65 protein-coding genes and 4 pseudogenes (2 of these 69 only partly in view) are annotated in these 55635 nt (G+C 47.0%); 21 read left to right on the forward strand and 48 right to left on the reverse strand.

The annotated features are described in order from the left end of the window. The 4 genes from AC2T0J_RS20555 to AC2T0J_RS20570 form a co-directional block, all read right to left on the reverse strand. Positions 1–1751, reverse strand: the 5' portion of a protein-coding gene (locus AC2T0J_RS20555; RefSeq protein WP_489807605.1) for a TonB-dependent receptor. 1201 nt of this gene lie to the left of the window's left edge; only the first 1751 of its 2952 coding nucleotides appear in the window; the start codon lies at positions 1749–1751; its stop codon lies off the left edge, out of view. 77 nt (positions 1752–1828) lie between these two features. After that, positions 1829–4477, reverse strand: coding sequence for a family 16 glycosylhydrolase (locus AC2T0J_RS20560; RefSeq protein ID WP_489807606.1), 2649 nt, complete (start codon positions 4475–4477; stop codon positions 1829–1831). Positions 4478–4996: 519 nt separating this feature from the next. Next, positions 4997–5845: an HDOD domain-containing protein gene (locus tag AC2T0J_RS20565; RefSeq protein WP_489807607.1), complete on the reverse strand. Its 849-nt coding sequence runs from the start codon at positions 5843–5845 to the stop codon at positions 4997–4999. Positions 5846–5959: 114 nt separating this feature from the next. Next, on the reverse strand, positions 5960–6994 hold the full coding sequence (locus AC2T0J_RS20570) for a 2-dehydropantoate 2-reductase (RefSeq protein WP_489807608.1): 1035 nt from the start codon (positions 6992–6994) through the stop codon (positions 5960–5962). A 106-nt stretch (positions 6995–7100) separates the two neighbouring features. Between AC2T0J_RS20570 and AC2T0J_RS20575 the strand changes: the two genes are divergently transcribed. Together AC2T0J_RS20575 and AC2T0J_RS20580 are read left to right on the forward strand one after the other, a co-directional pair. Next, positions 7101–8330 (forward strand): glycosyltransferase, encoded by a 1230-nt coding sequence (locus AC2T0J_RS20575; RefSeq protein WP_489807609.1) that lies wholly within the window; start codon positions 7101–7103, stop codon positions 8328–8330. Between the two features lie 55 nt (positions 8331–8385). Next, complete coding sequence (locus tag AC2T0J_RS20580) at positions 8386–8832, forward strand: hypothetical protein (RefSeq protein WP_489807610.1); 447 nt, start codon at positions 8386–8388, stop codon at positions 8830–8832. Here AC2T0J_RS20580 and AC2T0J_RS20585 read toward each other — a convergent pair whose 3' ends face one another. Further along, positions 8833–9243 carry a SufE family protein gene (locus tag AC2T0J_RS20585; protein WP_489807611.1) on the reverse strand — a complete coding sequence of 137 codons (411 nt, stop codon included), beginning with the start codon at positions 9241–9243 and terminating at the stop codon, positions 8833–8835. Then, positions 9230–9601, reverse strand: a complete 372-nt coding sequence (locus AC2T0J_RS20590; protein WP_489807612.1) for a DUF2750 domain-containing protein — start codon at positions 9599–9601, stop codon at positions 9230–9232. Before AC2T0J_RS20590 ends, AC2T0J_RS20585 begins: the two co-directional genes overlap by 14 nt. A 138-nt stretch (positions 9602–9739) precedes the next feature. Here AC2T0J_RS20590 and xthA point away from each other — a divergent pair, with 138 nt between their 5' ends. Together xthA and AC2T0J_RS20600 are read left to right on the forward strand one after the other, a co-directional pair. Beyond that, positions 9740–10549 carry an exodeoxyribonuclease III gene (gene xthA / locus AC2T0J_RS20595; protein WP_489807613.1) on the forward strand — a complete coding sequence of 270 codons (810 nt, stop codon included), beginning with the start codon at positions 9740–9742 and terminating at the stop codon, positions 10547–10549. Between the two features lie 3 nt (positions 10550–10552). Beyond that, positions 10553–11203, forward strand: a complete 651-nt coding sequence (locus AC2T0J_RS20600) for an energy-coupling factor ABC transporter permease (protein ID WP_489807614.1) — start codon at positions 10553–10555, stop codon at positions 11201–11203. Positions 11204–11210: 7 nt separating this feature from the next. Here AC2T0J_RS20600 and AC2T0J_RS20605 read toward each other — a convergent pair whose 3' ends face one another. Both AC2T0J_RS20605 and AC2T0J_RS20610 read right to left on the reverse strand, forming a co-directional pair. Next, a complete protein-coding gene (locus tag AC2T0J_RS20605) occupies positions 11211–12638 on the reverse strand; it encodes an ATP-binding protein (protein WP_489807615.1) in 1428 nt (475 codons plus the stop codon). Continuing rightward, positions 12635–13339, reverse strand: coding sequence for a response regulator (locus AC2T0J_RS20610; protein ID WP_489807616.1), 705 nt, complete (start codon positions 13337–13339; stop codon positions 12635–12637). Before AC2T0J_RS20610 ends, AC2T0J_RS20605 begins: the two co-directional genes overlap by 4 nt. Positions 13340–13492: 153 nt before the next feature. On the opposite strand from AC2T0J_RS20610, the gene AC2T0J_RS20615 reads away from it, so the two are divergent. Continuing rightward, entirely contained in the window at positions 13493–13885 is a 393-nt protein-coding gene (locus AC2T0J_RS20615) for a hypothetical protein (protein WP_489807617.1), read from the forward strand. A gap of 44 nt (positions 13886–13929) precedes the next feature. Here the strand turns inward: AC2T0J_RS20615 and AC2T0J_RS20620 are convergent, their stop codons facing one another. Genes AC2T0J_RS20620 through AC2T0J_RS20630 form a run of 3 tightly spaced genes read right to left on the reverse strand, consistent with a single transcriptional unit; the run spans position 13930 to position 15179 of the window. Next, positions 13930–14466, reverse strand: a complete 537-nt coding sequence (locus tag AC2T0J_RS20620) for a GNAT family N-acetyltransferase (protein ID WP_489807618.1) — start codon at positions 14464–14466, stop codon at positions 13930–13932. Then, positions 14447–14764 (reverse strand): hypothetical protein, encoded by a 318-nt coding sequence (locus AC2T0J_RS20625; protein ID WP_489807619.1) that lies wholly within the window; start codon positions 14762–14764, stop codon positions 14447–14449. Before AC2T0J_RS20625 ends, AC2T0J_RS20620 begins: the two co-directional genes overlap by 20 nt. Beyond that, positions 14721–15179 carry a YaiI/YqxD family protein gene (locus AC2T0J_RS20630; protein ID WP_489807620.1) on the reverse strand — a complete coding sequence of 153 codons (459 nt, stop codon included), beginning with the start codon at positions 15177–15179 and terminating at the stop codon, positions 14721–14723. The genes AC2T0J_RS20625 and AC2T0J_RS20630 overlap by 44 nt, the downstream gene beginning before the upstream one ends. Positions 15180–15394: 215 nt before the next feature. Here AC2T0J_RS20630 and AC2T0J_RS20635 point away from each other — a divergent pair, with 215 nt between their 5' ends. The 3 genes from AC2T0J_RS20635 to AC2T0J_RS20645 are packed head-to-tail and all read left to right on the forward strand — an operon-like array spanning position 15395 to position 16989. After that, the gene (locus AC2T0J_RS20635; RefSeq protein ID WP_489807621.1) at positions 15395–15925 is read left to right on the forward strand and encodes a helix-turn-helix domain-containing protein; all 531 of its coding nucleotides are present in this window, start codon (positions 15395–15397) and stop codon (positions 15923–15925) included. Next, entirely contained in the window at positions 15918–16655 is a 738-nt protein-coding gene (locus AC2T0J_RS20640) for an AzlC family ABC transporter permease (protein WP_489807622.1), read from the forward strand. Before AC2T0J_RS20635 ends, AC2T0J_RS20640 begins: the two co-directional genes overlap by 8 nt. Next, positions 16645–16989 (forward strand): AzlD domain-containing protein, encoded by a 345-nt coding sequence (locus AC2T0J_RS20645; protein WP_489807623.1) that lies wholly within the window; start codon positions 16645–16647, stop codon positions 16987–16989. Before AC2T0J_RS20640 ends, AC2T0J_RS20645 begins: the two co-directional genes overlap by 11 nt. A 39-nt stretch (positions 16990–17028) precedes the next feature. Here the strand turns inward: AC2T0J_RS20645 and AC2T0J_RS20650 are convergent, their stop codons facing one another. The 18 genes from AC2T0J_RS20650 to AC2T0J_RS20735 form a co-directional block, all read right to left on the reverse strand. Further along, on the reverse strand, positions 17029–17286 hold the full coding sequence (locus AC2T0J_RS20650) for a CHAT domain-containing protein (protein WP_489807624.1): 258 nt from the start codon (positions 17284–17286) through the stop codon (positions 17029–17031). A gap of 39 nt (positions 17287–17325) precedes the next feature. Beyond that, positions 17326–17523, reverse strand: coding sequence for a hypothetical protein (locus AC2T0J_RS20655; RefSeq protein ID WP_489807625.1), 198 nt, complete (start codon positions 17521–17523; stop codon positions 17326–17328). A gap of 296 nt (positions 17524–17819) precedes the next feature. Continuing rightward, positions 17820–18653, reverse strand: a complete 834-nt coding sequence (locus AC2T0J_RS20660; protein WP_489807626.1) for a flagellar assembly protein T N-terminal domain-containing protein — start codon at positions 18651–18653, stop codon at positions 17820–17822. Positions 18654–18779: 126 nt separating this feature from the next. Then, on the reverse strand, positions 18780–19172 hold the full coding sequence (locus AC2T0J_RS20665; protein ID WP_489807627.1) for a Dabb family protein: 393 nt from the start codon (positions 19170–19172) through the stop codon (positions 18780–18782). Between the two features lie 87 nt (positions 19173–19259). After that, on the reverse strand, positions 19260–19397 hold the full coding sequence (locus AC2T0J_RS20670) for a hypothetical protein (RefSeq protein ID WP_489807628.1): 138 nt from the start codon (positions 19395–19397) through the stop codon (positions 19260–19262). A 127-nt stretch (positions 19398–19524) separates the two neighbouring features. Continuing rightward, the gene (locus AC2T0J_RS20675; protein ID WP_489807629.1) at positions 19525–20052 is read right to left on the reverse strand and encodes a phosphoribosyltransferase; all 528 of its coding nucleotides are present in this window, start codon (positions 20050–20052) and stop codon (positions 19525–19527) included. A 128-nt stretch (positions 20053–20180) separates the two neighbouring features. Then, a complete protein-coding gene (locus AC2T0J_RS20680) occupies positions 20181–20492 on the reverse strand; it encodes a hypothetical protein (RefSeq protein WP_489807630.1) in 312 nt (103 codons plus the stop codon). Positions 20493–20594: 102 nt separating this feature from the next. Beyond that, on the reverse strand, positions 20595–21419 hold the full coding sequence (locus AC2T0J_RS20685; RefSeq protein ID WP_489807631.1) for a peptidoglycan-binding protein: 825 nt from the start codon (positions 21417–21419) through the stop codon (positions 20595–20597). 93 nt (positions 21420–21512) lie between these two features. Next, the gene (locus AC2T0J_RS20690; RefSeq protein ID WP_489807632.1) at positions 21513–22007 is read right to left on the reverse strand and encodes a GNAT family N-acetyltransferase; all 495 of its coding nucleotides are present in this window, start codon (positions 22005–22007) and stop codon (positions 21513–21515) included. 43 nt (positions 22008–22050) lie between these two features. After that, positions 22051–22398, reverse strand: coding sequence for a hypothetical protein (locus tag AC2T0J_RS20695; protein ID WP_489807633.1), 348 nt, complete (start codon positions 22396–22398; stop codon positions 22051–22053). Then, positions 22379–22627: a hypothetical protein gene (locus AC2T0J_RS20700; protein WP_489807634.1), complete on the reverse strand. Its 249-nt coding sequence runs from the start codon at positions 22625–22627 to the stop codon at positions 22379–22381. The genes AC2T0J_RS20695 and AC2T0J_RS20700 overlap by 20 nt, the downstream gene beginning before the upstream one ends. A 44-nt stretch (positions 22628–22671) precedes the next feature. Further along, positions 22672–23049, reverse strand: a complete 378-nt coding sequence (locus tag AC2T0J_RS20705; protein WP_489807635.1) for a hypothetical protein — start codon at positions 23047–23049, stop codon at positions 22672–22674. A 69-nt stretch (positions 23050–23118) separates the two neighbouring features. Further along, positions 23119–23289: a hypothetical protein gene (locus AC2T0J_RS20710; protein ID WP_489807636.1), complete on the reverse strand. Its 171-nt coding sequence runs from the start codon at positions 23287–23289 to the stop codon at positions 23119–23121. 30 nt (positions 23290–23319) lie between these two features. Next, positions 23320–23499, reverse strand: coding sequence for a hypothetical protein (locus AC2T0J_RS20715; protein WP_489807637.1), 180 nt, complete (start codon positions 23497–23499; stop codon positions 23320–23322). Between the two features lie 29 nt (positions 23500–23528). Then, positions 23529–23672 carry a hypothetical protein gene (locus tag AC2T0J_RS20720; protein ID WP_489807638.1) on the reverse strand — a complete coding sequence of 48 codons (144 nt, stop codon included), beginning with the start codon at positions 23670–23672 and terminating at the stop codon, positions 23529–23531. A gap of 207 nt (positions 23673–23879) precedes the next feature. After that, on the reverse strand, positions 23880–24161 hold the full coding sequence (locus tag AC2T0J_RS20725; protein ID WP_489807639.1) for a hypothetical protein: 282 nt from the start codon (positions 24159–24161) through the stop codon (positions 23880–23882). A gap of 51 nt (positions 24162–24212) precedes the next feature. Continuing rightward, entirely contained in the window at positions 24213–24482 is a 270-nt protein-coding gene (locus tag AC2T0J_RS20730; RefSeq protein WP_489807640.1) for a YrhK family protein, read from the reverse strand. A gap of 126 nt (positions 24483–24608) precedes the next feature. Then, on the reverse strand, positions 24609–25010 hold the full coding sequence (locus tag AC2T0J_RS20735; protein ID WP_489807641.1) for a hypothetical protein: 402 nt from the start codon (positions 25008–25010) through the stop codon (positions 24609–24611). Between the two features lie 133 nt (positions 25011–25143). On the opposite strand from AC2T0J_RS20735, the pseudogene AC2T0J_RS20740 reads away from it, so the two are divergent. Beyond that, positions 25144–25865 (forward strand): annotated as a pseudogene (locus AC2T0J_RS20740) (transposase family protein). Between the two features lie 249 nt (positions 25866–26114). Further along, on the forward strand, positions 26115–26987 hold the full coding sequence (locus AC2T0J_RS20745) for a glycosyltransferase (RefSeq protein WP_489807642.1): 873 nt from the start codon (positions 26115–26117) through the stop codon (positions 26985–26987). Between the two features lie 94 nt (positions 26988–27081). Here AC2T0J_RS20745 and AC2T0J_RS20750 read toward each other — a convergent pair whose 3' ends face one another. Together AC2T0J_RS20750 and AC2T0J_RS20755 are read right to left on the reverse strand one after the other, a co-directional pair. Next, entirely contained in the window at positions 27082–27732 is a 651-nt protein-coding gene (locus AC2T0J_RS20750) for a sulfotransferase (protein ID WP_489807643.1), read from the reverse strand. A 149-nt stretch (positions 27733–27881) separates the two neighbouring features. After that, a pseudogene (locus AC2T0J_RS20755) lies at positions 27882–28753 on the reverse strand (ISAs1 family transposase); the annotation flags it as partial. 286 nt (positions 28754–29039) lie between these two features. On the opposite strand from AC2T0J_RS20755, the gene AC2T0J_RS20760 reads away from it, so the two are divergent. Further along, entirely contained in the window at positions 29040–30245 is a 1206-nt protein-coding gene (locus AC2T0J_RS20760) for a hypothetical protein (RefSeq protein WP_489807644.1), read from the forward strand. Between the two features lie 43 nt (positions 30246–30288). Here AC2T0J_RS20760 and AC2T0J_RS20765 read toward each other — a convergent pair whose 3' ends face one another. The 7 genes from AC2T0J_RS20765 to AC2T0J_RS20795 form a co-directional block, all read right to left on the reverse strand. Then, complete coding sequence (locus tag AC2T0J_RS20765) at positions 30289–31032, reverse strand: WbqC family protein (RefSeq protein WP_489807645.1); 744 nt, start codon at positions 31030–31032, stop codon at positions 30289–30291. 4 nt (positions 31033–31036) lie between these two features. Further along, positions 31037–32161: a DegT/DnrJ/EryC1/StrS family aminotransferase gene (locus tag AC2T0J_RS20770; RefSeq protein WP_489807646.1), complete on the reverse strand. Its 1125-nt coding sequence runs from the start codon at positions 32159–32161 to the stop codon at positions 31037–31039. A gap of 338 nt (positions 32162–32499) precedes the next feature. After that, complete coding sequence (locus tag AC2T0J_RS20775) at positions 32500–32841, reverse strand: hypothetical protein (protein WP_489807647.1); 342 nt, start codon at positions 32839–32841, stop codon at positions 32500–32502. A 497-nt stretch (positions 32842–33338) separates the two neighbouring features. Next, positions 33339–33650, reverse strand: coding sequence for a hypothetical protein (locus AC2T0J_RS20780; RefSeq protein ID WP_489807648.1), 312 nt, complete (start codon positions 33648–33650; stop codon positions 33339–33341). Between the two features lie 135 nt (positions 33651–33785). Continuing rightward, the gene (locus AC2T0J_RS20785; protein WP_489807649.1) at positions 33786–33989 is read right to left on the reverse strand and encodes a hypothetical protein; all 204 of its coding nucleotides are present in this window, start codon (positions 33987–33989) and stop codon (positions 33786–33788) included. Positions 33990–34178: 189 nt separating this feature from the next. Next, the gene (panB, locus tag AC2T0J_RS20790) at positions 34179–34964 is read right to left on the reverse strand and encodes a 3-methyl-2-oxobutanoate hydroxymethyltransferase (protein ID WP_489807650.1); all 786 of its coding nucleotides are present in this window, start codon (positions 34962–34964) and stop codon (positions 34179–34181) included. Positions 34965–35072: 108 nt separating this feature from the next. Beyond that, positions 35073–35504 carry an acetyltransferase gene (locus AC2T0J_RS20795; protein WP_489807651.1) on the reverse strand — a complete coding sequence of 144 codons (432 nt, stop codon included), beginning with the start codon at positions 35502–35504 and terminating at the stop codon, positions 35073–35075. Positions 35505–35640: 136 nt separating this feature from the next. Here AC2T0J_RS20795 and AC2T0J_RS20800 point away from each other — a divergent pair. The 3 genes and pseudogenes from AC2T0J_RS20800 to AC2T0J_RS20810 form a co-directional block, all read left to right on the forward strand. Continuing rightward, positions 35641–36154: pseudogene (locus AC2T0J_RS20800) on the forward strand (transposase family protein); the annotation flags it as partial. Next, a pseudogene (locus AC2T0J_RS20805) lies at positions 36120–36371 on the forward strand (IS110 family transposase); the annotation flags it as partial. The pseudogenes AC2T0J_RS20800 and AC2T0J_RS20805, both read left to right, overlap by 35 nt. A gap of 86 nt (positions 36372–36457) precedes the next feature. Continuing rightward, positions 36458–37408 carry an IS30 family transposase gene (locus AC2T0J_RS20810; RefSeq protein WP_489807652.1) on the forward strand — a complete coding sequence of 317 codons (951 nt, stop codon included), beginning with the start codon at positions 36458–36460 and terminating at the stop codon, positions 37406–37408. A 50-nt stretch (positions 37409–37458) separates the two neighbouring features. On the opposite strand, the gene AC2T0J_RS20815 is transcribed toward AC2T0J_RS20810, so the two are convergent. Further along, a complete protein-coding gene (locus AC2T0J_RS20815) occupies positions 37459–38004 on the reverse strand; it encodes a hypothetical protein (protein WP_489807653.1) in 546 nt (181 codons plus the stop codon). A 327-nt stretch (positions 38005–38331) separates the two neighbouring features. Then, entirely contained in the window at positions 38332–38625 is a 294-nt protein-coding gene (locus AC2T0J_RS20820) for a hypothetical protein (protein WP_489807654.1), read from the reverse strand. On the opposite strand from AC2T0J_RS20820, the gene AC2T0J_RS20825 reads away from it, so the two are divergent. Beyond that, positions 38624–39664 carry an IS630 family transposase gene (locus AC2T0J_RS20825; protein WP_489807655.1) on the forward strand — a complete coding sequence of 347 codons (1041 nt, stop codon included), beginning with the start codon at positions 38624–38626 and terminating at the stop codon, positions 39662–39664. The genes AC2T0J_RS20820 and AC2T0J_RS20825 overlap by 2 nt on opposite strands. A 6-nt stretch (positions 39665–39670) precedes the next feature. Here AC2T0J_RS20825 and AC2T0J_RS20830 read toward each other — a convergent pair whose 3' ends face one another. Continuing rightward, a complete protein-coding gene (locus AC2T0J_RS20830; protein ID WP_489807656.1) occupies positions 39671–39934 on the reverse strand; it encodes an SLATT domain-containing protein in 264 nt (87 codons plus the stop codon). Positions 39935–40066: 132 nt separating this feature from the next. On the opposite strand from AC2T0J_RS20830, the gene AC2T0J_RS20835 reads away from it, so the two are divergent. Beyond that, the gene (locus AC2T0J_RS20835) at positions 40067–41221 is read left to right on the forward strand and encodes an IS110 family RNA-guided transposase (RefSeq protein WP_489807657.1); all 1155 of its coding nucleotides are present in this window, start codon (positions 40067–40069) and stop codon (positions 41219–41221) included. Between the two features lie 365 nt (positions 41222–41586). Here the strand turns inward: AC2T0J_RS20835 and AC2T0J_RS20840 are convergent, their stop codons facing one another. The 4 genes from AC2T0J_RS20840 to AC2T0J_RS20855 all read right to left on the reverse strand — a co-directional run bounded on the left by AC2T0J_RS20840 (position 41587) and on the right by AC2T0J_RS20855 (position 43888). Beyond that, complete coding sequence (locus AC2T0J_RS20840) at positions 41587–42096, reverse strand: ClbS/DfsB family four-helix bundle protein (protein WP_091828237.1); 510 nt, start codon at positions 42094–42096, stop codon at positions 41587–41589. A gap of 114 nt (positions 42097–42210) precedes the next feature. Further along, the gene (locus tag AC2T0J_RS20845) at positions 42211–42741 is read right to left on the reverse strand and encodes a hypothetical protein (RefSeq protein ID WP_489807658.1); all 531 of its coding nucleotides are present in this window, start codon (positions 42739–42741) and stop codon (positions 42211–42213) included. A gap of 120 nt (positions 42742–42861) precedes the next feature. Continuing rightward, on the reverse strand, positions 42862–43338 hold the full coding sequence (locus tag AC2T0J_RS20850) for a hypothetical protein (RefSeq protein ID WP_489807659.1): 477 nt from the start codon (positions 43336–43338) through the stop codon (positions 42862–42864). Between the two features lie 112 nt (positions 43339–43450). Continuing rightward, positions 43451–43888, reverse strand: coding sequence for a DMP19 family protein (locus tag AC2T0J_RS20855; protein WP_489807143.1), 438 nt, complete (start codon positions 43886–43888; stop codon positions 43451–43453). Positions 43889–44179: 291 nt separating this feature from the next. Here AC2T0J_RS20855 and AC2T0J_RS20860 point away from each other — a divergent pair, with 291 nt between their 5' ends. After that, complete coding sequence (locus AC2T0J_RS20860) at positions 44180–45148, forward strand: integron integrase (RefSeq protein ID WP_489807660.1); 969 nt, start codon at positions 44180–44182, stop codon at positions 45146–45148. Positions 45149–45162: 14 nt separating this feature from the next. On the opposite strand, the gene AC2T0J_RS20865 is transcribed toward AC2T0J_RS20860, so the two are convergent. Both AC2T0J_RS20865 and AC2T0J_RS20870 read right to left on the reverse strand, forming a co-directional pair. Continuing rightward, complete coding sequence (locus tag AC2T0J_RS20865; protein ID WP_489807661.1) at positions 45163–45729, reverse strand: phosphoribosyltransferase; 567 nt, start codon at positions 45727–45729, stop codon at positions 45163–45165. A gap of 98 nt (positions 45730–45827) precedes the next feature. Then, a complete protein-coding gene (locus AC2T0J_RS20870) occupies positions 45828–47033 on the reverse strand; it encodes a lipoprotein-releasing ABC transporter permease subunit (protein WP_489807662.1) in 1206 nt (401 codons plus the stop codon). Between the two features lie 163 nt (positions 47034–47196). Between AC2T0J_RS20870 and AC2T0J_RS20875 the strand changes: the two genes are divergently transcribed. From AC2T0J_RS20875 to AC2T0J_RS20890, 4 genes are read left to right on the forward strand one after another with little or no spacing between them, the layout of a single operon-like run. Continuing rightward, positions 47197–47790, forward strand: coding sequence for a PilZ domain-containing protein (locus tag AC2T0J_RS20875; protein ID WP_489810374.1), 594 nt, complete (start codon positions 47197–47199; stop codon positions 47788–47790). 49 nt (positions 47791–47839) lie between these two features. After that, entirely contained in the window at positions 47840–51340 is a 3501-nt protein-coding gene (gene mfd, locus AC2T0J_RS20880; RefSeq protein ID WP_489807663.1) for a transcription-repair coupling factor, read from the forward strand. Beyond that, positions 51337–52758, forward strand: a complete 1422-nt coding sequence (locus AC2T0J_RS20885) for a CsiV family protein (RefSeq protein ID WP_489807664.1) — start codon at positions 51337–51339, stop codon at positions 52756–52758. The genes mfd and AC2T0J_RS20885 overlap by 4 nt, the downstream gene beginning before the upstream one ends. A gap of 2 nt (positions 52759–52760) precedes the next feature. After that, positions 52761–53300, forward strand: coding sequence for a cob(I)yrinic acid a,c-diamide adenosyltransferase (locus tag AC2T0J_RS20890; protein WP_489807665.1), 540 nt, complete (start codon positions 52761–52763; stop codon positions 53298–53300). Positions 53301–53356: 56 nt separating this feature from the next. Here the strand turns inward: AC2T0J_RS20890 and AC2T0J_RS20895 are convergent, their stop codons facing one another. After that, a protein-coding gene (locus AC2T0J_RS20895; RefSeq protein ID WP_489807666.1) for a hypothetical protein crosses the window boundary here: on the reverse strand, positions 53357–55635 show its 3' portion. The gene runs 1063 nt beyond the window's last position; the window shows 2279 of its 3342 coding nt (coding positions 1064–3342); its start codon lies beyond the right edge, outside the window; it ends in the stop codon at positions 53357–53359.

The following is a 55635-nucleotide window of genomic DNA, read 5'->3' on the forward strand; positions in this document are numbered from 1 at the left end:
ACCATTGAGTCGCCATCAATACCGTCAATGTAAGCGTCGGCGACAAATACGTTGTCACTTCCTACCACCGCTTCGGTAAGATAAGCTTGCTGCCTGGCGATGGCCTCGTCGAAATCATAGGTGTAATAGTAATTTGGCATTAAGTCCGCACCACCTCCAGCAAATTCATCCAGGAAGCTCCCCGTGTCATGACGGGTAAACATGCTGTCCGGGAAAATTTGTGGGAAAGCCGGACTAAAACCCGGACCACCTCGCAGTCCACTCCAGGCATTGGTGCCACTCATGCCCTGCTCGGTGCGCGCAAAACCAAATTTAACCACGGCCATTGGGATATCAAAGTACGAGTTAAACCACTCACCGTCGATTTGTAACTGTTCTACCGTTGATTCACCCGGCGAATGAATAAACTGGCTGAAGTTGGAGTCAATTTCGCTTGGCATCAACTCGTTGGTACCGTTCTGCCATTGAATAAAGCCATGCGGGACCTCGCCAGTGCGATAATCATAAATTTTGGTGATCAGTTGATCCGAGCCAAGAATAACCTGGCCATTACTACCCATGCCTTTATCCGCGCCATTATCGATTTCATTACTGGAATCGTGATAATCAATATTCAGCTTCAGATCGTCCGTTACCTGCCAATCAATATTTAAACCAATTGACTTGGCATCCACTTCGGTAGTTTCACGAAATGCGGTGAATGAGCCATCGTTTCCGGCAATGTCAGCGTAAACCGCTGTACCATTCTCATCCAACTCATAGCCGTTGATGTTACCGCCGAATTCATTCCAGATCCCCCAGCCCACGCTTTCCAGACCCACAATCGCATTGGTCATGGTGTAGTCGAGCGTCATGGTAATATCGTCGTTAGGCGCGTATTGCAAGGTTACCTGGCCATTGGTGCGGTCATTTTCTACATTATCAATACCGTAGTTCATGTCTTTCGGGAAAAAGTGGTTACCTACGCGGTTACCCTCTTCATCCACGGCGCGCGGATCGATCATGGTTGATTCGTTAAATGCCGGCAACGTCACATTCGCTTGCCAGCCCTGAATATTGGCCTGCTGACGCTGGAAGTCACGCTGATAATGAGAAAAACTTACGGCAAAACCCAATTTGTCATCATTAAAGGTGTTACTGTACACACCGGCTATTTCCGGCGTAACATCATCGCCTTCCACTACGGAAGTGTCGTGCAGGGCTTTGGCCATAAACGAATAACGCTGGCCGGGCTGTTGCAGTGGCTTTGAGGTTACGATGTTCACCGTTGCCCCCAAACCACCACTTGGCAGTTCAGCTTTAGCGGTTTTATATACTTCCAGGGCGCTTACACCTTCAGAAGAGAGGTGCTGCAAGCTGTAAGAGCGGGTGAAACCGGTTCCCGGCATTTGCCGTCCGTTTAAGGTGATCAGGTTAAAGCCCGGGCCAAAACCACGCACGGTGATTTCACTGCCCTCACCGTTAGCACGGCTTACCGAGACACCCGTGATACGCTGCAGTGATTCCGCCAGATTCGAATCCGGGAATTTACCCATTTCTTCCGCTGAAATCGCATCCATTACACCCGGGGTGCTGCGTTTGATATCCATAGCACGGATAAGACTGCCACGAATCCCCTGCACCTCGATAATTTCAACAGCCGGCTCTTCAGACTCGTTCGCTTCCTGAGCGAATACTGCCTGGCCGGTGGTGCCTAGCAACAAGCCTACAGCTATTGCCAGACGATTTTTATTAAAAATTGTGTAGTTCATAGTTCGATACTCACGTTTTATTCTTTACCTTGTGCAGGTACCTGCCAGCCTGGCTGCGGCACCTGCGACCGGCTGCATTACTGGGCAGCAATTTCTGCGTTATCGATACGGTAGACGGCACCGTCGCCCGTTCCCCAGGCCGGGAATACCATCAGTACATCGATGTCACTGATATCCAGGCCGGCATCGAATAACCGTTGCAAGGTAAAGGTGTAGGTTTGCCATTGACCCAGCACCGGCGCTTCCCCTTCCACACTGTCAGTCAACGGCAGTTCAACGGCGGTAGTCGCACCGGTAGATTCAATTTTAAATAACCAGGTTGACTCCGGATCATTCGGGTTAGATACCACTTTCACGTCGAAGCGAACCACACCAGTGCTCAGCAAAGCGGAAGCATCGTAAGACACGCCGTCATCGGCCAGAAAGCCCATCACTGTTGGCTCCGAGCCAATAATGAACTGCGCTACGGCACCTTTGCTGTCATCTTCGTCCATTTCAACAGTTGGGGTAGAACCACCACAGCAATCCCAGATAGACCAGCCATCGGCGGCCACATCTTCAAATAACGTGATACCATTGGCGGTTTCAGAAGACGGATCGTAAATGCGGGCGTTATCCACACGGTATACCGCTCCGTTACCCGTACCCCAGGCAGGGAAAATCATGATGACGTCAATGGCACTGACATCCAGGCCGGCAGCAGACAGATCTGAGAGTTTAAATGTGTAGGTTTGCCATTCGCCGGTGACCGGCGCAACACCTTCCTGGCTGTCTGTAACTGGTAACTCTACTGCGGTGGCACCCTCACTGGATTCCAGCTTGATTAACCAGCTTGCATCCGGGCTTGACGGTGCATCAACCACTTTCATTTCAAACTCGAGCACACCGGTTTCAAGAATTGCACTGGCATCGAATGGGGTGTCTCCACCACCATTAGCACCGCGGGTAATAAAGCCCATTACGGTTGGCGCTTCGCCAATAGAGAACTGGGCAACCAGACCATGGTCATCATCGTCAAGTTCATCAGTAGGCATAGAGCCACCACAGCAATCCCACATAACCCAGTTCGGGTTTTCACCATCGTCAAAAAACACGACCTCTGGTGATGGCGCTTTAATTTCAACGTTATCCAACTGATAAACTGCGCCTTCGCCCAATCCCCAGGATGGGAACACCATCAGCACGTCGATAGCGCTCACATCCAAGCCCATGTCTGCCAGCATCTGCAGTGGGAACACATAGGTTTGCCATTCACCGACAACTGGCGTTACACCGTCGCGGTTGTCAGCCAGAGGCAATTCGGCAGCACTTGCCGCGTTGTTGCTCTCAACCTTGAATAACCAGGTAGCATCCGGGCTGGCCGGTGCAGACACGACTTTCATATCAAATGAGATCACGCCGGTTTCCAGCATGCCAGAGCCATCAAAAGGAGAAGCCTGACCGTTTTCGTCGGTAATAAACTCATCACGGCTGATAAAACCGTTAACCGTGGGCGAGGCACCCACCATGAATTCATATACGGCCCCCTGATCCGGATCTTCAACAATCATTGGCGTCGAACCACCACAACAGTCCCAGGCAGGCCAGTCAGGGTTCGCCGCATCGTTAAAGATGGTCAGGTTTTGTACCACACCACTTGATGGTGGTGTTGGGATAGGCGCCTCACCTTCAACCAGCGCATCATCCAGGCTTTCGTAGCCAGGGCGGATGGTTTCACAACCTTTACCGGTGTCCGGATCAGAAGCACACTCATACACGTGTACATAGTCGATAACGTATTCCTGGCCAGCGGCAAACGCTTCCGCGTCGATGCCCATATTATTGACGTTTTCAGGCCAGTCACCGCCAACCGCCAGGTTCAGTAACAGGTGGAATTCCTGATCGAACGGCGCGTTGTCCCAGTAAGTGGTTAACTCACCAGTGATCTTATCGTAATATTCAGCAAACCAACCGCGATGACTGAGCCCCGACACCTCGCCGTTGGCTTTATAACGGATAGTCGATTTACGCTGTGTGGCATACAGATAACCGTCTACATACCAGCGAATTTCCCCTTCCTGCCATTCAATAGCATAGGTGTGGAAATCATCAGCCGGATTCATGTCTGCCGGGAACTCATGAGCTTTGCCAGAGTTAACATTGTTTGGCCAGTCACGACCATAATGTAGCGTGCCGTGAATATTGGACTCGACATTACCTTCAGCATCAGCAACCTTGAGGTTAACTGCCTCCATAATGTCAATTTCGCCGGATTTTGGCCAACCGCCATACACATAGTCGGTAGGCAGCATCCAGAAAGCCGGCCAGCTGCCCTGACCTGAAGGCAGTTTGGCACGCATTTCAAAACGGCCGTATTTAAAATCGCCTTTATAGCGGGTGTTTAACCGGGCAGACGTATAAGGCTTCTCAGCCCCTTCCTCTGCGGGCAGCGCAACGATATGCAACATACCATCGGCAACATAAGAGTTTACCGGATCGTCGGTATAGCACTGTTGCTCATTATTACCACCGCCGGTGCAATTTACTTCGTGTGTCCATTTAGCGCTATCGATCGCGCTACCATCAAAATCATCACTCCAGACTAATTGCCAGTCGGATACCGGCTGAGCCGGATCTACAGTGGCAAAATCTGATTCTGTTTTGGCGCTTTCGCCGCCACAACCCATCAGCGTTGCCGCGGTCATAGCAGCAAGCAACCGAGATAGTTGCATTGTTTTGTTTTTCATTCTTCAGCCCCGATCTAAACGGAATTTATGTTGCGTCACCTGTCGGCTATTATTCGCCGCGAAAGTGTAAGCGCTTACATTAATGATTAAAATATTATGTAAGCGCTTACAGAGGTTATTACATTAAATTTAAGAAGTAAATTCAAATTAACATTTTTTTTACTATAAATTGCATCACCATTGTGATTTTTAGTTAGCGCCAAGAGCACAGCTGATTCATATATCACTAATCATGACAATTCCTTTAATAACATTAACTTGTATTGCTTTTATCCATTTTTCCAGGCTAATCAAAGGTAGCTATAGCAAGATTTTTAAGGTGATAGAAATACTCACTGCCCACATTACCCTGCTTTACTGTAATGAAAGCCAGACAATTGGCGAATTATTTGATTAACAATTAGACAAAGGTGGAATAAGGCATATATTGGTAAAACACCAGCATTAGCGGCCGATTTTATGTAAGCGCAATCATTGTTGCGTAACAATCGGTTTACTATCAGCCCTGACTATTCGGTTTCAGTAAAGCATAAAGGCACTGGGGTTGAATAAGCTCATCACACTGAGGCATTGGAGATTCGTAATGTCCAATGCGTCTTCAAGATCTTCGTGAGCCAGTCCCAGCGTTTCATGTAAATGGGGTAGCAGATTGTTATAGCTTGGATAAACATCGGTGTTAACGTTATCCAGTGCCAATACATACGACAACTGCAGGATCTGGACATCCAGGTCGGTAGCCGGTGTGTCGGTGTTGTGAATATGAACCAAAGGATGGCTGATAGCCTTGGGAATGCCCCAGTTTTTAATAATTTCAGCAGACAGAGCCGCATAGGTGAACCCACAGATAGCCTGTTGCAACTCCGCAGGCTTAACCCTGGCATTAAACGCAGTACAGCGTTGCGCTTTCTTGGGATACACGGAAACCATGGCCAGTTCACCAATGTTATGCAACAGCCCGGACACAAACAGCCGCTCTGACTCTTTGTGTTTCTTTTGCTCAGCAATGTATTTGGCCAGCAAACCACAACTGACGCTCTGCTCCCAGAATCGGTCCAGATCAATAATTTTGGCTTCAACATTACGAAACGCGTGGGAAATACCATAGGCTAACGCCAAATCATAGGCGGCACGGGTGCCTATCACCTGCAGTGCTTTGGTGATAGTGTCGATACGGTTGGGGAACTTGTACAACGCACTGTTTGCCACTTTTAACAGCTGCCCGGTCAGCGCCGGGTCGAAGGCAATGATCTCGCCGATATCATCCATGCTGGCAGCGCTATCATCCATGCACGCTTTCAGCCGGGTCACAGCTTCAGGTAACACGAATATCTCGATAGCTTGTGAAGCAATTTCAGACACATTTTTCATATTAAAGCCTCTGCTGCGAAAGCAATCCTTTTCAATACTTATTCACAACACTTTCCATACTCTGCTCTACTGATATAGCGCATCTCGGCTGGCACTGCCACTAAATTGGCGCCATTATTCCAAGTGTAGCTCAAATTTCAAAGTATTCCCGTCCAAAGGGCATCGCGCTGCGACTAGCGCCGAGGTTTCAAGGGATTTCACCAACTGGGCCACGCTTTTGTTTATTGGGCATGATACCCCGGCTAAGGAGCCCTGCTCTGCCACTGCGCCGTTGAGAAAATCAATTTCGGTCAAACGCCCGGCCTGCAAATCCCACCACATGGAAGAGCGCGCAGTAGGTTCAATATGTAACATGGCACTGGCCAGTCGCTTAAACAGCCAGTCAGGTAGTCGTAAAACGGCCGGTAAATAGCGTGCCGGTACCCGGGTTAGCCTGGGGAGCTTGATATTACGGGCCGAGGTTACCGCCAGCAGTTCATCCATCAGCGCCGCAATAATCTGCCGGCAATCTCTGTCGAGCAGCATGGTCCTGACCGGCTGGTTAACAATAGCATTGATACTGTTTGCCAGGTTGAGCTGCAGCTTAGCCCAGGCAACGGCTTCAATATCCTCGCGCCAGGAGAGTGTTAGCAGCTTGTGCTGCACCGCGCCCAGCGCATTCGCCGCGGCGGCATCAAGCGCCTCTGGCTGTTCCAGGTAATACTCGCCTTCAGTAGTCTTTTGCAGTTGCTTTAGCGATTCATTCCACATCACGTTGCAACCCACAATCCCGTGTAAAACGCGAATGTCCGGTAAATATTGTCGGCCAAGTGCCGCTGCGCCAAGTCCGTTTTGACAGCACACGACAATACAGTCCGGCGCTACTAACGGCTGTAAACGTGTCAACACGTCAGCTAACGCGGTATTTTTAACCGTCAGCCAGATAACGCTGCGTTCAATTCGGGCCGGTAAATCCACCAGGCATGCCCCGGCGCGGGCTTTATATACCGCTTCATTACCAGCATAGTCGGTCAGGGTTATGCCCGAAGCCAGCCGCTCCAGCCAGGTTGGACGACCAATAAAAGTCACGCGGGCAGACTGACCAATAATGCCGCCCAGAAAGCTGCCAATTAAACCACTACCCACAATGACATGCTGATATTGCGCCATAAAAAAATTATCCGGCCGCTAAAAAGGTTTACTTATGTTACCCGACTTTGCTCGTTCGCAAAGGAGAAGCCATGGTATATTTGCAGTTTTTAGTATTGAGCCTGATATGACAGAAAAGGTGTTGATAATTGGCGCCGTGTGGCCGGAGTCAAAATCCTCCGCTGCCGGGCAGAATATGGCAGCGTTGATAAAACGGTTTGCCGCCTGGGACTACAGCATCCACTTCGCCAGCGCAGCAGCTGACAGTTTGCATATGGATAACGACTTACTCCACGAGTGTACGCTGCACTCGATCAGTCTGAACGACGCTTCGTTCGATACCTTCGTTGAGCAGTTAAACCCTGCGATTGTTATCTTCGACCGCTTTATGACCGAAGAGCAATTTTCAGCTCGGGTTAAACAGCACTGCCCCAATGCACTGCATATTCTCAATACCGAGGATTTACACAGTGTGCGTCATGCCCGTCACGAAGCGGTCAGGCAAGGCCTTGCAACCAGTGACGCCCGATTAAATAATGCGTTTTCACAGCGCGAAATAGCCGCCATTCTGCGCAGTGATATCAGCCTGATTATTTCATCGGCTGAATACCGCCTGCTCACTGAGTACTATCAGGTGCCCGCAAAGCAGTTGCAGTTATTTCCTTTACAGCAATCACTGAACGTTCCGCTTGAGTTGCCCGATTACCTGGCACGACAGCATTTCATTACCGTGGGTAATTTTCGTCACGCGCCGAACTGGGATGCGGTATTACAGTTAAAGCTACTGTGGCCGGCCATCCGGGCACGGTTACCTAACGCCGAATTACACATTTACGGGGCTTATCCGCCGAAAAAAGCCACCCAGCTACACAATGCTAAACAAGGCTTTTTAATTAAAGGCTGGGTAGACAATATTGGCCAGGCAATGGCCAGCGCCCGAATTTGCCTGGCACCGCTGCGCTTTGGCGCTGGGATCAAAGGTAAACTACTAACGGCCATGCAATACGCTACGCCCAGTGTCACTACAGAGATTGGTGCCGAAGGCATTGCGTGTGCTGAAGAGTGGCCCGGTAAGGTAGTCAGCTTAACGCCGCCACAGGCGTTTATCGATGCAGCCTGCAAACTTTACCTTGAAGAGGCGCAGTGGCAACAGGCCAGTCAACAGGCTAAAACTGTTATCACGGCCTACCAGAACGCTCAGCGCCAGGCGCAAGCTGACTTATTAAAGAAAATCACTACCGCCCGTAACGATTTACCAGCATTTCGCCAGGGCTTGTTTCTGCACAGCCTGATGTGGCATCACAGTCTGCGTGCTTCGCAGTTTATGAGTCAGTGGATAGAGGCTAAAAACCGCTAATCAGTTTTCAGGTTAATCACGTATACACAATGAGGGTCACTAACAGGACAGTCGAATGAGGCATTACCTTACACTGGGAATGGGCATGCTTTTGCTCACTTTCTGCCATGCTGCCGGCGCTCAGTCACGCCTGGCACCACATAACATGATGGCGCTTTGCCAGGGGCTTGGCCAAGCTACGGCATCAGTGGCACTGGGGCGTTCACAGGGTGTCCCCGACGATGAAAACGAAGGTATGCAAGTGCTCAGGCGTATCTCTGCGCACAGCGGCAAGGATTTTGTCAGCCACATTACCAAGTTTCTCAACCAGTCGAAGGAACTGCCGTCGTTGTGGCAGGGCATGCTTTATACCCACGCCTGCTGGCACAGTTATCAGGATAACCCGGCACAGGTGAGCCTGATGTCGTCGTTGCTGCCTTTTCGCTGCGATCTGAATAGCCCTGCCATGGAATGTATCGATAAAACGTTTCTGACCCTGCCCGGCCAGGCTGAGCAGATTTGATTAGTCGGCGACTGTCGCTTGCCGCCGTATCTGCCTTATCACTTCGGCGATACCACTGGCCCGGGACTGGCTCAGATAGCGTTCGAGCTGAATCGACGCAAACCAGTCATCAAAGTTGAAGGCAGCAATTTGCTCAGGCGAAAGTTGGTTTACTTTCTCCTGGATCACCGCCAGTACGCCACGAATAATTTTACTGTCTGACCAGGCCAGCATCGCTACATTCTGGTTAGCATCCACCGAAATCTGCAACCATACCCGGCTTTGACACCCCTGCACCTCGCTGTGCTCATTGCGAGCCTCTGCGCTTAGAGGATGCAGTGCCTTGCCAGCCAGCATCAGTTGCCGTAACAGATTATCCCATCCCTTAGTCTGCGCCAGTTGCCCGGCGAGATTGTTGCTACTCGTCGTCATCGGTCAGTTGTAACAGTAATTCGTCGGCCGACGTAACCATGCCTTCGCGCAGATTGCCTGAGGGGAATAATACCAGGCCAATCTGATTTTTTTTCAGACCCGGTAACCAGGTACCGGTAAACTCATCCAGCGCGATGGCCTGGGGCTTACTATCGGGTAAATCCTTACGTTGCCAGAACGCCACACTGGCTTCATCGGGCCATACCGGCAGACAAGTCTGGGTGTCACTATCGACCATTACCCAGCCATCGGTGCCCATCAGCCCCCAGATAGTGCGGGTTTCCAGTACCCGTTCAACCAATAATTCTCCCCGCTCGCGGGCCGGAAGCTGACTTTCCTGTTCTGTTTGTGCCGTCATGTTGTTACTCAGTGAATTGTTTGCGCCGATTATACCTGTTTCTGACAATTTGTAAGCCCGAGCGTAACAGGCGGTTAAGCTCAGGCTGGCTTTCTGGTACTATGCCCGGCATCGAAGGTTTATCTATCCGTGGATTCAATGAAAGTCATCTCTTTTAACATTAACGGCATTCGTGCCCGCATTCATCAGTTAACTGCCCTTATCGAAAAGCACCAGCCGGATGTAGTGGGGTTACAGGAAATCAAAGTCGATAATCCCCAGTTCCCGGTGGCCGACGTAGAAGCACTGGGTTATAACGTGTATTTCCATGGTCAGAAAGGTCACTATGGCGTGGCTTTTATGACTAAGCAAACGCCAAACAGGGTGCAATATGGATTTCCTACCGACGATGAAGACGCCCAACGTCGCATGATTATGATCACGGTAGAAAATGACCAGGGCGAGCCAGTTACCCTGCTCAACGGCTATTTTCCACAGGGCGAAAACCGCAGTCACGAAACCAAATTCCCGGCCAAGCAAAAGTTCTATGCCGACCTGATGCACTATGTCACCAGCGAACACACACCTGAAGATAACCTGGTGATCATGGGAGATATGAATATTTCCCATACCGACAGTGACATTGGCATTGGCGAAGATAACCGCAAGCGTTGGTTACGCACCGGAAAATGCAGCTTTTTGCCAGAGGAACGGGAATGGCTTAACAGGCTGCTGAACTGGGGACTTTACGACAGTTTCCGTAGTCAGCACCCGGACTGCACCGATCAGTTTAGCTGGTTTGATTACCGTTCCAAAGGCTTTAACGATAACCGGGGACTCAGAATCGATCTGATCCTGGCGACTCAAAGTATGCATAATAAGTTGCAGGAAACCGGTATCGACTACGAACTTCGTGGTATCGAAAAGCCTTCTGACCATGCCCCAATCTGGGCCACTTACAAAGGATAAACCATGACCACATTACAACTGGTCGGGCTGTGTTTATTTGTGGTGTTGCTGGGATTTATTGTCCGCAACATCCACTGGCCCGAGTTTGTTGCCTCTAAACAAAAACAGCATATGCTGTTTGGCTGCGCAGCCGCGGTGTTCTTTTTATGGATCTTTCGCGCCAGTGTGCCCGGTGATCCGAGTCCCAGCGTGCACTTTATGTGGTTGGTAGCACTCGCGCTTATTCTCGGCTTTCGTTACGCCATGATTGCTGCCACCATTGCCCTGTTGGGTGCTACCGTAATAGGCAAAGAAAGCTGGGCCATGTTTGGCATTAACGGGATGCTTGGCATTGCTGCCCCCATCGCCTTTAGCTACATGTTGTTTATGCTGGCTTTTCACAAGCTGCCCAGAAATCTGTTTATTTATGTCTTTCTGTGCGCCTTTATTCCCGGCGCGTTGGCCATTACACTCAAAATTGCCCTGATGAGCGGCTATTATGTACTGGATGGGGTTTACAGCTGGTCAACGGTGAAAGACACCTATCTCATCCTCATTCCGTTACTGCTGTTTCCCGAGGGGATGTTAAATGGCATGACCATGACCATTCTGATTATTTACTTTCCGGGTCTTGCTTACACCTTCCACGATAAATTCTATATCGACGGTAAGTAGACCCTGGCTAGTTTCGTGTTGTCTGGGTGGCAATGCGAAACTTAAGCGTTACACACAAACCACCAGCCGGCGCTAAAGCAAAGGTTATTTCGCCTTCGTTGAGGCGCATGGCTTCAGCCGTGATGGCAAGCCCGAGGCCTAATCCTCCGGTATCAGAATTGCGTGCACTGTCGGTACGATAAAACGCTTTAGTCAGTCGCTCAAACTCTTCAGGAGCCACGCCGGGCCCATCGTCGCAAATCACCACCTTAAACCACTCATCATCCCGTTCACAGCGCAGTGATACCGATGTACTGGCATACTTAAAGGCATTGCGGACTACATTTTCGATAGCGGTGACAAAAGGTTCCTCATAAACACATAAGGTGGCTCGGCACAACGAATGTTGCCAGGCAATGTTCATCGCTTTGGCTTCAAAAGCGGCGTCTTCACATAATTCACCAAGTAATGCTTCTGTGGTGAGTAACTGGCGGCCCTGCTGAATGGCATGGGATTCCATGGTCGTCAGGTCGCTTAAGCGCTGAATATGCAAATTCAGCAATTCGCATTCCCTCTCAGCCCGCTCCAGCAGTGGTAGAATGGCTGCGTCATCTGACTTGTTGCGCACCAGCGCCAGCGTCATTTGCAGTCGGGTTAAAGGCGTTCGCAGCTCATGGGAAATGTCGGCACTCTGGCGTTTCTGATTCTGGATCAGGGCAGCAATCCGCGCGGTCATCTCATTAAACTGCTCAAACAGGCGGGCAAACTGTGCATTGGACGCAAAACGTTTATCCTCACTCGCCGGGTTATCCACCTCGACTTTGTGCGAAAGCTGTCCCCGCCCTACTGCCGTAAACGCGCTGCCAAGGCGGTTGAGGGGCTGAGCAATCGAGCGTACCAGCAAATAGCTCATCACACTGGTAACCACCAGAAAAATAGCAACAATACTCCACCATGGCATGGCGCGGAAAATTTCCATTGGCCGGGGCCGTTCCGGCCGCCACAGGATGAGCTTGAGATCGGGCCGCGATGGCAGCACACCCGGGCCGAGTAAACGGATCCAATCCAGATTAATATCGCGCAGGTGCTCACTTTGCAAAAAGTACCAGAAACGTGGGTTATCAAAGCGTTCCCGCAATGACTTGCGCAACGGCGCACTGCTCAGCACTATTTCAAGGTCGCTATCAATCACAAACCACTCAAAGGGCATGCGCCGGTCAGACTTATTTAGCTTCTGGCCAAGGTGTCGAAAATCCCCGTCACTATTGGCTATCAGGGCATCCACACGGCTTACCATGCCATTGAGCAGTTCGCGGTCTTTGCCGTGCAGGTGATTTTCGTCTGAAAACTGCTGAATAAGCACCGCAGGAATGGCAATCGACAGTACCGACACCAATAGGGTCAGCCAGAACCAGCCCAGTACTTTGACATTAAAACTACGAATGGGGCTTATCATCCGCTGAAAATCCCGTATCCCCTGCCGCGCTGACTTTTTATTTCACAAGCGCAGTCAGCCGCACCAAGCTTTTTGCGTAAATTGCTGATATGGGTATCGATACTGCGATCAAACGCCTGTAGTCGCCGCCCTAAGCACTGCTCCGACAAATCATCTTTACTGATCAGTTCGCCGGGGGCATTGGCGAGTTGTTTAAGCAGTGCAAACTCACTGCCGGTAAGCTCCAGCAACTGGTTGTTACAACGCGCTTCCATCCGCTGTATATCTAGTTGTAAATCGCCCAGCTCAATTCGCTTTGCCCGCGCGCCTGCCACGCTATTACCAAGCGTTTCACTACGATCCCTGGTGCGGCGCATAATGGCCCGGATACGGGCCAGCAATTCGCGATCGTTAAAAGGCTTGGCAAGGTAATCATCGGCGCCAAGCTCAAGACCCAGCACTTTGTCCAGATCATCGCCGCGGGCAGTCAGCATCAATACCGGTATTTCACTGTTTTGGCGCAGCACTTTCAGCACATCCAGACCATTCAGTTTAGGCAACATAACGTCCAGTAAAATTAATTCAATATGATCGTAGTGCAAAGCCGCGTTAAGACCTGACTCACCGTCTGCACAATGCAGAACTTCATAGCCGGACATACCGAGAAATTCGGTCAGCAGCTCCGCCAGGCCGGCATCATCTTCAATTAATAATATCGTCATATTTCTACTGTCTACATCTATTGCTTAAGGTAAATAATGCCTGACTTTTCACATGTTCACAGCACATTTGCATATCTTAACGTTACCTGACTTTTAAAGGTTTAGTATTCAATACGTCCTCATACGGGGAAGCCAATTAACCAGGAGAACCTGATGAAACGATTAATGAAAAAACTCAGTATTATTACCTGTGCCGCGATCATTGTTGGCACTGGCATCAGCGGCATGGCTATCGCCGCTAACAGCAACCAGCCGCAGGCAGAACGCGAAATGCCACTGCTACCGCCAATGATGGAAAAAATGGCCAAAAAGCTCAACCTTACCGATGCGCAACAAGCAGAGCTGAAAAGCTTGCGGGAACGTCAGCAGGCGTTGCGTACCGAGTTCTGGGAGGTCTTTACCGAAGAACAGAAAACCACCATGCTGCAGGCTATGATGAAGCACCGTAAAGACCGCGGTGGTGATAAACACTTCCGTAAGGATCATCACAAGGGCAAGCGTGGAGACCGGGGCGAACGGCCGGATGGTCCGAACCCGTCCCGCTAAAATTTACTCTTCCCAACTTTGGCCGCTTCACTCAGCGGCCTTTTTTATGTCGCAGGCTTTTCCTCTACCACGTAGCGCCATACTACTGTGCCGTCATCCATGTCGACTTCACTTTCCAGTTTGCCGCCACAGTGCTCTATCATCCCCCGCGAGGCAAGGTTATCTTTATAACAATGAATATGCACATCACCGATTCCCTGCTGGCGGGCAAAGTCGATAGATTGTTGCATCAGATAATTACCCAGCGACTGGCCACGGGCTGATGGCCTAACGCCAAGACCAATATGCCCACCGGCATAGCGCAGGTTATCGTTAAGCGTATGACGGATATTGGCTACTGCCAGTAATTCATTCCCGGCAATCAGCCACAGCGTGGTGCTCGTCACATAGCCATCCGGCAGATTCACACCCGCGGCGAAATCAGCAATTTTTTGCAGCATGGCCGCAAAATCGCGATGGTCAAAATCCATCGGGAAAGGATAGCGCTCTTCCTCGCCCAACTCTTCAATATAACGATTATAAGAGGCTTGCCAGGCCATACCGGGCGTTACCAGAGAGAGATCATCGTGGTTGATTATCATTCTTCTTCTCCGGTAAATCATTACACAATGCGCAGTACTGGTTACGATGAAAGTTCCACGCCCGCGTAACAGCAAATACACCAAGGCTAATCAAGGCCCAGAACAGCGCAAAGCTCAGTGAATCTTTCAGCGTATAGCCCTTAATGTATTGCGACAGGGTAAAAATACCGGTTAGTACGGGAAGCGCAATCGCATACTGACGTAACCACTTTTTAACCGGCATCGGCACAGAAAGCTCCTTTTGGTTTAGCTGGTTAATTCTGGCGTTGCCTGAATACCAGCCACTTATCCAGCTCATTACCAAAGGCCTGTTTTTCACTGGAACCCAGTGCCGGTGGTCCGCCGGTTTGTACACCGCTACTGCGCAGGGTATCCATAAAATCGCGGATATTAAGCCGTGACTTAATGTTTTCACGGGTAAACAGTTCGCCTCGCGGGCTCAGCGCCTGGGCGCCTTTGGCGATAACTTCATCGGCCAACGGAATATCACTGGTGATCACCAAATCATTTTCATTACAGCGTTGAACAATCTCATTATCGGCCACATCAAACCCCTGGGGCACCTGAATACTGTTTATAAACTTTGATGGCGGCGTGCGAATATACTGATTAGCAATGAGCGTTACCTCGGTTTTGGTGCGGTTTGCCGCCCGAAAAATAATGTCTTTTATAACCACCGGGCAGGCATCGGCATCAACCCAAATCTTTAGCATAAGTGATTTAACAGATAAATTAGCATGCCAGCAATCATCCTACGTGGTGCCTTGAATAGCAACCTTAATGCCTCGGATAGGTTTATTAATTATGCCCTCTCACAGCTCTCCTCTCATAGCATATGATCAGATGTTGAACCACTTATTACTTGACAATCAGTCGTTCTTTATATAGAACGTTCGATATATAGAACAACCCGACACCAACCCGAAATATGGATAAAGCATCACTTATCACCCTCGGCAAGCACCTTCAGCAACTTCGCCTCGAACGGGGACTGTCGTTATCGCAGCTGGCTGCCGATGCAGGCATTGCCAAGTCTAATTTGTCCCGGCTTGAACAAGGTAATGGAAATCCTACACTCGACACCATCTGGCGATTGGCAGTGCAGTTAAATATGCCATTTGGCGCACTGGTAGCGCCGGTTAACAGTACCTTTGGTGAAACTGGTATGGAGGTCAGGCTCATCGGTCAGGGCCAGGATAACCCGAAGGTGGATGCCTACTGGATGTCGATAGCGCCGCACACTAAGCGGCAGGCAGAGCCACACACCGCCGGTACCACGGAATCCATAACGCTGATAAGTGGCAGACTGGAAGTAGGCACAACAGACCATATCAAGCAACTAAGCGCTGGGGAAACCTTTACCTTTGTTGCCGACCAACCCCATCTATACGCCACCGATGAGCGCGGTGCCACGTTTGTAATCACCATTATTTATCATCAGGTCATACAGCATGAATAACCCCACCACCAGCGCTTTTTCCTTGTCGCCGTGGTTACAAGGCATGCGCGATGCCATGCCATTACTGGGCGGTTATATTCCGGTGGCAATTTCCTTTGGGCTCATTGCTACTCAGGCTGGCTTCAGTGTGTGGGAAGCCACTGCGATTTCGGCCCTGATTTACGCCGGCGCATCTCAGTTTCTGATGGTGGCGATGCTCGCCAGTGGCGCCTCACTGTGGCTAGTCGTGGTGATGACGCTATTGATTAATGCCCGTCACGTGGTGTACGCACCTAATTTAACGCCACTGCTCCCCCCCGGACGACGCTGGATAGTGTTGATGCACGGGCTCACCGATCAGGTGTTTGCACTGGCTCATAATCGTTTACCCCAGTTACCCATGGCAACGCGCCAGAGCTGGTATACCGGCGCCGCCCTGCTGGCCTGGATAAGCTGGGTACTGGGCACCACCTTGGGAGCTGTAGCCGGTGCCAGTCTGACGCAACGGTGGCCACTGCTAGGCGAGGTTATGCCCTTTGCCCTGCCGGCACTGTTTCTGGTGCTGATTGCGCCACGCTTTACATCGCCCCTGTGGTTTATTGTACTTGGGATCACCATAGGCAGCGCCTTATTGCTGGCTGCGCTGCAGTTTAGCAATGCTGCCATTCCCGTAGCAGCCGCGGCCGGCGCGCTGGCTTATTATGCCTTAATGGCACTTCTCCCTAAAACCGGAGCTGAGCATGGACACTAACACTTGGCTGGTTATATTACTCTGCGCGGCCGGCACATTTGTGATTCGAGCCCTGCCCCTGGTATGGACTCGTCGGCATCTGGCCCGTCAGCAAAGTGGTACGGCCAACACGCTGCCAACCTGGCTGGGCCTGCTGGGGCCGCTGATGATTGCCGCTATGTTTGGCGTTTCTCTGGTGCCAGTTCGTCAGGATTGGGTGGGGAGTGTCGCCACCGTAGCCGGTTGCGCAACCACGCTGATTAACTGGTATCACAGCCGTACTCTCGGCAAGCCGGTGTTTATTGGTGTGGTGGTGTTTGGGCTGGTTACCTTTGGGTTAACCCACCTGTTCTGACACGCTGGCCACCAAAGGTTAGCGGCCAGACCCGGTTTGCTAAAACGCCGCCCAGTAGTAAGGGTGCGCCTGATAACGGTTTTTAACGCCCAGCTGGGCATTTCGCAACGATTGTTGCTTATTCTGGTTTTGCAGGTTGTGGTACAGATTAACCATTAAGCGCGCCGTTGCCTCATCATCGACCATCCATAAGCTGCCCACGTTGTTGGCCGCGCCGGCAAACAAAAAGCCGTGAGTTAAACCAATTACATCGTCGCCGGACTGTACATCGCCCAGCGCGGTTTGTTTAACGCGCAAAAGAGTTTTAACAACCCGGCGAGTAGTAGTTTAGCCCGCTCAACTCCTCGATATACGGCTGTGCCGGGTACTTTTGTTTCGATAAATCAGCGACAGAGCATGCACCTCAAGGAGTGCCACCAGGTAACTGAACAAGCGGCCCTCGTTGACTTCCGCAGAGGTGTTTTGCTTTAACAGAGTATGGGCTTCCTGCGGCTTAGCAAAAGCGTCCTCGTATCCAGTGAATTCGAGCAGCATTTTAGCCTGCTAGCTCTGCACATAGCCCTGAAACTCCAGTTTATTCACATAGGTAAAATCCAGCCCGGGATAAAACCTCGTGCCCGGATCCGGATGGGCCAGCACATAATCGACGCATTGGGTAAACTTTTCGTATTCACGGATCTCCTAGGGCTTAATGACTGCCGGTAACCTCTGCCACCACTTCGGCTTAATTGCCTTCAGAAAACTGATTCATGTGGGAGGGAATAGACACACAGTCCTGTAGGCCAGGGAAAATAACGACTACTAAGTCTGTTAAGCGCATGATTAACTCCTTACTGAGTGATCACCACATCGGCAGACACCTCGGCAAACTCGGCAACTTCCGGCAGACTCTGCGGCACTGTGGTCTTGTCGGATGGCAGATTAACCGCTGTAATTTTAATACCCCGGGTGCGATTACGTACATCAGACGACGTTTGCGAATAATTGATAAGGTACATACCTGATACTGCAGAGGTTTGTAATTCACCTAAAGGATAGGTACTGGCATATAAGGTAAGCTGTTCCACGCCAATTGGCGGCGTGACTTCCAGCAAAAAGCTGTCTTTGGCATCGGGTACAGTGTACAGCACCTGGCCCTGAAAATGGTTTTCACTGCGGTATGGGTTGGGCAATAACTGCACCTGGGTACCGTCATTCATGGTATACACCAGGCGACCGAAAAAGGGTTTGTTGGCTTTCAGGTAGATATTCACCTGCTCGCCCACAGCATATTGCGCTTTGCTCAACCATAATTTTACCGTAAGGGGGATAGTCGGGTCGGCCAACAGCTCTTCACTGACAAACTGTTGGTCGATATTTTTTTGCGGCGTGACCTCTGCGCGAATAGTTACGGTTAAACAGCCGTCCTTTACCCGCCTGGACAATACTTTAAGGGTTTCTACTGAGGCATTGGAATAAGACTCTATCAGGTCTTCCACCACCACATAGTTGTTTACCTTGCTGTAACTGTCTACCGAGGTTTGCACCGCTTCGGCGGCATTGCGCCGGGCATCGGTAAGGGCCAGTTGCAGGCGCTGTGCGTCCCCTCCGTCGGCTTCACAGCTTTCGCCGGTTGCTTCAACAATAGAGGAATAACCCGCTAGAGTGCTCTGCGCAGACCACATCAACCATAATGCACCACAAATTATCGCTTTTTTAATCACCCTGATGACCCCAAAACTGCTGGCTATATGGCCTTACTTTAGTGAAGAAGCCGGGCTATTACAAACAACTTAATCCGCATCGCGGTCTTAGGGTTGAATAGCGTAATCAACCACAAAGACACCGTCGAGGATCTCAAGCTTGCCCAACAACTCGCCAAATTTGCTGTGCTGAGGGTGTGGTAAGTATTTATCCCGCGCTTCGGCATTTTTAAAGGTCATCTGGTAAATGTGCGTAAAACCCTGATCGAGGTTTTCCGGGCTATTATTAATGCCATACTCAAAATTCAGAATGCCTGGGATCTTATCTTTCAGCGCTCTGAAAGCATCCGTCACCTGCTGGATCTGGGCGGGCGTACTGCCCTCCTTGTACTTAAACACAACAATGTGCCTAACCGGCTCATATTCATCGTCTTCGGCCGCTAAACACCACGGTGATACCAACATCAATCCGACTATCGCTACCTTCCACCATTTCTGCATAATTGGTCTCAATTGTAAAAAAATGGGCTTTACCATAGCGATACCCGCCTAGCAGAGCAACGAGTATTTACCGGCGCAAGGTCAAATTCACAGCGCCTGGCGCAAAATATCGAAAACCGTAAGACCTAAAGCAATTAGCACAACGATGGCGCAAAAAGCCAGTAAGGTCGTCACCCCGGCACGCTCCTGCTCGGGTAGTGATTTCAGCCATTTTTTAATTGTCATAGTGTGTTCCTCACGCTGTAAAACTTGACTTGAATACTACCTGACGCAACACAAATTAACGACGAAAGTCACCCGACAGACGAGGTGACAACAGTATGACAGCATATAACATTCAATAACTTACAAACTACTCAGGCGCTCTCTCAAGCCGTGCAATATATGGCAGGTTGCGATTTTTATGCGCCCAGGGTAAGCCGTAGCCCACCAGCAGCTCATCACTTTGCAGGGCAAGTCCGTAATATTCCTGAGCCCCAACAGCCACCCGGCCCGGCTTCACAAATAAGGTCGCCACACTGATGGAGTTTACTGCATAGTGGGAACGGATATGCTCTACCAGGCGCTTCATGGTAGCGCCGGATTCAATAGCGTCATCCAGCAGAATAATCTCTTCACCGGCAAGCGGCACATTGGGGTGAAACACAATAGGCGATGCGTTATTTCGCTCACCTGGGGTGTGCGGACAGGAAATAGTTTCCATCAACACGTCAAAATTGAGTTGGCGCAGCAGATCGGCGCTAAAAAATATTCCGCCGGGTACCACTACAATCACCACCGCCCGCTCAAACTGCCTATTGAGTTGCGCAGCTACGCGCCTTACGCCGTCGCCAATTTGGGCGGCAGATAGCACACACGCACCAATTGCATTGTTTGTCATAAGCGCCTCGATTTAAAAGGTAGGTTCAAACATGACCACCAACAATATACTTGCCATCAACGCACGGCAAAAGTTATTACTCCGGTGTGCCGGCACATCTGGCGAAAAAGCGCGGCGAGACGACCAGATCAACTTTTGTTATCATTGTCGCCAGAGGTATAAAGCGTTTCTGTCGCTTGTTTTAAACCCGCCTGCGGTAAAAACTGATCACTGATAGTTAAAATAGCATGCAAGTTGTTTTGCAGTTTATCCAGGGGCAAGTCGCCAGGCACTATGGCCGTTTGCAGCAGATGCAACGCCATATCAGCCAGCAGTAAACGTTGCTTCTCATGCCAGGCATCATCCCCTTTACCTGCCGGGTGCGTAAGATAAGCCTTTTCAACCTGGGCATGAATGTCCCAGCTGTAGTCTATTATGGCTTGCCGTTCAGATGTTTTCATAAGCTCGTTGTGTGAAGTAGCGTTATGTGGAAGTTAATCATATCTTCGGTACTGATGAGCAACCAGTACGCCAGAAAATTTAGCCAAACCGCTACAGGCCTGTTATCGCTTAGCCGCCTGCACATGCATCCAGTCGCGGTCTTCGCTACGCCCCAGGCTTAACCACCCTTCTCGTTCCCAACTTTGCCACCAAAAATCCAGCGCCGGATCGGCAAGGCTGGCGCGATCACTGCGCCAGCGCAGTTTATTCTGTGAAGGAAACCAGTCTATGGCTATGCCCCAGGCGTGAGTAGACCAGGCGGTAGCACTACCCCGCTTTTTACGATGGTTGTAACTGCCGCCATACCGGTTCAGCCCGTGTTGTTGGATGCCGGCATTGCCGTAATGTTCGTACACCTCATTCAGTACTTTCTCGAGGCTGTCACTGAGTTTTTCATGGATGGCTATCACACGGGTGGTGGTGGAAAGATCCCAATCGAGCCTCAACAGCCAGGGACACTCTACCCGCACCAGTTCAATACTGCCGGGCTGGCCGTAAAAAGCATTCAGGTCTGCCTCATTTTCCAGTGGAAACTGATGTGGGTTTTCCCTAACAGGGGTAATGTCGCTGAATTGGCGGGCAATAGCTCCCTGCGCTGACAACTGTTGAAGCAAAGTGGCTGCCGATTCAGTCTGCGGGCCATGTAAACCATCTACCGGTCCCACGTCGAGCTGATTGTGCAGCGCCAGTAACTGCAAAGCTGCCACACGTTTGCGCGCGTTGTTCCAGTCGCTCCAGTGTTGCACGCTCAGTTGCCCGGCATTATCGCTAAGAAACTGATGCACCGCGGCACGGGTCTTTGGCCCGGATAATCCATCCACACCGCCGCTATAGTAGCCTCTCGACGTTAACGCCGACTGCACCAGTTTAAGTTCAGACTGTTTCATACACCTTCCTGTGGTTTACCTGACCTACTCAAAAGTTAAGAGTAAGCAATCCAGGCCATTCTGTACAGTTATTAACCAGCCTGATGTACTCGCTTAAGACCTTTTAAGCAGGCTGAAAATATGACTGTTATAAAATTGTCCGTTTTTAAAAATAGCTCGTTGTAATACCGCTTCTTCTATAAAACCCACCTTGCGCAACAACGCCATGGAGGCCTCGTTACCGGAAAAGACCGTAGCAAACAAACGCTCAATATTGGTATCTGTAAACACCTGCGTAATCATCTGATGGGCGGCGGTAGAGGCTATCCCGCGCCGCCAGAACTCCGCCCCTAACCAGTATCCCAGCTCACCACTGCGGGCATATTCAAATTCGCCATAATTAACCCCGATGCATCCCGCCAGCTTTCCTTTAACCTCAATGGCCCGGTTCATTGCTGACAAGCTCCCCTCGTGAACCCACCACGTGGCATCTTCCTGCGTGTAAGGTTGCGGGATTTTGGTTGATAAATAGCGTGTAACTGCCACATCATTCAGCAGTTTAACCAGTTCAGGAACATCTGCTGGCTCAAACGCGCGCAGTGTGATCATAAACGTAACCGTTATCTTTTTAGTTATGTACTGTGCAGGCAGCCTACCACCTATTGCAAACGGTGCAATTCGGATATTGTAAGCAGAGATAAATGAGTTCAGGCAGACTTGTAGAAGGGTTGGCTGACAGATCCATCGGTGTACGCTGGGTTCGGCAGATAAGGTAAAACCCCAGAATAAAAGTGACGAATAAAATGTCATCGACCACTTGCCGCAACAGAGCAACCTGCTCATAGCCGGCGCCATCAAACAATGCCGCACCGAGTTCAATAGCCATTGAGCTGACAACCAAGCAGAACAAGGTGATCACAATCAGTAACGCACCGCGTTTTCGGTTTTCTGATAATGGAACAAAGCTATCGCGATGATCGCTACACCACCATATAAGCAAAATCCTCCCGACCACCCACTACAGAAACCAAAAGTTCCACGTTAGTGCTAAAGTGTTTTACGGCAAGGGTAAACTCATTACCGGCCAGGTTATTCCCGTTTTCCGGCGGCCAGAGATGGGTGTCCAACTCACTTAAGAATACCGGATAAAACACCAGCCCTTTATTTTCCAGTTGGCAATAATCGCGTCCGGTACGCTTTATCTGATAGGTGTACCCGGTATTTTTCATTACAACAATCCTTGTTGTTCAAGTTTAATGAGGACTCACAGGCCCTATGGGTTTACCCAGACTTTGCTCGATACGCTTGAGTAGCGGTACAGGGAAGACATTGCCGGTAGCGCAACAACCGCTGTTATCAGCAGACTAACGCCGGCTGTAATATTGCCCGCAAAAGCCAACAGAATAACGCCGTAAATACCAGCCAGACCTAGCACTACACTTAACAGCCAAAAGGTGCCTCGCCAGAATATCCGATTGAACACCGGGGTTTTACGGGCAGCCGCAATAAAGCCTATAGCCAGCAGGCCCATTGCAATAAGCGGCCCATAACGACTGGCAAAACCACCGGTTTGGCTGATCAGTTTTTCCGCCAACCTGATAATGGCTGGCAGCAACAACAGCAAAGTATACATCCATTGTGCTAAGCGCATAACACGGGTTAATGCTTCACAGTGCCAACTAACCTCTGGTTGACCACAGATGGTTAAGTGGCTAGCCAATCAATGCTGGTTTCGCCGTTTGATGGGAAATAACCCAAACCAAAAACCCGCTTCCAGTGCAAACCCCAGCACCACAAACAAAAACAAGCCGGTTTGACTTCCATAGCTATAGGCCGTCAACGCACCAACCAGCAACGCAAAAATAATTAAATACCGGTATACACTTTTCATAATCTGCTCTTAAGTAACTTGTAAGCGGGCTCAGGTCGCGCTATCAGTTAAATCATTAAATCGACGCTTTAAGGTCTTAATATTGGCATTAAGCTCTTTTATTTCAAGACGAGACTCGCGCACAATATCGCGCATTTCACGTGCGTATTTGACTAAAAGAAACAATGCGGCAATGACAAACCCGACTAACAAAATAAACAAAACCGCCATACCTTGAAGCTCCTGTCTGGATTACCTGATCAATGCTGTGAATAGTCAACTTCTGGTTTTTCATGTCTGGCCAGTGCTGTCTGTAATAGCTTTTCCCGTTTGGAGTAAGCAGGAATGCTCATCCACAGCACCAGATAAATAACCAACCCTAAACCAAAAAATGCCGCAATCAAAAACACCAACCCCGTAAATCTCAACGCGTTGTAAAGCTGTTACTAATTACTGTCTTGACCTCTTTTAGCGAAGTTGAGTCTGTTCTGGCGAGCATTCTCGCTACCAGCACATCTACTGTACTTAAACCAAACAGAGTGAATCCAATGGCACGCAGTAAATTGTTTCGCGGATAGTCCGTCCAACATTTAATGGCATTTGCGTGCATTTTAAGAGAACCAATAATTTTGCATTGCAGCTAAAAACGCTTTGTTTATTGGGTAATTTGACTGACTACCAATAACTGAGTCTATAGAACAACCCGGACATAAAGCCGTTTGACCAATGGCTTTATCATTTTTATCTATCCATTGCTCAATATCCGCTGGTGAAAAAAGTTTTAGGCAATGAAAACAACCGCATGTATTACTGAGCAAAATGTCGTTTCTATGATTGATAGAGTGCTTGTGAGCTGCCTTAATGTTCTCTATTAAATACTTCCTTCTATTCATGAAATCCCTTTTACTGCATAACGTTCATAGCAGCGGGCGAAGCTCCGCCGGCTATGTTTGCCATGTTGATTTTTTGAACACTTTACTAACATGAACAAGGCTGACTAGTTTAATCAAAGGTTTAATGATTAACTGCGCACTACCCACGATAAATAACCAAGTACCACTTTCAACAAGCGACTCATTTAAAAAGAAAAAGCTACCGATCAGAAACCAGACGGCGATTAGCAAATCATTGAATGCGCCTAAAGCCTCATAGCGACGCTGGATCACTATATGAGCTTTGCTGATATCCACGTCTAATTCTACACCTTGACTCACTACATCTCCCTAGCTCGAACTATTCTTGAACATAACCCCTCATAAGGGGCACAAACAGGCAGACGATGCTCCCGAGGCCGCCTGCGTGTTTGTGTCCCAGCCCGCCCTGGCGGGCGACATGATTTTTTAGGCACTATTGTATAGCCCCTTCAATGACTCAAAATCTTTATTCATAAATAGCGTTAAAGCTTGCTTCGCTTGCTCAATTGAAAAATTCTGAGTATCTAATGATACTATCCCCTGCTTTTTAATAAGACCAAATAAAGAAGATACTTCTCCAGGGTAATTACATTCAGATATAAACTGTATCTGCGCACTGGTTTTGACTCCTGATACCCAGATTAGCAATGTCTTATCATTACTTTCAACGGAGAATGTTGGAGCCACTTTTTGAAGTTGATCTGCCTTCTCTATCTCACCAATCCAATCGAAATGGTCGAATTGTTCCAATACTTTGAGTGTGTCAACAGATGATATTTCATCAAACTCATCATGATCATGGTGAGCATGTTGTAGATAGATGTTCATTGATCCCTCCTTGGTGCCTAACCCCTACATCTAACGAATCCCCTCATAAATTAAAGCAGATTCAATAATATAGACACGCATGGCGCGATTTTATCTAATTTATTTCGCCAAAAACATACCAGAACAACACACCATGCGTGATATCTCTATCTTACATGATTTGCTTAAGAATCAATGCCCTAATTTACATCAAAAACGACTTTCCTCTCTGATGGTTGCTGTGCAATCCTTGTTGGATGGCCAACAGTTATCATTGACCAAACTGGGCAGAAATATATCGGGACCAGTTGCCGCAAAACACAACATCAAACGTATTGACCGTTTGCTGGGCAACCATGCGTTGTATCAAGAGCGATGGGATATTTATCGCTGGCACGCGCGTATGTTATGTGAGGCCAATCCAATGCCGATAACTCTTATAGATTGGTCTGATGTGCGAGAGAAAATACGCCATCCCCCCTGCGTGCCTCAGTGAGTTTTGAAGGGTACTCGCTCATCCTTTATGCAAAGCGAATGCAAATAGAAGAAAGTTTCCGTGATATCAAAAGTCCTCAGTACGGCTTAGGGCTGCGACACAGTAAAACACGTTGCCCTTAGCGCTTCGATATGTTGTTGCTCATTGCAATGCTTGCCGACTGGCTATTACGCCTGATTGGTATCATTGCTCAAAAGCATCAGTAGCAATGGGCATTCCAAGCCAATACTATCCGACATCGTCACGTGCTCTCACTGATAAGACTGGGTAGGAAAGTACGAAAACGGTGGAGAAGTCATCCCGTTTCTGAGACCGAAATTCGCTGGGCCATAGCCCTTTACATTCAGCGGATTCACGTTACCGGGATGCCTGAATTATGAGGAGATCCCCCAGAAATTTTTAAGAGGTAATCAACTATTCACAAATCTAATTGCATTTTGAATAAGCGTAACACACTGATTTATATGCACTTCAATTCAAAATTGTAATTATCGTTATCCTACCTAGGATATTTACCATCAGGTAGTTCTATATCAATATTATGATGAACATCCCAGTATGCATATTATATGGTTGCTGTTATCATAAAACATTCACGATCACGAATCTGTTCAGTATAGAAGTTTTTAATGCTAATAACCCCAGAAAAAAACATCACTTCAAAATGGCAAGGTAACATCAACCAACCAAAAGTGAGTATTTGTTGCCTTACTTTTAATCATGGACATTTTATTGAGAAAACGCTGACAGGCTTTCTTATCCAACAAACAGACTTCCCATTTGAGATTCTAATTCACGATGATGCTTCTACAGACACTACTTCAAACATCATTAAGCAATTTCATGAAAAATATCCACAGATAATTAAGCCTATTTTGCAGAAGGAAAACCAATTTTCTCAAGGCAAAAAAATGATCAATCCTGAGTTTAATTATTCTAGAGCGCTGGGAAAATATATATGTGTTTGTGATGGAGATGACTTTTGGGTAGATCCTAAAAAATTACAAACTCAAGCTGATTACCTCGATGCTAATCCTGATGTCGTGTTATCAACACACGATGCCTATATGATTGATGAAAATGGAAATACAATAAAAGAATCACATCTTCCTCAACATCTGCACCGAGACGCGAGTCGGGAGGAGTTAATCAAAGGAGAAGTGTGGTCTTTGCCTTTAAACTGGATGTTTAGAAAGCAACCGCAAGAGATTATTCCTGAAAGAGGTATGGTATTAAATGGCGACACATTTTTTCTTTCTTATCTAGGCCAGCGCGGAAGCTCTCACCACCACTTTGATATTCAGCCTTCGGCATACAGGAGACACGCTGGAGGTGTCTGGTCAACGCTACAAGAGAAAGACAAAAGAGAGAATCATATGAATACGTTCTTTTGGATGTATCGTTACTATTCACGAATCGGAATGCAAAGGTATGCTGAACACTACTGGAAAAAATTTTCCGGCCTGGTTTCTGCACACGGAAGCTTACTAACCAGCAACTAGCTGACTCATCCTATGAAGTTAGTGTTCGTTTTTATCATCCACAAAACGTCCCGCAAACCCATAATCAATTAGCTTATTTAATAGGCTAATTGATTCATGTTCTATTTTCCCATGGAAACTCTTTTTTTGACGATTGAACGCCTACAAAAGTCAAAAACTTTTGGTACGCACCTTCCTCTGATAAGTTGATTATGAGCAAATCATCTGTACGATTCTTAAAGTAGTCAATGACATATCTATTGTGTCTTTCATAGTTACGGCACATAATCTCTTTATTATACGGGTCGTCTGCTGACAACCCGTTATAAGTCATTACCTTACTAAATAAATCCTGACTTACATAACTCATCTTAGTAATATCTTCCCAACTGGGCAATCGCCCTTCTATACACATTATTTTGCAATGAAATCTCACTAATGAGTCATACCACTGGTCACTGCTGTCTCGTATTGACAATATAAATTTACTACGAGGGAATGCCTTATCAATCGTTTCGAGCACTTCATAGTAGCTGAAGGGGACATCCTGAAACACTTGTGCACTGTGGCAATATTCTATAAACGGCTCAAATTCATGATTAAAGAAATGTTCATCAAAAAGTTTTTCAGCACGACGCTGATCACCAACGGTAAAGCCTAGTTGTTGAAAGGCTTTTTGTAGTGATGTGGTCCCAGTTTTGTTTCTTCCTACACAGAAAAATTTAGTATCTATGCCTTTGTTGTAAATGTTTGCGCCCTTTTGCATGAACATAATCTCCGTTTAACTAACCTTATTCATCTTAAGACGCAATCTTAGGTGCCTGTCGTTATATTTAAAAGCACTACGTCCATGTAAACGACACTTGTTATTGATAAAAACGACTTCTCTAGGACCCAGGGCGAGGGCTTGAACGTTCAAATATCGTTCAACGCTACCAAACCTGCCGCTAACATCTTTTCCAAGTAATTAGTGCTCCCATGCGCACGCTTCTGTTTCCATGGCACACTCACTTTTCTGGTTGTCCGAGCGCGAAGCATATTCAAGGCTAGCTTCCTCGCCCCTGACAGTATGTCGGCGGCATTGCCACGATATACCTGGCATTCATCCCCTTTCATTGAGACATTAAGCACCCAATGAAGACTGTTTTCTACTACCCAGTGACTACGCACTGTATTAGCAAAGCGTGCTTTAGTCAAAGCTGCTGATCTGATGTAGTATCGGTATTCCAAAGATTCTTTACCGTTTTTTGGCTGCCGATAACTTAACGTAACGCCTATCGTTTTCTGCGCTTTCCATTCCGGGCATCTATCGACTAACAAAGCCGCGTCCATAACATAGTACGCTTTCGCTTCGCCTCCCTCGCCCACGATTTTTCTCCAGGCAATTTACTTCATGGTTTATGTTACCTGCAAGTTCATCGCGAACGGCATCATGAAGTGTATTTTGATTACCTATGATTACAAGAACTGCAAAGTGGCTTACTATCAATCGCAATTAGCTGGCCTTCTGATAGCTCTGCGACTGACTGCATCCAACCTATAAAGTAGCGCTGGAATTGCTCGCTATCCACTCTTGATATGACACGAGCAATAGTATCGTGTAGGGGCAATCGATTTTTGAATAGCCCTTTCTCGCTGAACCAGTCAAAGTGTAAATCACCAGAATCTACGATGTCTTCCCGGCCTTTGGCACCAGCGATAGAAGCACACACTACAGGGAATAAATGCGCCGCCTTCGCTGGCTGACGAGGATCTTCTAACTCACTAAAAAAGTGCTCAAATGCAGCTGGTCAATAAATGTTCGTGATCTTGCCCTGTTCTAGGACCCAGCAAAAATCGGCGCATCGCCCTGAAAGATGCTACTATATTATTTTAGTAATAGCTTCTATTGCTTCTTTTAGATAATGCGCTTTCCTCTGTAATTTAACCCAAAAGAATAGCTTGAAAAAGAATGATTCGCTGCAATTCAATGACAGTGCTTTCGTTATGAATTAAACACTATATAATGATGTAAAATCGCTAATGCGAGCGAGATAACGCAAAGATTATAATTCAGTTATGCAACTTTACAATATGACATTAGAAGAATCCGTAAATCAATTCGTGACTGAAAAATACGACTATTTCAGACAGTGGACTTTAGACTTTCCCTTCGTCATTCGACCAAAAGTATTCAGTGAATTAAAAGAAATTCAAAAAATCATGGAGAAACTTATCCGTGACTTTGTGCTCAACTATAAAGAGTATGCGCACCTAATGCCCGTAGAGCCACGTGTAGCCGAGATCTTGGCGTTAACACGTGATGTGCCTTATCGACTTGGGACTTATAGAACCGATTTCGTGTTAGATGATAACAATCAGTTTAAGCTTATAGAGATAACCTGCAGGTTTGCTCTTAATGGCATATTTGAAACCGCAATTTTCGAACACTTTAACTCTCTTTTCAAAGAAGAGTACGAAATTCAACAAGAACAAGTAAACGAATATAAAAAGATTTTCGCACATATTGAAAAATATATTGAAGGCGTAGAACGTGTAGTGGTACTTACCGGTTCTGACTTGCGAAATGAGTCTAAAATATACGCAACAATATTTGAAAGAATGGGTTTACCAGTGGAACTCATAAATTATAAAGAGCTTGAGCCAAATATGTTGGCTCTAGATCGTGCATTGGTCGTGTCAGAGCTCGCATTTGAAGAACTTAAAATTCTGAAAAATGATACACTCATTCATCTTATTAAAGCAGGTGTATTAAACGACTTGCGCACAATTTTTTTGATACACGACAAACGTTTTTTCGAAGTATTGAATAATAGAGTACTACAAAATAAAAATCTAACTGAAGCCGAAAAGTTGTTGTTTAAACGCTACACCATTCCTTCGCATACCTATCGAAATGATTGCGTTAAATGGCAAGATGCCGCATATAATAAAGATAAGTGGATACTTAAACACAGAGCTCTGGGCAAGAGCCAGGATGTTTTCGCTGGAAGCCTATTAACCCAAGCAGAATGGAGTGAGTTATTTGAACGACAAGACATTAGTGATATGGTTCTTCAGGAGTGGGTAAAACAAAAAACGTTTAAAAATTATTACCTTAAACAGCCTATCGAAGAATATATAGTAGGAACATTGTTGTTTTTCGACGAGCACTTTTTCGGCCCCGGTGAATTCAGAACGTCATCTTACCCAATCACAAATAAAGTCGACCATCGAAAGGCTGCAGCCATAACATTTAAACAAAAGACTCCGCCTCAATTGCTACAATACCAGTTCTGACAACGGCAAAATATGCCATTTTAATTTCAGAGAGGTAGAGTGGTTATTCAAGAATAGATTGCGCCAGCATCCCTTTAGTGTTTTCAACACCGTGCATCATTAATACATCAATTATTGATGCATATTTTAGTTTGGGGTGCCCGTTGCGATGCCCGCCAAGTGCTGCATAACTAAACTTCAGGTCAATACCGCGTTCTTGAAAGTATTGCTTTGGATATAAATACGTGCCGCCTTCAGGATTGATGTATGTATCAGCACCAAGCAAATTACAAAGTTTACCCACTCGCTCACAACGTACCGATTTATCTTGTCTTATTTGCGACAAGTCAAACTCCAGAATTTCAGCTTCTTTTCTTATGTCGTTGGTGGTTACTAATGCGGTTGATATTGAAAGCAACGTACAAAGTTGTTTAATACTAAAACCATTGAATGCTGACAACGAACGAGTGTCATAATGCAAGATGTAATCGATACACGGATATACGTCATAAAAATAAGGTGAGCGAGCGTATATAGTTTTTATTTTTTTACTTAGATACTTGGCGTCCCAGGCTTCAGACAAACCCATTTCGCATATACGTGAATGGCTTGGTGCTTTTGCTACTGGAATATTTATTGGGTGTTGACGGTTACAGGCGTCAACTAAAAAGTTTCGAGTCATGTAACTACGTTTTTGAAATTGAACGTAGTCATATAACAAGAATTTCTTCGCTGAATGAATAAGCTGAAAGTAGCCCAGGTACGGGAAAAAATAAGGCTGCATTATACCAAGACTTAGTCCACTCATTACGCTAACTGGAAATAGCGGTTTTCACATTGTAAATGATAGCATCAACCTGGCTTCGCTCAAGCTCTGGGTATATTGGTAAACTGAGTATACGGCTGGCGATGTTATTCGACACATGACAAAAGCTTTTAGGAACAACTTGTAGCTTGCTATCTATAGAGCTTTGGAAGCACGATAATGTATCTAAACTTGGATAGAAATAACGTCGGGGGGCAATACCGACCTCTTTTAGGCATGATACCACCTTTAATAACTGTTGTTCATTTTTAAACAAAATGGGGGCATAAGCATAGTTGTTTCTGCTACTAGGGTGCCACCGCTGGAAATCAACAAACCCTTTTAATCCTCGTTCATACGCTTTGAATATAACTTCTCTCTGCCCGGCAATCTTATTCATATCATCTAATAAGCATAACCCCATAGCGGCTTCAAACTCATTCATTTTGGCATTAGTGCCTATAGCTGCAACTGAATTTTCGCCAGTAATACCAAAGTTTATAAGCAAACGAATTTTTTCTGCCAACTCATCACAACTAGTAATGATAGCCCCACCCTCAACAGTGTGAAACAGCTTAGTTGCATGGAAACTCACAGTACTTATATCGCCGTAATTGAGTACATTTTGCAAACGGCCTTGATTATCAGCAATCGAAACTCCGAAGGCATGGGCAGCATCATAGACAACTTTTAAGTTATATTGCTCAGCAATGTTTTGAATAGATTCAACATCACAAGGATTACCATAAACATGAACAGGTACTATGGCGCTGGTTTGTTGAGAAATTAATGCCTCAATTTCATTAATATTTACGTTGAAGCTTGACGGGTGAATATCGCAAAAAACCGGTTTTAGGCCTTCCCATACTAGCGTACTCGCAGTGGCCGGAAAACTAAAAGGTGTCGTGATAGCCTCGCCTTTTAAGTCCAACGCTCTATAGGCAACCTGAAGCGCTAAAGAACCATTGGCTACACAGATCAGGTGCTTAACCCCTAGGTATTGTGCGAGGCGGCTTTCCAATTCTTTTAGCAGACTAGACTTATTAGTTAGCCAACCTGACTCAAATATTCGATCAACATATGCTTTGTACTTTTGTTTGTTTGGCAAATATGCTTTGGTAACAGGTATCAATGATTAAGCTCTTTGTTATAATGAAAAAATGTCAACTTGCCGAGCCGTTTGTAATTTAATTATTCAGCCACTTTGAATCGACCAGCCATTATTAGACAGATTTCTGTTCAATTTCTTCTAGCTTTTCATAAGCAAGTGGAAGCATATTATTCGCTTCGCCATACTTGCGTCTAGAGTTATAAAACATTTCAATGCAATCGAATATATCGGTTTGGTGTTGTGGGGCTAGACGCTAGATACCTACGGCTGCCCGATTAGGAGAACTCTTTATTAAACGCAACTATGTTCCCTCGATAGTGGCCACTGTTTCATCTGCACTTCCGCACTACTCTTTCTTGTTAGTTTTCTTCGACCTTGACAACCAAGACAAGAAAGCAGCAACTAATGTATCGAATTTTTCTTACTTTTTTTGAGACGTTATCTTCTTTTGCTTCCCTTACGAAACTAAACTTAGTTTCATTGGGTAAAACTTCCACAATAAGATCAACTAACCCAACCGAACTAAATTTCTCATATGCAGATACAGGAAAAACTCTTTTGCTATCAACTGAAAAACATTCAGCTACTACTTTGACTTTATAATGAATATTGTCAAACTGCTTATTACTCGGTCGGTTATTTTCTTGATCGCAACTTCTTACAGGCTGTATTAAATCTACTTGATTTAATACAAGAATCATAGGACAGTTTTCACCAAACTCTCTAAAGTGATCGTTGTAAAATTATTCATCTATCGCGTAGACACGGGCAATACTATCAATAACCCACAAAACCAAATCCAAGTTGAGGCAGAAGCTTTTATCGTGCTCAATATACTCTTTATCTCTTTCTATGCTTTCCCTGAACTATACCAGTGTCAGCAGCCACCACTCTTTAATTAGACATCTGCCTGTTGCGGATCAATACTCTGTGCTAAATCGCTTGTACCTGAACTGAGCCGGCCCCTAACAGGCGATAGCCATCAGCCACTACTTTAGTCTTCACCTGTTACAATACGAGTTGAAGCCTAGGCTGTAGTGCTGAGAAGTAAGGCAAATAAAATCCATTTCATTGGCATGTTGCTCCGAAAATATAACGCTTAGCTTTGGGGCACAAATACGTGGGCGATAATCGCGAAGCGCCCACGTATTTGTGTCCCAGCGACCAAAAGGAGTGCCAATAGTAGGCCCTGCATTGCTTACTCCTTCTTGTTTATAAATTCTTGTAGGTCGATCGAAAAGCCTGAAATGTGCTGAGGTTCCAGTAAGCCTTCAGATTTCATTAAGGCCAGTTGGAGCATGGCTTTTGATCTGGCATTGTAGTCAAATATTGTGGTGATGCGTTTCTCACCATTCTCTATCAACCTATATAAATATTGATATTTTTGGTGATTTGAAAGGGAATTATCATCGAGTCCTTCGCGAACATCATCCAGAACCTGTTTACAGCATGAATCTAAAATTGCAGCTTTAATGAGTTTAAAATGTTTCCAATCTGCTTCCGAAATCATTGTTCCCTCCAGGAAGACCTAACTCCCTAATTTGGTGGCACAAACGCGTGGGCTATACTGCGAAGTAGAGGCCGCGTGTTTGTGTCCCATACATTTGACTGTTAAGTGCACGCAAAGCAATCGTAAGCTTGCTAATTAATTAGACTGGATGCCAGGAAGCAAGTTTTTATGCACGCCTAATGCTGAAATAAATAATGCAAGTATTATGGATATTGATACAGCCATTTCAGTGTTGTTGAAGAAATACTGATTAGAAAGCCCGTTTATAAAACCGCCGAAAAACACAAAAGTGAAAGAAAGAACAATAACCCAAATAAGAAATAGAGCGAACTTTTTCATGCAAACATCCTTTGTTTAAAATATGAACAGCTAATTTTATGCATTGAGTCGAAAAATAGCAATTTATCCATCAGGCTCAGAGGCACATAGACACAATGACTCCCTGTGAAATGCTAGCCTCCGCATTTTCGTTGGTTAGCTGAAAGCCACCGGAGCGCCAGCGTAGGTGTGTTCGACAACAGCCATTTGTTAACTTCTGTTGGTACCTGTGAGCTGAATGATGTTGCTAGGAAACTGCATTGACTCAACCTCCTCAGAAAACTCATTCGCCACTTTTAGAACGGTTTTGCTGACATAAGCGTACTGCTTTGAAAATGGAGGCCAGTAGTCGCCGAGCCCCAATGCGTCATTGATCACAAGGACTTGCCCATCACAATCAGGCCCAGCACCAATTCCAATAGTGGGAATAGACAAAACCTTGGTGATTTCGCCTGCTAGCAAATAAGGGATATGTTCAAGCACCACCATGAATGCACCAGCATTCTGTATTGCTTGAGCTTCATTCATTATTCGCCTTGCTTCCTGGCTGGACTGGCCGACTTGCTTGAAGTTCTTGGCAGTCTGGGGAAGCAAACCAGTATGACCTACGACAGGAATATTGTGCTTCACCAAGTGCTGGATGACCTGGAGGTTGGGGCCCTCCAGCTTCACGCTGTCTGCGCCCGCTTGGATAAGCCGCCGTGCGTTCGTGAATGCTGTTTCTGGATCTATATCTGTTCCGTACGGTAGATCACCAATAATGTGGGTACTCTTCGCACCTCGGCGCACAGCACCTATGTGGTATTCCATATGGTCTATGGTGACATCGCGAGTGCTATCAAAGCCCATTTCGACCATCCCGACTGTGTCACCAACAAGAATCACCGGAACCTGAGCTTCCTCGATACTTCTGGCAACCGGGCAGGTATATGCTGTCAACATAGGGATCGGCTTGACGCCTTTCATCTCGATAAAATCTTGCGGATTCATTTTCATTCCTACTTCCTCCGGTGGTTGCTAAGAAGTTAACGCCGCCAGTACGCGCGGCTTTTTAGTGAAGGCGAAACCGCAACGAAAAAGACGTCGCCGTGCCTTGTTAAATTTTTATAGCGCCATATGCAACAGCGGATAAGGCTTACCCTGACCATCGACTGGCGACCGACCTGTCACTTTAAAGCCAATATGCTGATAAAAACCTACCGCCTGTTCATTCTGCTCGTTTACATCGACCTTTGATGCTCCCTGCTCTTTGATAGCATGGGCCGCCAACATTGCACCAATGCCTTTTCCGCGTGCATCAGGTGAGATGAACAACATCTCAATATTACCGTCATGTACTCCACAGAATCCCTGGATTTCACCGTTACCCTTTTTAGCGCACCTTAAATCAACTGCGTCAAAATACTGCCCCAGGATTAACGGCTTTAACTCCTGTAGATCATCTTCAGACAGAAAATCATGCGTTGCCCTGACCGACGCTTCCCAGACTTCTATCAGCTTAAAGTGATCCGCTTTTTCTACGATCTCAATATTCAACACTAAACCCGATTGAAAATTTAACGCCCTGTTCTAACGAATCCCCTCATAAAATAAAGCAGATTCAATAATATAGACACGCATGGAGCGATTTTATCTAATTTATTTCGCCAAAAACATACCAGAACAACACACCATGCGTGATATCTCTATCTTACATGATTTACTTAAGAATCAATGCCCTAATTTACATCAAAACGGCTTTCCTCTCTAATGGTTGCTGTGCAATCCTTGTTGGATGGCCAACAGTTATCATTGACCGAACTGGCAGAAATATATCGGGACCAGTTGCCGCAAAACACAACATCAAACGTATTGACCGTTTGCTGGGCAACCATGCGTTGTATCATGAGCGGTGGGATATTTATCGCTGGCATGCCCGGCTCCTTTGTGGTGCTAATCCAATGCTGATAATTCTTATAGATTGATCTGATGTGCGAGAGCAAATGCGCCATCAAACCCTGCGTGCCTCGGTGAGTTTTGAAGGGCCCTCGATCATCCTTTATGAGCGGGTATTTCCTTTTTCACAATACAATTCTCCGGCCAGTCACAATCCCTTTCTACGAGAATTGGCTGCCATACTGCCTGAGCGTTATTGTCCTCTTATCGTCACCGATGCCGGGTATCGCAACACCTGGTTTCGTGAAGTGGCGTACTGTGAAGAACAAACGGGGGGCGTGTCCGGTTCACTATGGCCGTATCCCCTCTTCCAATGTCAGCGTTAAAAAGCTTATCCGCCAGTTTGAATCTAAATATCCTGGGGCGACACTTCACGTTGTTTATGAAGCGGGTCCGTGTGGCTACTGGATTTATCGACTGATAACAAGTTTGGGTCATTGCTGTTATGTGGCCCGAATTCAGATAATAAGTGCACCACTCATGGTTAAAGGGTGACAGACGACCAACTGCCTGTTGGTGGTATTCTAAAGTCGCCAAACAATTAGAGTATTACCATGAGTTACAAGCAGTTGATCGAGGGACAACGATACCAGATCGAAGCCTACTTACGCGAGGGTTTCAGTTATCGGGAGATTGGAAAGCGTCTGAGTGTAAGTCACAGCACCATTAGTCGTGAAGTTAAGCGCAATCGAATTCGAGATAGCCATTACCTACCGGAAGTCGCTCAGGCCAAGGCATTAAAACGGCGTTGTCAGGCCGCAAAGTACAGGATATCTGAACTGACGATTACCTTTGTTGAGTTCGGGCTTAACGAAAAGTGGAGCCCTGAGCAGATTACTGGTGTAGGTAAAATCATCGGTCATCACGTCAGTCACGAATGGATTTATGGCTACGTCCAGCGTGATAAATTACGCGGCGGTAAATTGTATAAACAGCTACGTCAGAGCCACCGAAGATACCGTAATGGTAGCCGCGCGAAGCGTGTGATTATCCCGAATCGCGTTGGGATAGAGCAACGTCCAGCTATCGTGGACAAGAAAAAACGCTTCGGTGACTGGGAAGCTGACACAGTTCTGGGGAAGCAAGGTACTGGCGCAATTGTCAGCCTGGTAGAGCGTAAAAGTAAGCTGTATCTGATACGCAAAGTGCCAGCGAAAAGTGCAGCCGATGTGGCCCGTGCCATGGTTGGCATGTTGTGGAAATATCGCAGTCATGTCCGAACTATCACGGCGGACAACGGCAGCGAATTCTGTGACCACGAGCTGGTCGCAGAGAAGCTTAAAACGGATATTTACTTCGCGAACCCTTATTCATCCTGGGAACGCGGACTGAATGAAAACTTTAACGGTTTGCTTCGCCAATACATACGTAAAGGCACCGATTTGCGAACAGTAACGGACAAACAAATTGCTGAGATTGAACGGGCATTAAATGCCAGGCCGAGAAAGTGTCTCGGCTTCAGGCAACCTGTCGCGATATTCAATGAATTACGCAAGGCTGCCTAATTTAGCGAGTGGTGCACTTCGGAGTTGAATTCGCGCCTTGTTAGGCGTTGTCATGATACAAGATGACCAAAGAAGTGTATGCATAGCGTCCTCATGGAGTTTATAAGTAGTAGAATACGTTCTTTTGATACATTGATTCTACGACCAATAATCGCAGCCTGGTCATCAGTTTTATTCTTAAAACTTTTATCGATAATTCCCCAGTTATGCGTTATTAAATGCCTTGTTTGAAAACACCACTCGAGATTTTCTTTAGATTCAGCATCAATACATTTAAAGAGATCTATGCCATATTCGTTGTTTATCTTATTGAATGCGCCTTTTATATTTTGAAATGAGTGAATATTGAGTTCACTACCTGCTATTGACTTAGAAAGACTGTGGCGTCCAAAACCATCGAATAGAGAAATGATGGCCAAAAGATAAAGTTCAATATCCAAAGGGTCTTCGGTTGCTTGGATGCGCTTCTCAATATGCTCTAGTTGTTCTAAAGTTATTTCTCTTGTGTTTACTACTGCGCAATTTGGGCAGTATACGGCGATTCCAAATACCGAATAACCTGCCGTGCATTTACAATCAAGTGTTGTATCGAACACTTTTAGTTCGTTACACGTGTTTTGGAAAAACTCAGGATAGCCGGCCCAGTGACCGCAGTATGGGCAATTGCACATAGCTTCATATGAAGTTAGAAAACCAGGACGTGTCGTAGGAAGCCTGAAACCAAATTCTGTATCGCATTTATTACATAGCCCTATCCTTAACGAATTCGGGCTAAGAAAACATTCGTCGCATATATGTTGATACTCTTCTTTCGACAAAAATCTATATGGCTGGGATGAATCAAGCATAGTATTTTGTTATTCCTTCGCCTAACATTTAAATGATGCAGACCCTAAGAACCGCATATTAATTTTTATGTAACCTTACCTTGAATCTTTAGAGAAAAGTGGACTAGGTGAAAGCGACGACAACTCAGAAGCACGATCCCAGTCTTCTTTAAATTGTTTAAGCCAAGCTTCAATTTCTTCGGGAGGGCATGCTTTGGCAAGTTGAGCACGCCTCTTCAACTCCCCAAACGATTTTGCTGACTTTTCATGTTCATTTATGTTGCTAAATAACTGTTCCAAAGTGCAGATCACCCCATAGGGGGAACTCAGTGTGATTTCTGCGATCAGATCAATCGCCAAAAAGAAATTACCGAGAACCACACTGAGCATGAACAGAATATCATTGATTGACCGGGCTGAGCGACGCCGTTTAGAGAAAATCGTTCAACATAGCAAGGACAAGCGCTTCAGTCGTCGAGCGAATGCAGTACTCTTGGTACACAAAGGGCAATCTCGAACTGATGTTGCCCAGTTGCTAAGCGCAGCTCGTTCATCAGTTAATCGCTGGTGTAAGTGGTATGAAGAATCAGGCATAGACGGTTTAAAGGATGCCGAGCATGGCAAACCGGCTTATTTGCCGGGTGACATCATAGTGCAGTTACTCTTCTTGCTGATTCCATGGACACCACAAGATCTCGGTTATCAGCGTAGCCGATGGAGTTCGGAATTACTGGCGAAGGTAATTCATGAGAATACCGGGATCCGTGTACACAGCTCGACTTTACGACGGTGGATGCCAGAACTCGGTATTGTTTGGCGTAGAGCGGCGCCTACTTTGCGGATAAGAGACCCGCACAAAGAAGAGAAACTGGCTGCGATTAAAGCGGCGCTAGATAAATGTTCTGCAGAGCATCCGGTATTTTACGAGGATGAGGTGGATATCCATCTGAATCCCAAAATAGGTGCGGATTGGGGATTCAGAGGAAAGCAGCGGTTAGTGCCAACGCCGGGACAGAATGAAAAATACTATCTGGCCGGAGCGTTAAATACCGGCACAGGCAAAGTGCTTTACGTGGGTCGACACTCAAAATGCTCAGAGCTATTTATCCGGCTAATGGAGCATTTGAGAAAAACGTACCGGAAGGCAAAAACCATCACGCTGATTGTAGACAATTACATTATTCATAAAAGCAAAAAGACGAAGGCATGGCTAAAGCAGAATCCCAAATTTACCTTGCTGTTCCAGCCAGTCTACAGCCCTTGGGTCAATAAAATTGAAAAGCTGTGGCATGCGTTGCATGAAACCGTAACTCGCAATCACAGGTGCACAGAAATGTGGGAGTTGCTGCAACGGGTACGGCGATTTATGGAGACCGCATCGCCATTCCCAGGCAACCAGCATGGATTGGCTAAGGTGAAGCAGAGTTAGGATCAGTTATTTAGGCCCAAGAAAGGTTTGAATACTTGCAAAGATACTAGCGAGCAAACTTAAAATCGAAATTATAATGGGAATGCCAAATTCTATTTTTTCAATTCCATAAAATATAAAACCGCTTGCTAGCGCTGAAAAAAGCGCAGTGGGAATTCCCAACCAGAAATAAAGCCTTCTTGCTTTATTGGCAGCGGCATATTGTGCTTTTTGACCCCTTCTTACTTTTTCGTACCACGAATCAATTAACTCTTTCGGTGAACTTGCCATACCAGCGAAACCTCCTTGGTTACATAGACACAATGACTCCCTGTGAAATGCTAGCCTCCGCATTTTCGTGGGTTAGCTGAAAGCCATTGCCATAATTAGTTTGTTCAATACTAAATCAATTTGGAGGCTAGCATGAATAAACATAGCATGATTTTTATTGGTTTGGATACGCACAAAGAATTTCATGAAGTGGCGTATTGTGAAGAACAACGCGGGGCGAGTCCTGTTCACTATGGCCGTATCCCCTCTTCCAAGGTCAGTGTTAAAAAGCTGCTACGTCAGTTTGAATCGAAATATCCTGGCGCGACTCTGCACGTGGTTTATGAAGCTGGACCTTGTGGCTATTGGATATACCGGCTCATTACCAGCCTGGGGCATTGCTGTTATGTGGTTGCGCCATCTCTTATTCCCAAAAAGCCTGGGGAGCGAATTAAAACCGACCGCCGGGATGCGCTTAAATTGGTGAGATCATTGAAGTCAGAAGACCTCACGCCAATCTATGTCCCGGAGCCCGAAGATGAAGCGGTTCGCGATTTATCCCGCGCTCGTGAAGCGGCCATGAAGGATTTAAAAGAAGCGAAGTATCAGCTTAAGGCCTTACTGCTTCGAAACAATATTCGTTATGAAGGCACAGCCAACTGGTCGAAGAAACACCTGCGCTGGCTCACTGAATTGATATTGCCCCATCCGGCGCAGCAAATTGTTTTGCAGGAACAACTTCAGACCATTGAGGAACGTATCCGGCGATTAGAACGGCTGGATAATGAACTCACTCATCATGTTCACCAATGGCGTTATTATCCTGTGGTGAAAGCGATTCAGGCTATGCGCGGCGTTCGATTGTTGGTGGCTGTCGGCGTCGTGGCAGAACTCGGTGATTTACACCGCTTCGACCATCCTAGAAAACTCATGGCCTATTTAGGCCTGGTTCCCAGCGAACAATCATCAGGTGGAAAGCGGCACTTAGGAGCCATTACTAAAGCCGGAAACGGCAGAGCCAGGCGTTTACTGATTGAAGGTGCGCACAGTTATCGATACCCGGCAAACGTCTCCACCGAGTTACAGTTAAGGCAGGAAGGCTTACCCAAAGACATCGTCGATATTGCTTGGAAAGCACAGCTTCGCCTGTGCAAACGCTATCAGCGGATGAGCAAGAGAGGAAAACACTACAACCTCATCATTACCGCCATTGCCAGGGAAATGGCAGCCTACATCTGGGCAATCGCAAAAGAAGTGGTACTCACACCGGTTAATCCCAAATTAAGACTGAGCCGGGTACCTGCATGACAAACGAGTTTGAGCTAACGCATTCGGATCGGGCCGCGGAAAGTGGCACAACCTACGAGGGCGTTATGATGGCAATCACTTAACCGTGATTGACCCACGAGCATAGACTGATGAGAAGGTGGCACGGCGGATTGAGTAAGGTCAGCTCTGCTTATTCATCGAATAAGTAACCTACGAATACCAGCATAACAACCGACGACATTACTGCCTCATCCGGTGCGTTAGCTCATTTATTTGAGTGAAAAAGATAACTAATTATGGACTGAAAGAGTGTCAGGGAAGCACTCGTTCAGGGTTGACAAAGGGAGTCATACCAACGCCTGAATTAAGCCGCGCCGCGAAGCGGCGTCGGCTTGAATGAATTGTTAGGCATGACTAGATTTTCTCCACTTTCTGAGTCGCCCGCAGGCATTGGTGTATGGAGAAGAGGTATTAAATTGAATCATCCTTCCCATAGTCCATTTTTCATACCATGGCTTTCCATAGAGCTCAGAGTCGTCATGGCTCTCCACCAATTCAACTATTTTATCCTTGGCGGAATTCAGTCGCACAACCAAGTTATCAAATGGAACGCCTTCATAGTCTTTGTAAAACTTTCCCGCTAGCGACCCCAGTTCATTCCACTTGAATCCGGTCTCGGGGAAGTCAACTTTTTCTCCTGACGCAATTTTCGCGTGCCATTTCAGAACTAGTTCGTTCCAGCCAACAAGATACGAGATCAAGTTATGAGGACTCATTTTGCTGCCTTTGGCATGTCCATCCATAGTCTTGTCCAAGACGAATTCAGCAGGAATCAGTGCAATTTCACTGCTTAGTTTTCTATGTTCTTTCTGGATTGCAGAAAGAAGATCGGTCTTATTTTGCGGTACTGACATGCAGATGACCTGTTGCCTAACACTTAAATATGGGGCACAAACAGACAGGCTATAATGGCGAAGCCGCCTGGCTGTTTGTGTCCCAGCCCGCTTGCGGGCGACATAATTTTTTTGTTAGCCATCACGCCCAACTTCGATTGAAGCATCCTCGAAAATTGGTACGAAATCTTCGGTATCTTTTAGCTTTAAAAGTATTGATAAGTTAACACTTTCTAGATCAAGCGGCAGTTTTTCAAACCCAGAGTTAACAGAGAAAGTAAATTTTCCGCCACCACTATTCGTCAGTAATTGCTGGACGTCTTGAAAATTTTTAACAGATTCTGCGTTCAAATTGAAAGTATATTCTGTTTTGGCCTCGTCAACACTAAGCCAGCCTTTTTTGGCTGGAATAGAGCGCCTTTCTATTAACGATAATGGAAATTTATAAATTCTATTTCCTTGGTCAGTTTCTAGTTCAAGCCCTAAATCAACTTTCTCAATATCAATTTCGACAGGCTGATCGATGATGATCTTTGCTTTGATGTCTGCGGGTTCAAGAGCTACAAAATCACTCTTTTGAAAAGAACTGAATTCTAACATTGTACTCAGCGGGATACTCGCACATCCACCAAGCATAAAAACTGTCAAAAAACAAACTACCTTCATTTAAAACATCCTTGTAATGGCTAACTTTCCAATAACGGGCGCAGACATGTGGGGCATAATGGCGAAGCCGCCCCGCGTGTATGCGTCCCAGCGAACGCAGTGAGCGTGTTGATTGGGTTGTTATACGCCAACGTCAATTGGAACCCAATCAAATCTAATATCCTCGCACTCAATTAGCCATTTGACACTTTGCCACCAAATGATTTCATGAACGACATTACCATCATCTGACAATCTAACTTCATCTCGGTCTATCGAAGTGTGTCCTGCGACTGCTGAACCTAACTGATATGCACTCACATTTTCATAAACCAAATTTAGGTGGCCGTCCTGGTAAGCCCCCAACAACTTAAGTTTTATACTTGTTGAACGTGCCCCAGAATTACCGCCTTCCAATACTACAAGCTCAGTTAACCATGAATCATGAAGTGCTTTATGATCTGAAAAGTCGTGATGCCATTTAGCCGTAGCAAATGCAAAAGCACTTGAAGGAAATGCAGACTTATTTTGGTCAAGGTACTTGTTGTATTTTGCGTGAGCCTCAACAACCGCACTTGCATTGTTTGAACTGTCCCAATCACTTGAAAGAATAAACATAGTTTCCTTGGCGTATAACACCTAAATATGGGGCACAAACAGGCAGGCTACAATGGCGAAGCCGCCTGTCTGTTTATGTCCCAGCCCGCCGGCGGGCGACATGATTTTTTTGTTATGTGCCACCTACCGCACCTTGTTTTAATAGATATTGATACATTAACTCAGTTAAATCACAAGGATATTCATAAAACTCGCTATCTAAGCTATCAAGTTTTAATGCACCAGACTCTTCCAAGGCCTCTAGTGTATTTTGTCGTTCTTTTCTATTTGTCGGCGGGGTTGAATTAGGAAAGTTTGCTAAAGCGGCCTTTACGATACCAGCCGTTTCTACAGCTCCTATTTTATGAAGTGAGCTTACTACTTGGTTTGCGAAATTCCCTGATGAATTCCAAAAATATTGATTGAAGCCGCCATTATTCACATCGGCTTCGAGTAACCAAACTGAAAGTATCGTAGTTTCCAGCTCAGAAAGGCTATCTGAGCCATTTTTCTCAAGTTTTTCTATTGCAGGTTCTACAAACTCAAATACTACATCTAAAGAATCAGCCATAACTTTCCTTGTGGCACATAACTACTAAATAGACACCAAAATGGTTAAATTAAAACCACTATTATGGTGTTATTTCACAGATTTATTAACCCAGATTAGCTTAAAAATCCCAAACATAGAAGTATGGGGCTGGTTTGGTGTTTTTTGTGGTGCGTAAAATACACCATTCCCTACAAATTTTATGGTTTGGGGTAAAACACGCAACCTGTCACAAATCTCTACGTTATGCCAGTTTTAAACCAATCTATTGTCTCTTATTCTTGACTCATTTTTTACTTGTCGCGTTTATTAATGAAATCTAAATTTTTAAATCAACTTTATGAGTTTATGCTCACTCGTGGTTACGCTAAACGCACAATAGAAACGTATCTAACCTGGATAACCGATTTTATTCGTTTTCATAAATTTACCGAACTTCAGCAAATGCATGCCGAACATGTTGAAGCTTACCTTACTCACCTGGCTATCCGCAGACAATGCGCAAAATCAACTCAAGCTACAGCGCTTAATGCTCTATTGTTCTTATACAATAAATTTATGGAATGCCCCTTACCTGAGGAGATGACGTTTTTAAACAGTAAACGAGAACGTAAGCTGCCGGTAGTATTAACCCAGGATGAAGTGAAGGCCCTTCTCAATCGAGTAAACAAACAACACTATCTGGCTATCGCATTGCTTTACGGCAGTGGACTTCGTTTAATGGAGTGTGTTCGCCTTAGAGCAGGTGATATTGACTTTGATTATAAGTGTATAAGAATATGGTTTGGCAAAGGCGGAAAGCATCGGGTAGTAACGCTTTCAGAGGCATTAATACCATTATTGAAAACGCAAATTGAGCAAGTGGAACAAACACTATTAAGGGATCTGAACGTACCCCAGTTTGCTGGAGCCTGGCTGCCAGCAGGATTACGTAAAAAGTACCAACAACGCAATAAAACATTGGAATGGCAGTACTTGTTTCCTTCTCAGCGTCTGAGTATAGATCCCGAAACAAAACAACTACGACGGCATCATATCGATGAGAAACAATTACAACGAAATGTTAAGCGGGCCAGTTCAGATGCAGGGATAACCAAACATGTCACCCCTCATACGCTGCGCCATTCCTTCGCTACGCATTTACTGGCGGCTGGAGCCGACATTCGAACCGTCCAACATCAGTTGGGTCATGCCGATGTGCGAACAACTCAAATCTACACGCATGTTCTGCAACAAGGTGGAAATGGCGTTATCAGCCCCTTATCCCGCCTGGGAATCTAGCCGCCGCAAATGTATTACTCTTTATCGTAAAGAATATCCATAACGTCGGCCAGTTCAGTTTTACCGGCGCGTACTTCTTCTTCACTCATGTCGGCAATTTCATGGGGGAACACCAGCCACTCATCGCTTTCATTTACGTAGTAGTCAGGCACGATGTCTGTTTTATTATTTTTTGGCTTGTAATACGGGCAGGCAATACGGATATCTTTTGGCATATTCAGGCGCATCAGCTTCTTAATTTGCTTGATCAATGCGTCTACACTGCGGCCTGAGTCAAATACGTCATCAACAATCAGCAAGGCGTCTTCGGCATTAGCATTTTCAATCAGATAATGCAGGCCATGCACGCGAATTTCTTTGCTTTGCTTGTTAATGCCGTAATAAGAAGAAGTTCTTACGGCAATATGGTCGGTGGGAAATTTTTTAAACTCAAAAAACTCCTGTACAGCAATACCAATTGGCGCGCCGCCCCGCCAGATCCCAATAATAAATTGCGGACGAAAGCCGTCCTTATACACTTTTGAGGCAAGTCGAAATGAATCCTGAAGCAGATCCGCCGACGTAATAAAGACTTTATCCATAGAATCGGTAACCGAGCGAAAGAAAAGAACAAGATTATAGAAAATTTTATGCCACAATGCACGGCAAAACCCAAAAACCTGACCATTTAATCAAGTTTTTATGATTCCTGCTGTAAAACTTTGGCCGGTTGCACTTTCATAGCTCGCTGCGCCGGATACCAGCTCGCTAACAGGCACAATCCCAGGGAAAACAGCGTCACCCAAACCACTTGGTGCCATTGCATATCAATGGGTAAGCCTGGTCCATCGGCCGACAGCGCAAGATAGATTCCCAATAGTTCCAGTATATCGTTGATATACACAACCGCTACAATTCCCAGCGCAGCACCAATGAATGCGCCTTTAAGGCCGTTAAAGATACCGTTGAGCATAAATATGGCGCGCACCGTGGCTACCGTCATCCCCTGGGAGAGTAAAATGGCAATGTCACCACTTTTTTCCGACACCACCATCACCAGTGCAGACACAATGTTAAATGCCGCCACCGCAATAATTAGCAGCAACATTAAAAACATCATGTTTTTTTCCATTTTTACCGCATCGAACAAAGGCCCCTGGCGTGAGCGCCAATTACTGGTTGAATAACCCGCCTGTTCAAGCTCAGCCACCACGCCCTGGTAGTTAAACGCATTGTTTAAAAACAGGCGTACATCAGCCGGGCTGTTTTTGGGTTTGCGCAGTAGCCGGGTTAAATCGTCAAGCCGCAAGTAAATCACTTTGTCATCAAGCTGAGAGCCCAGGTTAAACAAAGCGGCTATCGTCACCAGGCGCTGGCTTGGCATGCGGCCAAATGGTGTATAAACACTTGCACCGGCAGCCATTACCCTGATTTGATCGCCCACATTCACACTCAGCTCCTGAGCCAGTGCGCGGCTGATGATAGCGCCAAACTTAATCTCTTCAAGGCGTTCAAAATTCCCTTCCAGCATGTAGTCGCTCACAATGCTGTGTTGCGCCATTGTTTCTGGGTCAACGCCCTGCAACTGCACGCCGCGCAGCGCCTGTCGGGATTGCACTAATCCTTCAGCTTCCCTGAACGGGCTGGCGGCCCGCACGTCGCTTAAGGGAAGCTCCAGTACCTCGTCAACACTGGCGTCATGAACAACCACCTGTGGCACAATGCCTAAAATCCGCTGGCGCAGCTGAGCTTCAAAACCGTTCATTACCGAAAGAACAATAATCAGCGACATTAGCCCCAGAGCTATCCCGGCTACCGAGAAGCGATTAATAAACGCCACAAAGCTGTTGTGTTTACCTGCTGTGGAGTAACGCAGAGCAATATAGGCAGAAAGCGGATAGGCCATGAAATTTCACCTGTACCTGGGCAGTGAGGGCTTGGTATTTACCCTTCCCTACACTACTCTTAATCAATACGGTACGTTGTACGTTTTAATGATAAACAAAGACTTAAGCTCGGTGCATAATACGTGTAAGCTACCCTGCACACAAGTCAGCCTGGAGAGTATTGTGGAATCGTTAACCCTGGCAGAAAAACAAGCTCAGTTTAATGAGTTTTTCTTAATCAGCCACGCAATTAAGGTCAATATGCGTCAACTCGACGAGCACTGTGCCCTGCCAGACAACGAACAACTCGAAGACCACATGCCCTACGCCTTTCGCATTGCCAGCGAGATGGCATCTATCGAATCCCAGGCGCTGCGCCCGTTGCGCAACCTGAGTGATCACGCTTCCGAACTGGTGAATTACCTTAACCATCAGTCTCGCAAAATCGATTTGATGATGTCGTATATTTTACATCAGCAGGACGATCCGGATTATCGCTTTGAGAGTATCAGGTTCGGCGGCGGTGGCGTTATCATTAACCACCCTTCAGCACTGGATGTTGGTACTCTGGCAGAACTTAAATTGTTTGTATCAGAAGAAGCCGCGGCGATTTTTTGCTACGGCGAAGTTATTACTTGCCAGCAGGAATCGGATGGCTACCATATAGCCTTCATTTTTACCCGGATCCGCGAACAGGATCAGGAACTGTTAGTCAGAGCCAGTTTGCATTTACAAACGCAGCAGCTTCGCAAGCGCAACCAAAATAAAAACGCTTAACCTGCAAGTAAAAAACTTAAACGCTCAAAAAAAGAATCGTTAAGGAATCATGACAACCACGCTTAATTCTTTGCCACTGCCCAAAACCAAGTCGTCAGCCGGTTTTCAGGACCAACAACAATGGGGGCAGTTGCAAGGCAGCAGTCGCGCGCTCGCCGTTGCCCAGGCCAGTCAGCAGGCCGTCCGCCCTATCGTGTTGGTAACCGCCGATACCCCATCAGCGCTCAAACTCGAAAAAGAAATCCGCTATTTTCAGGGCAGTCAGCATGATGCTCCGGTTACCTTATTCCCCGACTGGGAAACCTTGCCTTACGATACGTTCTCGCCGCATCAGGATATTATTTCCCAGCGTCTGGAAACCCTGTTCCGACTAACCCAGGAACCCCGTGGCATCTTTATTGTGCCCATCAACACCCTGATGCAGCGTTTGGCCCCGGTTGAATATATTGGCCAGCATTTGCTGCTGTTAAAGCGTGGTCAGCAACTGGATCGCGACCAGTTCCGCCGCCAGTTAGAACAAGCTGGTTATCTGCATGTTAGTCAGGTAATGAGCCACAGCGAATTTTCTATTCGCGGTAGTATTATCGATCTCTACCCTATGGGCTCTAAAGATCCCTACCGAGTCGACCTGTTCGATAACGAGGTAGACAGTATTCGCCTGTTCGATCCGGACTCGCAACGCTCCGCCGAATCAGTCGCTGAAATTCGCATGCTACCGGCCCGGGAGTTCCCCACCGATAAAGCCGCGCTCAACCTGTTTCGCCAGCAGTTTTTAGAGCGTTTCGACGCCAGCAACAGTGCTGAGTCGGTGTTCAATCAAATCACCCGAGGCACCATGCCAAGCGGTGTGGAGTATTATCTCCCACTGTTTTTCGAAAAAACCGCCACACTGTTTGATTACTTTCATCGCGACACCCTTATTATGCTACATGGCGATGTCAGCGATGCCTGTGAATTTTTCTGGGCCGATCTGAATGAGCGTTATGAGCAATATCGCTACAACAAACATCGCCCGTTACTGGCACCGATGGAGCTGTTTTTACCGGTTAACGAATTATTTGCTGGCTTAAAACAATGGCCGCGGGTGGCGCTGACCTCGCAACCACTCGACGATGCAGCCGGTAAACACAACCTGCATTGCGAAAAGCTCGACAATATCGCTTTAAACCCACAAAAGAAGCAGCCCGCCCAGGCGTTATTAAATACCTTATCGGAAGCCCGGGATCGCGGTGCAAAAGTGCTGTTCTGCGCTGAATCCCAGGGCCGCCGGGAAAACCTGCTCGACATCTTAAGTAAGTATCAGATTAAACCGGTGGAGTTTGCGCACTTCGACGATTTTCTTACCAGCCACGAACCGGTTGGTATCTCCATAGGTATGGTGGAGCACAGTTTCCGCTGGAACAATCCCGACGGAGAATTACTGTTTATTACCGAAACCCAATTGCTCGGTCACAAAATCAGTCAGCGCCGCTTACGCACCGCACAAAAACCGACCGACGAAAACGCGATTATTCGCAATCTGGCTGAACTGTCTGTGGGTCAGCCAGTGGTGCATCTCGACCACGGTGTAGGCCGCTATATAGGTCTGCAAACCCTCGACGCCGGAGGCGTCACCACCGAGTTTTTAACCATCGAATATGCCAAGCAGGCAAAATTATATGTACCGGTTGCCTCGCTGCACTTAATTTCGCGCTACAGCGGCGGTGAGCAGGATTCTGCGCCATTGCATAGCCTGGGTTCCGATGCCTGGGAAAAAGCCAAGAAAAAGGCTGCTGAGCGGGTGCGTGACGTGGCGGCAGAGCTACTCGATGTCTACGCTAAGCGCGCTGCCAAACCGGGCTTTGCTTACCCCATTACCTGGGAAGAATACCAAAGCTTTGCCGACAGCTTCCCGTTTGAAGAAACCGCCGATCAAATGCAGGCCATTAACGCGGTCATTCAAGACATGGGTAGCCCGCAGGCCATGGACCGACTGGTATGTGGTGACGTTGGTTTTGGCAAAACCGAAGTAGCCATGCGCGCGGCTTTCTTAGCCGCTAATCAGGGCAAACAGGTGGCCATTCTGGTGCCCACCACCCTGCTTGCGCAGCAACACTTCGAAAACTTTAAAGACCGCTTTGCCAACTGGCCGTTCCGCATTGAGGTGGTCTCCCGCTTTGTGAGCGGTAAAGCCACCAAATCGGTCATGGACGGTATCGAAAACGGTACTGTGGATATAGTGGTCGGTACTCATAAGCTGCTCGGCGACACCATTCAGTTTAATGATCTCGGCCTTGTTATCATCGACGAAGAACACCGCTTTGGCGTGCGCCAGAAAGAAAAATTTAAAGCCCTGCGCGCCGATGTAGACATTCTTACTCTTACCGCTACGCCCATTCCGCGTACGTTAAATATGGCCATGTCGGGAATGCGTGATTTATCGATTATCGCCACCGCCCCGGCTAAACGGCTGGCCATAAAAACCTTTGTACAACAGCGGGATAAAGCGGTTATTCGCGAAGCCATCATGCGGGAGATTCTGCGCGGTGGTCAGGTGTATTTCCTGCATAACGAAGTAGAAAGCATCGCTCGCACGGCCGAAGAAATTGCCGAAATCGTGCCAGAAGCCCGCATTGCCGTAGGACACGGCCAAATGCGCGAGCGCGAGCTTGAGTCGGTAATGAGTGATTTTTATCATCAGCGTTTTAATGTGCTGGTGTGTACCACTATTATCGAAACCGGTATCGATGTGCCCACCGCCAACACCATTATTATGGACCGCGCCGACCATCTTGGCCTGGCGCAGCTGCACCAGTTACGCGGCCGGGTTGGGCGTTCACACCACCAGGCCTATGCGTATTTGTTAACACCGCATCCTAAGCGCATGACCCGCGATGCCGTTAAACGCCTGGAAGCCATTGCCAGCCTGGAAGACTTAGGCGCAGGCTTTGCGCTGGCCACTCACGATCTAGAAATTCGAGGTGCCGGCGAATTGCTCGGCGAAGATCAGTCCGGTCAGATTGCCAGTGTGGGTTACTCACTTTATATGGACATGCTCGAACAAGCGGTAGATGCCCTTAAAGCCGGCAAAGAGCCGTCACTCAGCGATGCTAACCGCCTGCATACCGAAATAGAATTGCGCATACCGGCGCTATTACCAGAAGATTACATTGCCGATGTAAACACCCGGTTATCGTTGTACAAACAACTGGCCAGTTGTAAAAACAGCGATGATATCGAAGCATTCCAGATTGAGTGTATCGACCGCTTCGGCCTGCTCCCGGATGCCGCAAAAAATCTGATTGCAGTGGCCGAGCTTAAGCTTAAAGCACGTCGGGTGGGCATTCATAAAGTAGAAATGACTGCCACCGGCGGTACCATCGAGTTTAACGAAGATACACCGGTCGACCCCGGTTTTATTATTCAATTGGTACAAACCCGCAATAAAATGTTTAAGTTTGAAGGCAGTCAAAAACTGCGGATCGTAAAGAAAACCGAGACAGCCCGCGAACGATTAGCTATGGTGGACGGGCTTATAGAAGAATTTGCCAGGGAGATCAGCCAGGCATGAGGCGTATTATTGGTAGCCTGCTCGCACTCAGTTGTATAACCGCTAGCCCGGTACAAGCCAACGACGAAGATAAATGGTGGTTCGACATCGAGGTAATGCTGTTCGCCCGCGATACCGCGGTGAGCGATCTTGCCGAGCTGTTTGAACGTCAACAGGTATTAAGCACACCAAAAACTGACTGGGATTTGCTGACCAAGTATTACCAGCCAGACATTACGATGGTGTACAACTCCTTACCGGTTTGCGACACCTCCCCATCACCACTGTGGGCAGAAGCCCCCTCCCAGGAAGAAATCCTGCGCGATTATTATATCGAGCCGGACAAACCTGCTTCGAATGAACAGGCAGAGCTTGCTGGAAGAGGCAACCTTCCGGCGTCTGACCAAAGCAATGCATTAAGCAATGAAGACAACGAGCTCTCATTGCCAGCTGATAAAGCCAAGCAAGGCTTAGCGGAGTCCGAGAACACTTTATCTGACCAGACAGTCCCGTTTTCAGCACCAGCAACTGAAATTATTCCTCCTGACCCCACAGCCATTGCGGCCTACTGGTTGTCGTTTTATTTAAACGAAGAACAGCTTAAGCCGGTCAGCGTAAAACGCCGCCCGCTCAATTGTGTCAGCCAGAAGGAACCGGTATTCAATACACAAACCTGGCAGTGGCAGCAACCCGATTTATATGTACCGCCGCGTGAGCAAACGCCGCTTTATGTGCAAGGTGCCAATTTTAAGCGGGCCAACGGCCCTCATTTACTACCTTCTGACCAGTTGACTCAGGATGACATATACACCAGCATACGCTGGCGTAAGGGCATTGAACGCCTGGCGCATTTTAGCTGGCGTCAGCAAGTAAAATTTGGTCAGGATAAAGCCGAAACCCTGCGTTTATTTGCCGGCCAGAATTTCGCCCGGCAATTTACCCAGAACGGCGATCTGCGTCCGCAACAATCCCCCCCGGGCGACCAACCCGACACGGAGCATAACGCCGAGCGGCTCGAACCAGTAGATACCTTTTTCGCGGAGTTGAATCAGCGCCTGAATAACCCGCAGCCAATCAGTTTTGCCGGTATGACAGCACCACCGGAAACCAATGATGACGGCAATACCCAGTCGGAAGTGAAGCGATTATCCCCTATCTGGGAGCTTGATGGGTTTATTCAGATATACCTTAAATACATCAACCGCGTGCCCTACCTGCACATTAACAGCGAGCTGTTTTACCGGCAGCCGGTCTTATCGACCAATACCCTGCCCGGTGCAGCACCGGCCTACGAACTAGTCTCTGTTCCGTTTTCCCAGCAGCGCCGCGTGATCAGTACCCAACTTCACTATTTTGACCATCCGCTGTTTGGCATGCTGGTACAAATCCGCCGTTACGATCGGCCTGCAGCGCCGCAAACCGGCGAGGAGCAAGACTAATCATGAAAATCTATACCAAAACCGGCGATCAGGGGGAAACCCAACTCTATGTTAACAAGCCGCAAAAAGTGGCCAAAGACGACGCCATTATTGAATGTTACGGCAGCCTCGATGAACTCAACGCGCAGATTGGCCTGCTCAGCGCTCGCCTGCAAAAAGACAAACAGGGCAGTGACAGCGATTTAGCCATGCTGGCAGCCATTCAAAATGCCTTATTCAGTGTTGGATTTGCGGTGTCGGCCAGTTCCACACTGGCTGCTGATGCGGTAGTGGATTTGGAATCCCATATCGATGTGATGCAGGCCGACTTACCACCCCAAACCAGCTTTATTTTACCCGGCGGCTGTATGGCGGCTGCGCAGGCTCATGTTTGTCGTACCGTGTGCCGCCGTGCCGAGCGACGTATGATCAGCATGGCCAAACATACCGAAGTATCCGGGCTCGCCCAACAGTACATCAATCGCTTGTCTGACTGGCTGTATGTGTTTGCCCGCTATCTGAACGCCAGAGCCGGTGTAGCCGATGTGCCGGTAACACGTTAGCCACCTTGTGACTAACGCAGTTTTAACACAAAATAGAATTCTAGTGGATCTGTAACCTAGTCTCCACGCGGCGTGAGCGGTATTGTATCTTGTAATTCACAATTGCCACCACTATTACAGACCGGAAATAAAAGTGGTTCAAAGATAAAACACGAACCACTGGGGCCTCTAACCTGAGCTTCATAGTACAGGTCATATTTGGCACTGATGACGCCATTACGCGTTTCATCCAGACTCTGCAATTGTTCGATACTGGTAGATGGCTCTGCGTAAACCAACCGAGTCGGTAAATACGGACAATTGCCTACATATGATGATGGCAGAGAATAAATGTTGCATTGATTGTTGGACGAACACCCTGAGACATCAATAGCCTCTTTAATTTGCCCTTCTAACTCATCAATAAACCCATCTAAGGTTTCAGCAAAGTGCCAGTAAGCGGTATGATCTGGAATCACCAGCCTGGAACCTGCGGTTGTTTCACTAGTTATTTCATAAACTAACTGACCAATAGCTGAACTTTCCTCCTCGGCGTCGTGCCATTCACTTGCCAGAAAGTCCAGTGATTTCCCGGCAGCCAAAGCGTGTGATGATTCTGCTATTTGGATGCCGTTGTCCGGTTCAGCATCATTATCCAGACTTTGTAAAAACCGGGCGATATTTAGCGCAGTAAAACTATCGTTCTCGGCCAGGTCCAAAGGCGTTAAAATCGCCTTTGGTTCAATCTGATAGCCAACCGCAATATCGCCAATAAAAAACTGTACGCGCTCACCCAGTTTATAACCAAACCGACCGTTTTCGTCGGTATATCCCTGATAGTTCCCCGATACTACGCGGATACCTTCAACGCTACTATCCAGTAGCTGTCCGTAGCCGTCGGGTTCAGGTTCTTTTAACTCACAATAACCGCTGTCGTTACACACCGGATAAAGTGGTTGTTCAAAGGTAAAACAGGTACCCGAAGATTGTCCTGTGAGTGAGCTGGTATATAACTGCGATTTCAGACTAATGGCATCATTACGTTGTGCAGTCAGTGAATCCAGTGCAGGTACGTCAGTAGCAGGCTCTGAATAGGCAAATCGTTGCGGTAAGGGTGGGCATGAAGTAACCAGCGAAGTGGCCAGACCATATACTTTACACTGGCTCGTCTCAGAGCACGGTGAGTCCTCCAGGGTATAGCCAATATCAGCAGCCAGCGCATCAATAGTTACATCAAGTTCGCTCGCCAATTGCACATAGGCGTCGTGTGCCGAAACACTATAGCGAGAGCCCGCCGCGGTTTGACTGGTTAACAGGTACAATAACTGGCCAATTGACGAGCTTTCCAGCTCGGCATCACGCCATTCACTGGCAAGGAAATCCAGATTTTCACCGCGCGCCAGCTCATGGCTGGAGGCAGCAATCTCAATACCATTACCCAGCAAACCATCATCATCCAGGCTCTGTAAAAAACGACTGATATTAATGGCAATCAAAGACTCCTGACCAGCCAGATCCACCGGTGTAATGTTAGCCTGCGCGTCTACAGGTCCGCCCAGAGCAATATCACCAATAAAAAACTGTACCTGCTCACCTTGCAGGTATCCAAAATTACCGTTTTCATCGGTAAACCCTTCATAATAGCCAGACACTACTCTTATGCCAGAAACACCGCCGGAAATATTAAACTGACCATAGGCATCCGGTTTATTTTCACGCAGCTCACAACCATTATTAACACATATAGCCACTGTGGGTTGTTCCGTGGCTTCACAATTATCCCCTGCGTAACCAATATCAGCGTTGTAATACAGCTCACCTTTCGCATTGATAACCGTTAATCGCTCGCTATCTAAACGCGCCAGTAAATCGGCATCGGTTGCCGTGTCAGAATACACGCGTTGAGCGGGTAATGGCGGGCATGCACTGACTTCAGATGAATTCTGGTGATAGATATGACACTGACTATTGCCACTACAACCTGTTACATTCAAGGTATCGTTAATCTCGCTTTCGAAGACATCAATTATGTCATCAAGCGTTATTGCAAAATGCTGGTATGCCGCCGAAGGCGAAATGGCAACTCGTGGTCCGGCCTGTGTTTGCTGCGTCAGGTGACTCAAAAGTTTCCCAATCACGGAATCAGCTTGAGTTGCGCTGTGCCAATCTGACGAAGCAAAATCAAGGGATTGATTAGCTGCAAAAGCGTGTGATGAATCGGCGATCTGGATTCCGTTTTCAGGGTCTGCGTCGTTATCCAGTGATTGTAAAAAGCGCGCAATGTTAAGCGCTTCAAATGCATCGTTATTGGCCAGTTCCAGCGGCGTTATAACTGCCTCAGGCGCTACAGCGTAGC

This window comes from Alteromonas sp. ISO5 (assembly GCF_058105165.1).

Bases quoted from the DNA above. Each gene is read 5' to 3' on its own strand.
- AC2T0J_RS20560 (WP_489807606.1), bottom strand. From the start codon at position 4,477: ATGAAAAACAAAACAATGCAACTATCTCGGTTGCTTGCTGCTATGACC.
- AC2T0J_RS20565 (WP_489807607.1), bottom strand. From the start codon at position 5,845: ATGAAAAATGTGTCTGAAATTGCTTCACAAGCTATCGAGATATTCGTG.
- AC2T0J_RS20570 (WP_489807608.1), bottom strand. From the start codon at position 6,994: ATGGCGCAATATCAGCATGTCATTGTGGGTAGTGGTTTAATTGGCAGC.
- AC2T0J_RS20575 (WP_489807609.1), top strand. From the start codon at position 7,101: ATGACAGAAAAGGTGTTGATAATTGGCGCCGTGTGGCCGGAGTCAAAA.
- AC2T0J_RS20580 (WP_489807610.1), top strand. From the start codon at position 8,386: ATGAGGCATTACCTTACACTGGGAATGGGCATGCTTTTGCTCACTTTC.
- AC2T0J_RS20585 (WP_489807611.1), bottom strand. From the start codon at position 9,243: ATGACGACGAGTAGCAACAATCTCGCCGGGCAACTGGCGCAGACTAAG.
- AC2T0J_RS20590 (WP_489807612.1), bottom strand. From the start codon at position 9,601: ATGACGGCACAAACAGAACAGGAAAGTCAGCTTCCGGCCCGCGAGCGG.
- xthA (WP_489807613.1), top strand. From the start codon at position 9,740: ATGAAAGTCATCTCTTTTAACATTAACGGCATTCGTGCCCGCATTCAT.
- AC2T0J_RS20600 (WP_489807614.1), top strand. From the start codon at position 10,553: ATGACCACATTACAACTGGTCGGGCTGTGTTTATTTGTGGTGTTGCTG.
- AC2T0J_RS20605 (WP_489807615.1), bottom strand. From the start codon at position 12,638: ATGATAAGCCCCATTCGTAGTTTTAATGTCAAAGTACTGGGCTGGTTC.
- AC2T0J_RS20610 (WP_489807616.1), bottom strand. From the start codon at position 13,339: ATGACGATATTATTAATTGAAGATGATGCCGGCCTGGCGGAGCTGCTG.
- AC2T0J_RS20615 (WP_489807617.1), top strand. From the start codon at position 13,493: ATGAAACGATTAATGAAAAAACTCAGTATTATTACCTGTGCCGCGATC.
- AC2T0J_RS20620 (WP_489807618.1), bottom strand. From the start codon at position 14,466: ATGATAATCAACCACGATGATCTCTCTCTGGTAACGCCCGGTATGGCC.
- AC2T0J_RS20625 (WP_489807619.1), bottom strand. From the start codon at position 14,764: ATGAGCTGGATAAGTGGCTGGTATTCAGGCAACGCCAGAATTAACCAG.
- AC2T0J_RS20630 (WP_489807620.1), bottom strand. From the start codon at position 15,179: ATGCTAAAGATTTGGGTTGATGCCGATGCCTGCCCGGTGGTTATAAAA.
- AC2T0J_RS20635 (WP_489807621.1), top strand. From the start codon at position 15,395: ATGGATAAAGCATCACTTATCACCCTCGGCAAGCACCTTCAGCAACTT.
- AC2T0J_RS20640 (WP_489807622.1), top strand. From the start codon at position 15,918: ATGAATAACCCCACCACCAGCGCTTTTTCCTTGTCGCCGTGGTTACAA.
- AC2T0J_RS20645 (WP_489807623.1), top strand. From the start codon at position 16,645: ATGGACACTAACACTTGGCTGGTTATATTACTCTGCGCGGCCGGCACA.
- AC2T0J_RS20655 (WP_489807625.1), bottom strand. From the start codon at position 17,523: ATGCTGCTCGAATTCACTGGATACGAGGACGCTTTTGCTAAGCCGCAG.
- AC2T0J_RS20660 (WP_489807626.1), bottom strand. From the start codon at position 18,653: ATGTGGTCTGCGCAGAGCACTCTAGCGGGTTATTCCTCTATTGTTGAA.
- AC2T0J_RS20665 (WP_489807627.1), bottom strand. From the start codon at position 19,172: ATGCAGAAATGGTGGAAGGTAGCGATAGTCGGATTGATGTTGGTATCA.
- AC2T0J_RS20670 (WP_489807628.1), bottom strand. From the start codon at position 19,397: ATGACAATTAAAAAATGGCTGAAATCACTACCCGAGCAGGAGCGTGCC.
- AC2T0J_RS20675 (WP_489807629.1), bottom strand. From the start codon at position 20,052: ATGACAAACAATGCAATTGGTGCGTGTGTGCTATCTGCCGCCCAAATT.
- AC2T0J_RS20680 (WP_489807630.1), bottom strand. From the start codon at position 20,492: ATGAAAACATCTGAACGGCAAGCCATAATAGACTACAGCTGGGACATT.
- AC2T0J_RS20685 (WP_489807631.1), bottom strand. From the start codon at position 21,419: ATGAAACAGTCTGAACTTAAACTGGTGCAGTCGGCGTTAACGTCGAGA.
- AC2T0J_RS20690 (WP_489807632.1), bottom strand. From the start codon at position 22,007: ATGATCACACTGCGCGCGTTTGAGCCAGCAGATGTTCCTGAACTGGTT.
- AC2T0J_RS20700 (WP_489807634.1), bottom strand. From the start codon at position 22,627: ATGAAAAATACCGGGTACACCTATCAGATAAAGCGTACCGGACGCGAT.
- AC2T0J_RS20705 (WP_489807635.1), bottom strand. From the start codon at position 23,049: ATGCGCTTAGCACAATGGATGTATACTTTGCTGTTGTTGCTGCCAGCC.
- AC2T0J_RS20710 (WP_489807636.1), bottom strand. From the start codon at position 23,289: ATGAAAAGTGTATACCGGTATTTAATTATTTTTGCGTTGCTGGTTGGT.
- AC2T0J_RS20715 (WP_489807637.1), bottom strand. From the start codon at position 23,499: ATGGCGGTTTTGTTTATTTTGTTAGTCGGGTTTGTCATTGCCGCATTG.
- AC2T0J_RS20725 (WP_489807639.1), bottom strand. From the start codon at position 24,161: ATGAATAGAAGGAAGTATTTAATAGAGAACATTAAGGCAGCTCACAAG.
- AC2T0J_RS20735 (WP_489807641.1), bottom strand. From the start codon at position 25,010: ATGAACATCTATCTACAACATGCTCACCATGATCATGATGAGTTTGAT.
- AC2T0J_RS20745 (WP_489807642.1), top strand. From the start codon at position 26,115: ATGCTAATAACCCCAGAAAAAAACATCACTTCAAAATGGCAAGGTAAC.
- AC2T0J_RS20750 (WP_489807643.1), bottom strand. From the start codon at position 27,732: ATGCAAAAGGGCGCAAACATTTACAACAAAGGCATAGATACTAAATTT.
- AC2T0J_RS20760 (WP_489807644.1), top strand. From the start codon at position 29,040: ATGACATTAGAAGAATCCGTAAATCAATTCGTGACTGAAAAATACGAC.
- AC2T0J_RS20765 (WP_489807645.1), bottom strand. From the start codon at position 31,032: ATGAGTGGACTAAGTCTTGGTATAATGCAGCCTTATTTTTTCCCGTAC.
- AC2T0J_RS20775 (WP_489807647.1), bottom strand. From the start codon at position 32,841: ATGATTCTTGTATTAAATCAAGTAGATTTAATACAGCCTGTAAGAAGT.
- AC2T0J_RS20780 (WP_489807648.1), bottom strand. From the start codon at position 33,650: ATGATTTCGGAAGCAGATTGGAAACATTTTAAACTCATTAAAGCTGCA.
- AC2T0J_RS20785 (WP_489807649.1), bottom strand. From the start codon at position 33,989: ATGAAAAAGTTCGCTCTATTTCTTATTTGGGTTATTGTTCTTTCTTTC.
- panB (WP_489807650.1), bottom strand. From the start codon at position 34,964: ATGAAAATGAATCCGCAAGATTTTATCGAGATGAAAGGCGTCAAGCCG.
- AC2T0J_RS20810 (WP_489807652.1), top strand. From the start codon at position 36,458: ATGAGTTACAAGCAGTTGATCGAGGGACAACGATACCAGATCGAAGCC.
- AC2T0J_RS20825 (WP_489807655.1), top strand. From the start codon at position 38,624: ATGAACAGAATATCATTGATTGACCGGGCTGAGCGACGCCGTTTAGAG.
- AC2T0J_RS20820 (WP_489807654.1), bottom strand. From the start codon at position 38,625: ATGCTCAGTGTGGTTCTCGGTAATTTCTTTTTGGCGATTGATCTGATC.
- AC2T0J_RS20830 (WP_489807656.1), bottom strand. From the start codon at position 39,934: ATGGCAAGTTCACCGAAAGAGTTAATTGATTCGTGGTACGAAAAAGTA.
- AC2T0J_RS20835 (WP_489807657.1), top strand. From the start codon at position 40,067: ATGAATAAACATAGCATGATTTTTATTGGTTTGGATACGCACAAAGAA.
- AC2T0J_RS20840 (WP_091828237.1), bottom strand. From the start codon at position 42,096: ATGTCAGTACCGCAAAATAAGACCGATCTTCTTTCTGCAATCCAGAAA.
- AC2T0J_RS20845 (WP_489807658.1), bottom strand. From the start codon at position 42,741: ATGAAGGTAGTTTGTTTTTTGACAGTTTTTATGCTTGGTGGATGTGCG.
- AC2T0J_RS20850 (WP_489807659.1), bottom strand. From the start codon at position 43,338: ATGTTTATTCTTTCAAGTGATTGGGACAGTTCAAACAATGCAAGTGCG.
- AC2T0J_RS20855 (WP_489807143.1), bottom strand. From the start codon at position 43,888: ATGGCTGATTCTTTAGATGTAGTATTTGAGTTTGTAGAACCTGCAATA.
- AC2T0J_RS20860 (WP_489807660.1), top strand. From the start codon at position 44,180: ATGAAATCTAAATTTTTAAATCAACTTTATGAGTTTATGCTCACTCGT.
- AC2T0J_RS20865 (WP_489807661.1), bottom strand. From the start codon at position 45,729: ATGGATAAAGTCTTTATTACGTCGGCGGATCTGCTTCAGGATTCATTT.
- AC2T0J_RS20870 (WP_489807662.1), bottom strand. From the start codon at position 47,033: ATGGCCTATCCGCTTTCTGCCTATATTGCTCTGCGTTACTCCACAGCA.
- mfd (WP_489807663.1), top strand. From the start codon at position 47,840: ATGACAACCACGCTTAATTCTTTGCCACTGCCCAAAACCAAGTCGTCA.
- AC2T0J_RS20885 (WP_489807664.1), top strand. From the start codon at position 51,337: ATGAGGCGTATTATTGGTAGCCTGCTCGCACTCAGTTGTATAACCGCT.
- AC2T0J_RS20890 (WP_489807665.1), top strand. From the start codon at position 52,761: ATGAAAATCTATACCAAAACCGGCGATCAGGGGGAAACCCAACTCTAT.